Source organism: Acinetobacter sp. NIPH 1852 (assembly GCF_022549455.1).
Classification (GTDB): domain Bacteria; phylum Pseudomonadota; class Gammaproteobacteria; order Pseudomonadales; family Moraxellaceae; genus Acinetobacter.
In genome coordinates this window covers 1-57671 of the sequence record NZ_JAKZGG010000011.1, presented here as the reverse complement: position 1 = coordinate 57671, position 57671 = coordinate 1, and the positions used below count along the sequence as shown (strand labels likewise).

56 protein-coding genes and 1 rRNA gene (1 of these 57 running past the window's edge) are annotated in these 57671 nt (G+C 42.9%); 27 read left to right on the top strand and 30 right to left on the bottom strand.

Translation table 11 applies throughout. The annotated features are described in order from the left end of the window. A protein-coding gene (gene serB, locus MMO38_RS10405; RefSeq protein WP_241323485.1) for a phosphoserine phosphatase SerB crosses the window boundary here: on the bottom strand, positions 1–260 show its start. It extends 961 nt beyond the left edge of the window; only the first 260 of its 1221 coding nucleotides appear in the window; its start codon is at positions 258–260; its stop codon lies off the left edge, out of view. A 63-nt stretch (positions 261–323) separates the two neighbouring features. On the opposite strand from serB, the gene MMO38_RS10400 reads away from it, so the two are divergent. The 8 genes from MMO38_RS10400 (at position 324) to glmS (ending at position 8650) form a co-directional block, all read left to right on the top strand. Next, positions 324–1616, top strand: a complete 1293-nt coding sequence (locus MMO38_RS10400) for a hypothetical protein (protein ID WP_241323484.1) — start codon at positions 324–326, stop codon at positions 1614–1616. A gap of 307 nt (positions 1617–1923) precedes the next feature. After that, complete coding sequence (ribBA, locus tag MMO38_RS10395) at positions 1924–3045, top strand: bifunctional 3,4-dihydroxy-2-butanone-4-phosphate synthase/GTP cyclohydrolase II (RefSeq protein WP_004673570.1); 1122 nt, start codon at positions 1924–1926, stop codon at positions 3043–3045. Between the two features lie 11 nt (positions 3046–3056). Next, positions 3057–3527 carry a 6,7-dimethyl-8-ribityllumazine synthase gene (ribE, locus tag MMO38_RS10390; RefSeq protein WP_004673571.1) on the top strand — a complete coding sequence of 157 codons (471 nt, stop codon included), beginning with the start codon at positions 3057–3059 and terminating at the stop codon, positions 3525–3527. Between the two features lie 3 nt (positions 3528–3530). Continuing rightward, positions 3531–3980 carry a transcription antitermination factor NusB gene (gene nusB, locus MMO38_RS10385; RefSeq protein ID WP_005194123.1) on the top strand — a complete coding sequence of 150 codons (450 nt, stop codon included), beginning with the start codon at positions 3531–3533 and terminating at the stop codon, positions 3978–3980. Positions 3981–3995: 15 nt separating this feature from the next. After that, positions 3996–4913 (top strand): thiamine-phosphate kinase, encoded by a 918-nt coding sequence (gene thiL, locus MMO38_RS10380; protein WP_121929084.1) that lies wholly within the window; start codon positions 3996–3998, stop codon positions 4911–4913. Further along, positions 4891–5412 carry a phosphatidylglycerophosphatase A gene (locus MMO38_RS10375; RefSeq protein ID WP_241323483.1) on the top strand — a complete coding sequence of 174 codons (522 nt, stop codon included), beginning with the start codon at positions 4891–4893 and terminating at the stop codon, positions 5410–5412. Before thiL ends, MMO38_RS10375 begins: the two co-directional genes overlap by 23 nt. A 22-nt stretch (positions 5413–5434) precedes the next feature. Then, positions 5435–6799, top strand: a complete 1365-nt coding sequence (gene glmU / locus MMO38_RS10370; RefSeq protein WP_241323482.1) for a bifunctional UDP-N-acetylglucosamine diphosphorylase/glucosamine-1-phosphate N-acetyltransferase GlmU — start codon at positions 5435–5437, stop codon at positions 6797–6799. A gap of 12 nt (positions 6800–6811) precedes the next feature. Continuing rightward, positions 6812–8650 carry a glutamine--fructose-6-phosphate transaminase (isomerizing) gene (glmS, locus tag MMO38_RS10365; protein WP_241323481.1) on the top strand — a complete coding sequence of 613 codons (1839 nt, stop codon included), beginning with the start codon at positions 6812–6814 and terminating at the stop codon, positions 8648–8650. A gap of 73 nt (positions 8651–8723) precedes the next feature. Here glmS and MMO38_RS10360 read toward each other — a convergent pair whose 3' ends face one another. The 3 genes from MMO38_RS10360 to pncA all read right to left on the bottom strand — a co-directional run bounded on the left by MMO38_RS10360 (position 8724) and on the right by pncA (position 10763). Continuing rightward, positions 8724–9362: a YitT family protein gene (locus tag MMO38_RS10360; RefSeq protein WP_241323480.1), complete on the bottom strand. Its 639-nt coding sequence runs from the start codon at positions 9360–9362 to the stop codon at positions 8724–8726. Between the two features lie 211 nt (positions 9363–9573). Next, complete coding sequence (locus tag MMO38_RS10355) at positions 9574–10038, bottom strand: Lrp/AsnC family transcriptional regulator (protein ID WP_241323479.1); 465 nt, start codon at positions 10036–10038, stop codon at positions 9574–9576. Positions 10039–10130: 92 nt separating this feature from the next. Beyond that, entirely contained in the window at positions 10131–10763 is a 633-nt protein-coding gene (pncA, locus tag MMO38_RS10350) for a bifunctional nicotinamidase/pyrazinamidase (protein ID WP_241323528.1), read from the bottom strand. Between the two features lie 296 nt (positions 10764–11059). Here pncA and dapA point away from each other — a divergent pair, with 296 nt between their 5' ends. From dapA to purC, 3 genes are read left to right on the top strand one after another with little or no spacing between them, the layout of a single operon-like run. Beyond that, positions 11060–11953 carry a 4-hydroxy-tetrahydrodipicolinate synthase gene (dapA, locus tag MMO38_RS10345; protein ID WP_241323478.1) on the top strand — a complete coding sequence of 298 codons (894 nt, stop codon included), beginning with the start codon at positions 11060–11062 and terminating at the stop codon, positions 11951–11953. A 15-nt stretch (positions 11954–11968) separates the two neighbouring features. Continuing rightward, positions 11969–12571, top strand: coding sequence for a hypothetical protein (locus MMO38_RS10340; protein WP_004673592.1), 603 nt, complete (start codon positions 11969–11971; stop codon positions 12569–12571). Positions 12572–12608: 37 nt separating this feature from the next. Then, positions 12609–13328, top strand: a complete 720-nt coding sequence (gene purC, locus MMO38_RS10335) for a phosphoribosylaminoimidazolesuccinocarboxamide synthase (RefSeq protein WP_241323477.1) — start codon at positions 12609–12611, stop codon at positions 13326–13328. Between the two features lie 77 nt (positions 13329–13405). Here the strand turns inward: purC and yddG are convergent, their stop codons facing one another. The 5 genes from yddG to MMO38_RS10310 form a co-directional block, all read right to left on the bottom strand. Then, the gene (yddG, locus tag MMO38_RS10330) at positions 13406–14308 is read right to left on the bottom strand and encodes an aromatic amino acid DMT transporter YddG (RefSeq protein WP_241323476.1); all 903 of its coding nucleotides are present in this window, start codon (positions 14306–14308) and stop codon (positions 13406–13408) included. Then, on the bottom strand, positions 14308–15588 hold the full coding sequence (locus tag MMO38_RS10325; RefSeq protein WP_004673602.1) for a replication-associated recombination protein A: 1281 nt from the start codon (positions 15586–15588) through the stop codon (positions 14308–14310). Before MMO38_RS10325 ends, yddG begins: the two co-directional genes overlap by 1 nt. Before the next feature lie 83 nt (positions 15589–15671). Then, positions 15672–16859, bottom strand: a complete 1188-nt coding sequence (gene ampC / locus MMO38_RS10320) for a class C beta-lactamase (protein WP_241323475.1) — start codon at positions 16857–16859, stop codon at positions 15672–15674. Positions 16860–16884: 25 nt separating this feature from the next. Then, positions 16885–18048 (bottom strand): PQQ-dependent sugar dehydrogenase, encoded by a 1164-nt coding sequence (locus MMO38_RS10315; RefSeq protein ID WP_241323527.1) that lies wholly within the window; start codon positions 18046–18048, stop codon positions 16885–16887. Positions 18049–18153: 105 nt separating this feature from the next. Continuing rightward, the gene (locus MMO38_RS10310; protein ID WP_005194150.1) at positions 18154–18606 is read right to left on the bottom strand and encodes a YcgN family cysteine cluster protein; all 453 of its coding nucleotides are present in this window, start codon (positions 18604–18606) and stop codon (positions 18154–18156) included. A gap of 187 nt (positions 18607–18793) precedes the next feature. Here MMO38_RS10310 and MMO38_RS10305 point away from each other — a divergent pair, with 187 nt between their 5' ends. From MMO38_RS10305 to MMO38_RS10275, 7 genes are all read left to right on the top strand, one after another. Then, a complete protein-coding gene (locus MMO38_RS10305) occupies positions 18794–18952 on the top strand; it encodes a DUF1328 domain-containing protein (protein ID WP_004656956.1) in 159 nt (52 codons plus the stop codon). A gap of 174 nt (positions 18953–19126) precedes the next feature. After that, positions 19127–19864 (top strand): dienelactone hydrolase family protein, encoded by a 738-nt coding sequence (locus MMO38_RS10300; protein WP_241323474.1) that lies wholly within the window; start codon positions 19127–19129, stop codon positions 19862–19864. 366 nt (positions 19865–20230) lie between these two features. Then, positions 20231–21280: an A/G-specific adenine glycosylase gene (gene mutY, locus MMO38_RS10295; protein WP_241323473.1), complete on the top strand. Its 1050-nt coding sequence runs from the start codon at positions 20231–20233 to the stop codon at positions 21278–21280. 70 nt (positions 21281–21350) lie between these two features. Further along, positions 21351–21848 carry a M23 family metallopeptidase gene (locus MMO38_RS10290; protein WP_241323526.1) on the top strand — a complete coding sequence of 166 codons (498 nt, stop codon included), beginning with the start codon at positions 21351–21353 and terminating at the stop codon, positions 21846–21848. Positions 21849–21857: 9 nt separating this feature from the next. After that, the gene (locus tag MMO38_RS10285) at positions 21858–22103 is read left to right on the top strand and encodes a hypothetical protein (protein ID WP_004673616.1); all 246 of its coding nucleotides are present in this window, start codon (positions 21858–21860) and stop codon (positions 22101–22103) included. A gap of 251 nt (positions 22104–22354) precedes the next feature. Further along, the gene (locus MMO38_RS10280; protein WP_241323472.1) at positions 22355–22909 is read left to right on the top strand and encodes a DNA-3-methyladenine glycosylase I; all 555 of its coding nucleotides are present in this window, start codon (positions 22355–22357) and stop codon (positions 22907–22909) included. A gap of 33 nt (positions 22910–22942) precedes the next feature. Then, on the top strand, positions 22943–23968 hold the full coding sequence (locus MMO38_RS10275; RefSeq protein ID WP_241323471.1) for an NAD(P)-dependent alcohol dehydrogenase: 1026 nt from the start codon (positions 22943–22945) through the stop codon (positions 23966–23968). On the opposite strand, the gene MMO38_RS10270 is transcribed toward MMO38_RS10275, so the two are convergent. Continuing rightward, positions 23965–25392, bottom strand: a complete 1428-nt coding sequence (locus tag MMO38_RS10270; protein ID WP_004673621.1) for a PLP-dependent aminotransferase family protein — start codon at positions 25390–25392, stop codon at positions 23965–23967. The genes MMO38_RS10275 and MMO38_RS10270 overlap by 4 nt on opposite strands. A gap of 91 nt (positions 25393–25483) precedes the next feature. Between MMO38_RS10270 and MMO38_RS10260 the strand changes: the two genes are divergently transcribed. Next, on the top strand, positions 25484–25894 hold the full coding sequence (locus MMO38_RS10260; RefSeq protein ID WP_241323470.1) for a hypothetical protein: 411 nt from the start codon (positions 25484–25486) through the stop codon (positions 25892–25894). Here the strand turns inward: MMO38_RS10260 and MMO38_RS10255 are convergent. Further along, positions 25842–26744 carry a LysR substrate-binding domain-containing protein gene (locus MMO38_RS10255; RefSeq protein WP_241323469.1) on the bottom strand — a complete coding sequence of 301 codons (903 nt, stop codon included), beginning with the start codon at positions 26742–26744 and terminating at the stop codon, positions 25842–25844. The two genes, MMO38_RS10260 and MMO38_RS10255, sit on opposite strands and share 53 nt — an antisense overlap. 181 nt (positions 26745–26925) lie before the next feature. Between MMO38_RS10255 and MMO38_RS10250 the strand changes: the two genes are divergently transcribed. Continuing rightward, entirely contained in the window at positions 26926–28113 is a 1188-nt protein-coding gene (locus MMO38_RS10250; RefSeq protein ID WP_241323468.1) for an MFS transporter, read from the top strand. Positions 28114–28154: 41 nt separating this feature from the next. Here MMO38_RS10250 and MMO38_RS10245 read toward each other — a convergent pair whose 3' ends face one another. From MMO38_RS10245 to MMO38_RS10220, 6 genes are all read right to left on the bottom strand, one after another. Beyond that, positions 28155–28805, bottom strand: a complete 651-nt coding sequence (locus MMO38_RS10245; RefSeq protein ID WP_241323467.1) for an START domain-containing protein — start codon at positions 28803–28805, stop codon at positions 28155–28157. A 98-nt stretch (positions 28806–28903) separates the two neighbouring features. Beyond that, on the bottom strand, positions 28904–29725 hold the full coding sequence (gene dapB / locus MMO38_RS10240) for a 4-hydroxy-tetrahydrodipicolinate reductase (protein WP_004673634.1): 822 nt from the start codon (positions 29723–29725) through the stop codon (positions 28904–28906). A 115-nt stretch (positions 29726–29840) separates the two neighbouring features. Further along, complete coding sequence (gene dnaJ, locus MMO38_RS10235; protein WP_004673636.1) at positions 29841–30956, bottom strand: molecular chaperone DnaJ; 1116 nt, start codon at positions 30954–30956, stop codon at positions 29841–29843. Between the two features lie 144 nt (positions 30957–31100). Next, the gene (locus tag MMO38_RS10230; RefSeq protein WP_004673637.1) at positions 31101–31478 is read right to left on the bottom strand and encodes a hypothetical protein; all 378 of its coding nucleotides are present in this window, start codon (positions 31476–31478) and stop codon (positions 31101–31103) included. 132 nt (positions 31479–31610) lie between these two features. Then, entirely contained in the window at positions 31611–34739 is a 3129-nt protein-coding gene (locus tag MMO38_RS10225; protein WP_241323466.1) for an efflux RND transporter permease subunit, read from the bottom strand. 2 nt (positions 34740–34741) lie between these two features. Beyond that, entirely contained in the window at positions 34742–35842 is a 1101-nt protein-coding gene (locus tag MMO38_RS10220; RefSeq protein ID WP_241323465.1) for an efflux RND transporter periplasmic adaptor subunit, read from the bottom strand. 163 nt (positions 35843–36005) lie between these two features. Here MMO38_RS10220 and MMO38_RS10215 point away from each other — a divergent pair, with 163 nt between their 5' ends. From MMO38_RS10215 to MMO38_RS10200, 4 genes are all read left to right on the top strand, one after another. Further along, entirely contained in the window at positions 36006–36629 is a 624-nt protein-coding gene (locus MMO38_RS10215; protein WP_241323464.1) for a TetR/AcrR family transcriptional regulator, read from the top strand. Positions 36630–36793: 164 nt separating this feature from the next. Beyond that, the gene (ppc, locus tag MMO38_RS10210) at positions 36794–39475 is read left to right on the top strand and encodes a phosphoenolpyruvate carboxylase (protein ID WP_241323463.1); all 2682 of its coding nucleotides are present in this window, start codon (positions 36794–36796) and stop codon (positions 39473–39475) included. A gap of 311 nt (positions 39476–39786) precedes the next feature. After that, the gene (locus tag MMO38_RS10205) at positions 39787–41082 is read left to right on the top strand and encodes a solute carrier family 23 protein (RefSeq protein WP_241323462.1); all 1296 of its coding nucleotides are present in this window, start codon (positions 39787–39789) and stop codon (positions 41080–41082) included. 114 nt (positions 41083–41196) lie between these two features. Continuing rightward, entirely contained in the window at positions 41197–42153 is a 957-nt protein-coding gene (locus MMO38_RS10200) for a LysR family transcriptional regulator (RefSeq protein ID WP_241323461.1), read from the top strand. On the opposite strand, the gene MMO38_RS10195 is transcribed toward MMO38_RS10200, so the two are convergent. The 3 genes from MMO38_RS10195 to ilvD all read right to left on the bottom strand — a co-directional run bounded on the left by MMO38_RS10195 (position 42103) and on the right by ilvD (position 46241). Next, positions 42103–42834, bottom strand: coding sequence for a sulfite exporter TauE/SafE family protein (locus tag MMO38_RS10195; RefSeq protein ID WP_241323460.1), 732 nt, complete (start codon positions 42832–42834; stop codon positions 42103–42105). The two genes, MMO38_RS10200 and MMO38_RS10195, sit on opposite strands and share 51 nt — an antisense overlap. 153 nt (positions 42835–42987) lie before the next feature. Next, positions 42988–44277: a hypothetical protein gene (locus MMO38_RS10190; protein WP_130160672.1), complete on the bottom strand. Its 1290-nt coding sequence runs from the start codon at positions 44275–44277 to the stop codon at positions 42988–42990. A gap of 134 nt (positions 44278–44411) precedes the next feature. Continuing rightward, the gene (ilvD, locus tag MMO38_RS10185; RefSeq protein WP_004637289.1) at positions 44412–46241 is read right to left on the bottom strand and encodes a dihydroxy-acid dehydratase; all 1830 of its coding nucleotides are present in this window, start codon (positions 46239–46241) and stop codon (positions 44412–44414) included. 211 nt (positions 46242–46452) lie between these two features. Here ilvD and fmt point away from each other — a divergent pair, with 211 nt between their 5' ends. After that, positions 46453–47415, top strand: coding sequence for a methionyl-tRNA formyltransferase (fmt, locus tag MMO38_RS10180; protein ID WP_241323459.1), 963 nt, complete (start codon positions 46453–46455; stop codon positions 47413–47415). Further along, positions 47412–48719, top strand: a complete 1308-nt coding sequence (rsmB, locus tag MMO38_RS10175; protein WP_241323458.1) for a 16S rRNA (cytosine(967)-C(5))-methyltransferase RsmB — start codon at positions 47412–47414, stop codon at positions 48717–48719. Before fmt ends, rsmB begins: the two co-directional genes overlap by 4 nt. Positions 48720–48777: 58 nt before the next feature. Here rsmB and MMO38_RS10170 read toward each other — a convergent pair whose 3' ends face one another. The 4 genes from MMO38_RS10170 to MMO38_RS10155 all read right to left on the bottom strand — a co-directional run bounded on the left by MMO38_RS10170 (position 48778) and on the right by MMO38_RS10155 (position 52813). Beyond that, the gene (locus tag MMO38_RS10170; protein ID WP_004673659.1) at positions 48778–48894 is read right to left on the bottom strand and encodes a methionine/alanine import family NSS transporter small subunit; all 117 of its coding nucleotides are present in this window, start codon (positions 48892–48894) and stop codon (positions 48778–48780) included. Between the two features lie 9 nt (positions 48895–48903). Further along, positions 48904–50382, bottom strand: coding sequence for a sodium-dependent transporter (locus MMO38_RS10165; protein WP_241323457.1), 1479 nt, complete (start codon positions 50380–50382; stop codon positions 48904–48906). Between the two features lie 367 nt (positions 50383–50749). Continuing rightward, the gene (locus MMO38_RS10160; protein ID WP_241323456.1) at positions 50750–51322 is read right to left on the bottom strand and encodes a DUF1287 domain-containing protein; all 573 of its coding nucleotides are present in this window, start codon (positions 51320–51322) and stop codon (positions 50750–50752) included. Positions 51323–51361: 39 nt separating this feature from the next. Next, complete coding sequence (locus MMO38_RS10155) at positions 51362–52813, bottom strand: aldehyde dehydrogenase family protein (protein WP_241323455.1); 1452 nt, start codon at positions 52811–52813, stop codon at positions 51362–51364. 130 nt (positions 52814–52943) lie between these two features. Between MMO38_RS10155 and MMO38_RS10150 the strand changes: the two genes are divergently transcribed. Beyond that, positions 52944–53666: a TIGR04219 family outer membrane beta-barrel protein gene (locus tag MMO38_RS10150; protein WP_121929140.1), complete on the top strand. Its 723-nt coding sequence runs from the start codon at positions 52944–52946 to the stop codon at positions 53664–53666. Positions 53667–53718: 52 nt separating this feature from the next. On the opposite strand, the gene MMO38_RS10145 is transcribed toward MMO38_RS10150, so the two are convergent. The 6 genes from MMO38_RS10145 to rrf form a co-directional block, all read right to left on the bottom strand. Further along, a complete protein-coding gene (locus MMO38_RS10145) occupies positions 53719–55494 on the bottom strand; it encodes an SLC13 family permease (protein WP_004673670.1) in 1776 nt (591 codons plus the stop codon). 378 nt (positions 55495–55872) lie between these two features. After that, the gene (locus tag MMO38_RS10140) at positions 55873–56184 is read right to left on the bottom strand and encodes an ankyrin repeat domain-containing protein (protein WP_121929118.1); all 312 of its coding nucleotides are present in this window, start codon (positions 56182–56184) and stop codon (positions 55873–55875) included. Between the two features lie 125 nt (positions 56185–56309). Further along, positions 56310–56816, bottom strand: coding sequence for a hypothetical protein (locus MMO38_RS10135; RefSeq protein WP_241323454.1), 507 nt, complete (start codon positions 56814–56816; stop codon positions 56310–56312). 1 nt (position 56817) lies between these two features. After that, the gene (locus tag MMO38_RS10130) at positions 56818–56979 is read right to left on the bottom strand and encodes a hypothetical protein (protein WP_241323453.1); all 162 of its coding nucleotides are present in this window, start codon (positions 56977–56979) and stop codon (positions 56818–56820) included. Between the two features lie 26 nt (positions 56980–57005). Then, complete coding sequence (locus tag MMO38_RS10125) at positions 57006–57470, bottom strand: GNAT family N-acetyltransferase (protein WP_241323525.1); 465 nt, start codon at positions 57468–57470, stop codon at positions 57006–57008. Positions 57471–57583: 113 nt separating this feature from the next. Beyond that, positions 57584–57671: ribosomal RNA gene (gene rrf, locus MMO38_RS10120) — 5S ribosomal RNA — on the bottom strand; the annotation flags it as partial.

Here is a 57671-nt window from a genome sequence, read left to right as displayed (position 1 = left end):
TCATATTCTGCGTTGGAGATTGGTTTAAATCGAACAGTTAAGCCAATATCATGTGCTAAAATCAGGATCTCTTTCATTGCTAATGCAGTTGCAGTCTCATTATCCGAAGCAACAACAATCCCTAAAGTGAGTTGATTGTGGATAACAGCCTGTCCAACATCGAGTATTTGCAAAGAATGTACGGATAGTACTTGCATTAATCGAGTAAACTGATTCGGTTGATCTGGTCCTAAAAAGGATATAAGAATGATTTCTCGCATGAATTGACTCGTGTTTGAGCGACAACTATTGTGTAAGAATCATAGCATAACCCATGAATCTATTTGCCTTGGAAATTTAACTTGAATGCGCCTCGCCAAGGGCTATTTGCTAGCCTACTGATCGTAAGTTTTGCATTGCATACCTTTTTATTGGTGATTGCAACGACTCATCAACTCAATGAAAATCGCGCCAGCCAAGGACAGCTGATGACCAGTCAGCTGGTGGCAGATAGTCTTGCAGAACTGGAACCCGCCAATACCGTTTCGTTGGCATTGGTTGCCAATCGTTATGCCACCAATCCAAGCGTTGCATCGATTCGTATTTTGAATGCAAATCAGCAAGTGCTGGCGACCAGCGGCATGGCCAAAACACGTCAAGGCGAAGTATTCGTCCGTGATGCATTGCAAAATGAAAAGAAAGTTGGAACGGTTGAAATTACCTTAATCCAAGCCAGTATTGGTGAAATCTTACGTACCCAATGGTTGGCGATCTTTGCATCCTTATTTATACATTTCCTCATTTGGTTGGCTTATCGTGTCATTGCTCGACCAACACGCAGTGAATACCTAGCGCGTATCAATCAAGAAAATCATCTTAAACATGAGATCCAGCGTTTAACCCAAGCACTTGCGCTCGAAAAACAAAATACCATCACCTTAGTGGCTCAAGCGCAACAACAAACCAAAGCACAAGCCAAACCGCGTGTTGAAAAAACGCCAATAGATCCATCTCAAATGAATCATCAAGCTTTGGCGCTCAATATTCAGTTTTATGATCCAAAGCAGCTTTTAAATAGTGTCAACCAGTCTGTTTCGGTGCCTTATTTCAAATTGTGCCAATTGTTCTTAGATAAAAGTATCGATCTCTGCGCCAAGCATTATCAAATCGATGCAGCTCAAATTTGCGTGGTACAAGAGTTCAATGCCGAAGGTGCAACCTTATCGACCACCTCGGAACAACCACATGCACTAGAATGTTTGATGATGGTTGGTGCGGTATTCCAGTTATTGGCCGAAGTGCTTTACAAACGCTATCGTGAAGATAAACGCTTTGCGCTACAAACCCGTGGTGCTGTTGCTAGCGCTGTTGATGCAATGCAACTGGATGCAATCGAAGCCGCAAAACGTTTAACCCAACATTTACATGCCAAAGAAGCGGCCTTACACCTCAACCACGATCAGCTCAAAACCGTTCAACATCGCTATGAATTGGTTGCGATGCCGAATCCAAGCAATATCATGACGCGTCATGCTTTTATGATTAATGGTATGAATGAAGAATGTGCGACCTTGGCACAAACGCTACGTACTGAAATCCTGATGGGGAAAAAAGCCAAAGCTGCGACAGAATCTTAATACGCATACTTCATATAAAGAACTGTCATCTCGTTTTATCCGCCATCATTCAAGACTTTGCGCCTCCCCTGACGCAAAGTCTTGTTCGTTTTACAATACCTGAGCAAGAGCAAAGCACTGCTTTGATCGCAGCGCAAGGCGAAGCTCGATGACAGAAATATTTTTTTGCTGCAATGAGCGCTATAGCTCCTAAGGTGAAATATCAACAGCCGCTAAGAAGCACAGGCGAAATTTTTTAAAATGCGTTAAACTATGTCAGATTTATCGAATACTAGTGCCTTAAAAGGCAGCAAAAAGGTGAAAACGAATGCCGCTAAGTTGTGTTGAAGAGCTTGTCGCAGATATTCGTGCAGGCAAAATGGTCATTCTTATGGATGACGAAGATCGTGAAAATGAAGGTGATTTAGTCATCGCTGCGACGCATGTGCGTCCTGAAGACATTAACTTCATGATCACCCATGCACGTGGTTTGGTCTGCCTGACCCTGAGTCGCGAACGCTGTAAACAACTCAACCTCCCGCTGATGGTTGACCAAAACGGCGCACAGCATGCAACCAACTTTACGCTTTCAATTGAAGCGGCGGAAGGCATTAGCACTGGAATTTCTGCGGCGGAACGTGCCCATACCATTCACGCTGCAGTTGCTGCACATGCCAAACCAAGTGATATTGTACAACCAGGTCATATTTTCCCATTAATGGCTCAACCAGGCGGTGTACTTCATCGTGCTGGACATACCGAAGCAGGTTGTGATTTGGCTCGACTTGCAGGTTTAGAACCTGCCTCTGTCATTTGTGAAATTATCAATGATGATGGCACCATGGCACGTCGTGCGGATTTGGAAATCTTTGCTGAAAAACATGGTTTAAAAATTGGAACCATTGCAGATCTGATTCACTACCGTATGACCAATGAACAAACCGTAGAACGTTTGTCACAAGAAAGTATACAAACTGAATATGGTACATTTGAACTGTATAAATACCGTGAACTTGGTAATCCAGATATTCATTTAGCTTTAGTCAAAGGCGAACCAAAGCAAGGTGTGACCACTGTCCGAGTACATGGTTTCAGCCCAATTCGTGACTTGTTAAAGCTAAATAAAGCAGATGGTTCTTCTGCTTGGAATTTAGATCTTGCCCTTAAAACCATTGCAGCAAGCGAACGTGGCGTTTTAGTTTGGATCGGTCAGGACCATTTACAAGATTTGGGTCATGCTTTCGATCAGTTAAATCAACCAAAACCGCTCAAATCCAATGCTGCACTTTCACATCAATATCAAACCATTGGTGTAGGCGCACAGATTTTACGTGATCTAGGCGTTGAAAAAATGAAGTTGTTGAGTTCTCCACTTCGTTTCAATGCCCTATCAGGATTTAATTTAGAGGTCGTGGAATACATCACTGCCGATCAAATCACAGCAAAATAATCGAGGTTGCTATGGCAATTCGCCGAATTGAAGGTTTATTACATCTCGCAAGCGAAGGTCGCTATGCGATCTTAGTGGGTCGTTTCAACAGCTTTGTGGTTGAACATTTACTTGAAGGTGCTATCGACACTTTAAAACGCCATGGCGTTTCAGAAGAAGCCATCACCGTGATTCATGCACCGGGTGCATGGGAACTGCCTATTGTTGCGAAAAAACTCGCTGCATCAAAAAACTTTGATGCGATTATTGCATTAGGTGCGGTGATCCGTGGTAGTACACCACACTTTGACTTCGTTGCAGGTGAATGTGCCAAAGGCTTAGGCGTTGTGGCACTTGAAAGCACAATGCCTGTGATCAATGGTGTCTTGACAACGGATAGCATTGAACAAGCAATTGAACGTTCTGGTACGAAAGCAGGTAATAAAGGTAGCGAAGCTGCACTTACTGCAATCGAAATGGTTAACTTATTAAAGGCAATTTAAAGCATGTCGCAAACACTTCAGGCCGCTTATGCAGCGAAACGCAAAGCACGTCGTTTTGCTGTACAAGGAATTTATGAATGGCAAATGAGTCATAATCCTGTCCATGAAATTGAAGCACGTACCCGTGTCGAAAATGCCATGCATAAAGTTGACCTTAACTATTACCATGAATTGCTCACGCAAGTGGTTGCTCAACATGACGCTTTAGATGAGTTACTTATTCCAGTCCTTGACCGTGAGTTAAACGCACTGGATGGTGTTGAACTTGCAACGTTACGACTCGGTGCTTATGAACTTCGAGATCACCTCGAAGTTCCGTATCGTGTGGTGCTGGATGAAGCAATTGAATTAGCAAAACACTTTGGTGGTGCTGATAGTCATAAATACATCAATGGTGTATTAGACCGTTTATCATCAAAATTACGTGAAGCTGAAAAACAGCAAGCAAAATAATAGGCTTGATGTTCTATGGCTGAGTTTTCGATCATTGATCAATATTTTAAACGCACATCAAAGCTTGATGTCAGTTTAGGCATCGGTGATGACTCAGCCATTGTTACCCCACCTCCCTCACAACAATTGGTGATCTGTGCAGATACACTTGTTGCGGGTCGGCATTTCCCCTTAGACACCTCAGCCCACGCCATTGGCTGGAAAAGCGTGGCCGTCAACTTATCTGATTTGGCTGCAATGGGTGCAAAACCACATAGTATTTTACTTGCTTTAAGCCTCCCGACGATCGACCACGATTGGTTAGCCGAATTTAGCCGTGGGCTATTTGACTGCTGTGACCAATTTGGGGTTGCATTGATTGGTGGTGATACTACTCAGAGTACGCAACTGACGATCAGTGTGACTGCACTCGGCTGGATTGAACACGGTCAAGCGATTACTCGATCTGGTGCTCAAGTCGGCGATTATATTTGTGTCAGTGGTCAAATCGGTGATGCTGCATACGGATTACAACATTTAGGTCATCCTTTACAACAACGCCTCGACTATCCAACGCCACGTTGTCATTTAGGACAACAGCTTAAAGGCTTGGCATCCAGCATGATTGATATTTCAGATGGGCTTGCGCAAGACCTTGGTCATATTCTTAAAGCATCCAAGCGCGGTGCCAAATTATTGCTCGATCAGCTACCGATAGATAAATCACTGAAAGCACAAGATATGCGGCAAGCTTGGCATTATGCGCTGGCTGGTGGCGATGATTACGAACTATGCTTTACAATATCACCGCAAAATTATGAGAAACTGTTGCGACAACACTTAGATGTTCCGCTTACAATAATCGGCGAAATTGCCCAGCAAACTGGATTGCTATTTGAGTATATGGGCGAGATTTACCCATTGGATGTTCATGGATACCAACACTTTGCATAAACCACCCATTCGCTTCAATCAAATGACTTGGTATAACCGCTGCATCGTTTTCTGTGGTGTTGGCTTTGGTTCCGGTCTCAGTCCTAAAGCACCGGGTACTTTTGGTTCAGCTTTCGCCTTGCTGTTTGTCCCACTTTGGCTATATCTTGGTTTATCGGCAAGTATTGTGGTGGTTTTATTGATGTCGCTGATCGGCATTTATATCTGTGGACATACCGCCAAAGTCCTCAATGTACATGATGATGGCCGTATTGTATGGGATGAGTTTGCTGGCCAATCCATCGCCTTACTACCTTTACTGTATTTACAACAACTAAATTGGCTCTGGGTTCTGGTCGGATTCATCTTGTTCCGCATCTTTGACATTTGGAAACCATTCCCAATCAATTGGGTGGACCAAAAAGTGTCTGGTGGTCTAGGCATCATGCTAGATGACATCATTGCTGGAATTTGGGCAGCGCTTTGTATTTTTATTATTCACTTTTATTTTCTAACTTAAGCTATTGATATTAGAGTTAATCATGTCAACAACAGTTATTATTCTTGCAGCAGGGAAAGGAACGCGCATGCGTTCACAACGACCAAAAGTATTACAACCACTCGCGGGTCGTCCACTGCTCGGTCATGTAGTTCAAACAGCAAAAAAGCTACAGGCTCAAAATATTATTACCATTTATGGACATGGTGGAGAACTGGTCAAACAAAGCTTTGCTGAAGAACAAATTGAATGGGTTGAACAAGCCGAACAACTTGGAACAGGCCATGCCGTTCAAGTGACTTTGCCCGTTTTACCTCAAGATGGCGTTTCTTTGATTCTCTATGGCGATGTGCCTTTGGTTCGTCAAAGCACCCTTGAACAACTGCTTGATGCTTCTAGCCAATCTGGCATTGGCATGATCACGCTCAATGTTGAAAATCCAACAGGCTATGGTCGTATCGTTCGCCAAGCAGGAAAGATTCAAGCGATTGTTGAACATAAAGACGCGAATGAAGAACAGCGTCAAATTCAAGAAATTAATACGGGCATTTACTGTGTCAGTAATGCCAAATTACATCAATGGTTACCAAAACTATCCAACAACAATTCACAAGGTGAATATTATCTAACCGATATTGTGGCGATGGCGGTTGCGGATGGTTTAGAAATTGCATCGATTCAACCTGAATTAGCATTTGAAGTTGAGGGTGTCAATGATCGTTTACAGCTTGCAACCTTAGAACGCCAATTTCAGCAACAACAAGCCAAAGAGCTGATGCAACAAGGTGTGCATTTGATTGATCCAAGTCGTTTTGATCTTCGTGGCCGCTTAATATGCGGTCAAGATGTACTGATTGATGTCAATGTCATCATTGAGGGTGATTGTGAACTTGGCGATAACGTCCAGCTCGGTGCAGGATGTATTTTAAAAAATACACGTATTGCTGCGGGCACCCAAGTTCAAGCTTATAGTGTATTTGAAAATGCGGTTGTTGGTGAAAATGCACAGATCGGGCCTTTTGCTCGTCTACGCCCCGGTGCAAAATTAGCCAATGAGGTACATATTGGTAACTTTGTTGAGGTTAAAAACTCGAATATCGGTCAGGGTTCTAAAGCCAACCACTTTACCTACTTAGGTGATGCTGATATTGGTGCGGATTGTAATATCGGCGCTGGCACGATTACCTGTAATTATGATGGTGCAAATAAACATCGGACCATCATTGAAGATCAGGTCTTTATTGGTACCAATAACTCGCTGGTTGCACCAATCAAAATTGGTCAAGGTGCCACCACTGGCGCTGGTTCAACCCTAACCCGAGATGTAGCTGGGCATAGTTTAGCGGTCGAACGATCTAAGCAGTTTGAAAAAGCGAATTATCAACGTCCCCAGAAGTTGAAAAAATAAGAGGATAAAATTATGTGTGGTATTGTTGGTGGCGTTGCTGAACGTTGTGTAACTGATATTCTCATTGAAGGTCTTAAACGTCTCGAATATCGTGGTTACGATTCGGCAGGTTTAGCATTATTAAATAATCAAAAAATCTTACGTGAACGCCGTGTAGGAAAAGTCGCCAATTTAGATGAAGCGGTCTCTGAACAAAAATTAACGGGTAATATCGGGATTGCTCACACGCGTTGGGCGACTCACGGCAAACCGACGGAGAACAACGCTCACCCACATGTATCTGGTAATGTTGCAGTGGTTCACAACGGTATTATTGAAAACTACCAAGAACTCAAGGATGCACTACAAGCACAAGGCTATGTGTTTAGCTCTCAGACCGATACTGAAGTGGTTGCACATCTGGTCAATGACGCACTGAAACAAACGGATAGCCTATTAGAAGCGGTACAAAAGGTTACACCTCAGCTTAAAGGCGCGTATGCGTTGGGCATTATTCACACTGCACATCCAGATGAACTCATCACTGTACGTGAAGGTTCACCGCTTGTCATCGGTGTGGGAATTGGCGAGAATTTTATTAGCTCAGACCAATTGGCATTATTACCTGTCACCAATCGCTTCGTTTATTTAGAAGAAGGTGATATTGCACGTTTAACACGTAGCAGTATTGAGGTTTTTGTTAATGGTGAGGCTGTTGAACGTCCTGTAAAAGAACTGGATGCAACCGTAAGCAATGTATCCAAAGGCGCATATAAGCACTTCATGCTAAAAGAGATTTATGAGCAGCCTGAAGCGATGCAGCAAACCATTTCTCAAGCATTGAATGGCAACACCCTGCGCGAAGATTTCCTCAGCCAGGCCAATGCAGATTTTAGTAAAATTCAACAAGTACAAATCATTGCCTGTGGTACCAGCTACCATGCGGGGATGATCGCAAAATATTGGTTTGAGCAGTTGATTGGGGTATCTTGTCAAATTGAGATTGCCAGCGAATTCCGCTATCGCAACCCTGTCATTGTCGCAAATACCTTATATCTCTGTATCTCTCAATCAGGCGAAACAGCAGATACTTTAGCGGCATTACGTGAAATACAAAAACGTGCGAAAGCGCAAAATATCGACATTAGTACCATGACGATTTGTAACGTTGCGACCTCATCAATGGTTCGTGAAACAGATCATCATTTATTGACGTTGGCAGGCCCTGAAATTGGGGTTGCATCAACCAAAGCCTTCACCACACAGCTTGCGGCATTGATGTTACTGATCCTCAAAGTAGGACAAGTCAAGCAACAGCTTTCTGCGACACAACTCACTGAAATCATAGCGGCATTGTGGCACTGTCCGAAAGTCATTTTAGACACATTACAGTGTGATACCGACATCTTACGTTTATCCACACTGTTTGTTGAGAAAAATCACTGCTTATTCTTAGGCCGTGGTACCCATTTCCCAATCGCGCTTGAAGGTGCGTTGAAACTGAAAGAAATTTCATATATCCATGCCGAAGGTTATGCTGCGGGTGAACTAAAGCATGGACCACTGGCTTTAGTGGACAATGAAATGCCAATCGTGATTTTAGCGCCAAAAGATGAAATGCTCGATAAATTAAAATCGAATATGGAAGAAGTACAAGCGCGTGGTGGCGAATTGTTTGTGTTTGCGGATGAAAATAGCGGCATTCAAGGCAAAGATCGTCAACATGTTGTGCATATTCCTACGATCAATGAGTGGTTAGCGCCAATTGTTTACAGTATTCCTGTGCAATTACTGTCTTACCATGTTGCAGTATTACGTGGGACCGATGTCGATCAACCACGCAATCTCGCCAAGAGCGTTACTGTAGAATAATCAAATAAACAGAAGGAGGCTTAAAGCCCCCTTCTGTTTTTATCAAGCTGCAAAAAAAATCTAAAAAAATATGCTAAGCCACATAACGACTGGTTTTATGATTCAGTAAAATAATCGAATTTAGAATCACCGCACCAAAAATTGATATCAAAATTAACTTCCAATCCACAAAAAATAATGACACCAATAAGATCATCACATCGATCCCCATCTGCGCCTTTCCTGCTGGAATATTAAAACGTTCTTGTAAATAAAGAACCAGTAGATTGATTCCTCCCAAGCTTGAGCGATGGCGAAACAAAATCAAAAAACTCACGCCCATCAACACATTAGCAAAAACAGTCGCATAAATCGGATGCACCGTTGAGAGCTGAACAAAATGAGGAATGGTTTCAGTAAAACCTGCCAATAACGCCACGGCAATAAAGGTCTTGAGCACCAAGGCAAGCCCCATTTTCTTATAAGCAAAATAATAAAATGGAATATTGATCAGAAAAAATAAAATACCAAACTGAATGTCGGTAATGTAATGAATCAACAAAGATAAGCCCGCTGTTCCACCCGTCATAATCCCTGCTTGCTTCAATAGCACCATGGCAAAAGACAAGATAAATGTTCCAATCAACATCGCCAATGCATCTTCAATCTTTGAGTGTTGTTCGATCACAGGCGTGACAGGACTTACCAAAGATACATTTTGATCGGTATTCATAAGGGTACAACTCAACAGGAGAACAACAAAGGGAGAGAGATCTTTCAAGGAAAGACATGGCATATTTGATCATTTTTATTATTTTTTCGCAATTTATTCTTATATTTTCGTCATAAATGCAATTTATATTCAGAATAATGATTTTAGCATGTACTGCCCTATCTTAATGCAAAAGACTTTTTTGTACTGATTTCATGTGATTGCCTGTTTTTTATTTCATTGCAATCCCATTCTCTTTAAGTTTCTCCAAGACAATTGACGTATTTAAATTACTGACACCAAAATCACTCGATGACAAAATCCCAATCAGCTTGACCATCTCATCTAAGTTTTTAACCGCAACCTTGAGGGCAAAATCATAACTCCCCGTCAACTTATGAATATCTTTGACTGCGGGCTCATGCAAAAGAAAGTCAACAAAGCGATCATGGGTTGCATCATTATAATTCTGCAACTTTACTTCAATAATACCCATGATTGGGGTTGGATCAGCGCATAAAGCAACCTGAGCATAATAGCCTGTGATTATTTTTTTCTGCTCAAGATAAATTCGACGACGTGAACATTGTGAAGTCGACAACCCAACTAATTCAGCTAATTCTTGATTGGCCAAACGACCATTTAATTGTAAATGATGAATAATTTTTTTGTCAAAATCATCAAGTTCTTCGATCATGAAACTCTCAGTTATCCTGTTACATCGCCATATACACGATGAAAATGTATCGTGAGGAGCAGTTTAGCGTTTTTAGCGCAAGTCTCACAAGCTCATGGCAAAATCGCCGAGGATTGAATCCGTTGAATGCCCTTCGCCAGCATCGCTTGCCAAGCCTGTTGCAATGAACCATTCAAGTCTATTGCTTTACATGCATCTTCAACCACATAGGTTTTAAAACCAAAATGTACCGCATCCAAAGCCGTCCACGCCACACAAAAATCCGTAGCAATCCCCACAATATAAACCGTGTCAATTTGATGCTCTTTTAAGTAGCCATTTAATCCTGTCGGTGTCTTGCGATCGGCTTCCATAAAGGCTGAATAACTATCAATGTCCTGATGACATCCTTTGCGAATAATAAGCTGCGCCGTTGGTATATTTAGCTCAGGATGGAATGCCGCATCATGCGAACCTTGTACACAATGTTTAGGCCACAACACTTGCGTTCCATAAGCCAACTCAATGGTTTCAAATGGCACTTTATTAGGGTGATTTTCTGCAAACGAAATATGCTGCTCAGGATGCCAGTCTTGAGTCAGCACCACATGTTCAAAGCTTGGCGCAAGTTGATTAATCAATGGAATAATTTGATCCGCATCGGCAACTGCTAAGTTTCCACCAGGCGTAAATCCATTTTGTACATCCACCACGATAAGTGCAGTATGTTTCAATTGTACTTGCATTTGATCATCCAACATTTCAGCTAAAGCCTCTCTTTGTACCATACGCTGCTCTCAAGCATCTGACTACAGTGAGTCATTAACTTTATAAGATGAAAATCATTCAAGCCAAAGATGAATTAAAGTTTCTTACAGTTTAACGAAAGCGTATTGTTCTTATGTCTCCGATCAGTCATAATTTGCATAATTGTCATTCAACGTGGCTTAATTGTTGAACGACCAATCAAAATACTGCATCCATCCAATATTTCGTTTTAATTACTTCAATCTCGGATGGGAAAATAGGATATTTTTTTAAAATGACTCAGCTAGCACAAAATATACAAGGCTCAATTGTCGCAATCGTTACCCCAATGTTTGAACATGGTGGTGTAGATTGGAAGAGCCTTGAGAAGCTTGTTGAGTGGCATATCCAACAAGGCACACATAGTATTGTTGCTGTTGGAACAACAGGCGAAGCGTCTACATTAAGCATGGAAGAACACACGCAAGTCATCAAAGAAGTGGTTCGTGTTGCCAATAAACGTATTCCAATTATCGCAGGCACAGGTGCAAATTCGACTCGTGAAGCGATTGAACTCACCAAAGCTGCAAAAGAACTCGGTGCAGATGCCGCACTGTTAGTGACGCCATATTATAATAAACCGACCCAAGAAGGCTTATATCAACACTATAAAGCAATTGCTGAAGCTGCTGATATTCCACAAATTCTTTATAATGTTCCAGGCCGTACTGGGGTAGATTTGCAAAATGAGACCGTGATTCGTCTTGCAGATGTTCCAAACATTGTCGGAATCAAAGATGCCACAGGCGACCTCCCACGTGGACAAGCACTGATTGAAGGTTTAAATGGTAAAATGGCCGTCTATTCAGGTGATGATGAAACTGCTTGGGAACTGATTTTACTCGGTGCGAAAGGCAATATTTCTGTTACTGCGAATGTGGCACCTAAACAAATGAGCGATGTTTGTGAAGCGGCATTGGCTGGCGATAAAGCAAAAGCACAAAGTTTGAATCAACAAATTGCAAATCTACACAATATTTTGTTTTGCGAATCAAACCCAATTCCTGTGAAATGGGCTTTGCATGAGATGGGATATATGAGCACAGGTATTCGCCTACCATTGACCCCGCTTGCAGAACAATATCGTGAACCTCTCCGCACAGATTTAAAAACTGCGGGAATTATTTAATACGAGCAATTTATGATGCAATTACGTGTTGGTGTTGTCCTAGTCATTTCAGCGTTAAGTTTAGCTGGTTGTGGCCGTTTCGCCCTCAATAATCATTCTTTGGATTATAAGAAGGCAGAAGCACTTGAACCACTTAAATTCCCTGAGGGCGCAACGGTTAGACCATTTACACCTTTGTATCCTGCTCCAACAGTTGATCCACTGGCGATCGAACATGCACCAACGTTTGAAAACAAAACTGGCAACCGTTATGCACTTCCTCGTCCAGATGGTATCCAAATACAAGCGAGTAATACCGAAGAGAGTATGACTGCGCTTGGTCGTCCTCAGTTAGTGATGGATGGAAATAGAAACCCATTACTGAAAGTTGAAGGCCCAACCGCCGCAGCGTGGCAATATACCTTTGCAACGTTAAATAGCCTGAACTACAAAGTGATTTCACAATCAAACAATGGTTATGAAGCCACGATTCAAGTCAATGAACAAAGCTATTTATTGAAGCTTTCTGCGGTTGGCTCAAACAATACCGTTGCCCTCTTCAAACTTGACACAACCTTTGCAGAGCAAGCCATTGCAACAGAAGTGTTAACCCAGATTTACCAAAATTGGCCAGCCTAGTCGTTTATTAGGCATATTTTTTCAAAAAGGTTCCCCCATGTTAAAACAAACCTTGCTCTATACTGGTAAAGCAAAATCTGTATATGAAACAGACAATGCCAACCACCTGATTTTAGTCTTTCGCGATGATGCCTCTGCGTTCAATGGCGAAAAAATCGAGCAATTAGATCGTAAAGGCAAGGTCAACAACCGTTTTAACGCCTTCATCATGGAAAAATTGGCTGAAGCGGGTATCGAAACACATTTTGAGAAGTTACTTTCACCAACAGAAGTTCTGGTGAAAAAACTTGAGATGATCCCTGTTGAGTGCGTGATTCGTAACTACGCTGCTGGTTCATTGTGCCGTCGTTTAGGCGTTGAAGAAGGCAAAGTGTTAACACCACCAACTTTTGAATTGTTCTTTAAAGATGATGCGCTTGGCGATCCAATGGTCAACGAATCTCAAGCGATTGCTTTAGGTTGGGCGACTGCTGACCAACTTGAAAAAATGAAAGAACTCACTTACCAAGTCAATGATGTGCTTAAAGCATTATTTGATGCGGGTAATATGATTCTGGTTGATTTCAAACTTGAGTTTGGTGTATTCCATGACCGTATCGTACTTGGCGATGAATTCTCTCCAGATGGTTGCCGTTTGTGGGATAAAGACACCAAGAAAAAATTAGATAAAGACCGTTTCCGCCAAGGTTTAGGTGGTGTGGTTGAAGCATATGAAGAAGTGGCGACGCGTTTAGGCATTAACTTAGATGATCTTTAAGCCATTCTGAAATGTTAAAAAACCAGCTTCGGCTGGTTTTTTTATGGCGGTTAGAACATATCAGGATGATGTTTTATTTATACATCTTCAGCTTGCGAATGTTGTGCCCTTGTCGACATCCAACATAAGATCGAGCCCAAACACACCATAAAAGCGCCATACCAAAAAGATAAGCTCAATGGGGTATTTAATAAAATAGCAGCAAAAAATGCAGAAAATACTGGAATAAAATAAGAAGCCCCAGCCAACAACGTGACATTGCCATGCAAAATGCCAATATTCCATGCCGCATAACCAAAGCCCATAGCAGCGGCTGCAACCAGCAAAATAATTGAAGCTTGCCATTCAAACTGGAACGCACCGCCTCCCATGAGTAGATATTTAATCCAGAGCACAATCGCAACCAGAATAAAAAATAGGGTGATGCCATTGCTGCCATTGGCAATTCTTGCGGTAAGCGTGCAATAGGCTGCCCACAAAAGCGTTCCAATAAATGCCAGCCCATAACTCAGTGGATTGTTTTGAATATTCTGCCACATGCCTATTACATCAAAGCCTTGCTCACCGCCTAAGACCCAACAAATGCCTAATAGTGAGATGATAAAGCCTGGAATGATCAGAAAATTGGCTTTTTGTTGATTAAACAAAATGGCGGCCACCATGGTAAACGTGGGCCATAGATAATTTACCATTCCAACTTCAATCGCTTCTCGATTATTGTTGCTATAACCAATCGAAAGCGATAGGCAAATTTCGTAGGCCACAAATAAAACACTGCCCCAAATTAAATATGTTCTAGGGAATGTTCTGAGGCTGCTCCAACCAACCGAGAAAAATAGAAAGATTGAAGCGAGCGTATAGATCAGTGCTGCACCACCCACTGCACCAAAATGACTACTGACATCCTTGATCAAGGCAACGATCAAGCTCCATAAGAAGATCGCAAGCAATCCAATGAGTGTGGCTTTTTTGGAGTTCATTACTGTTGCTGTTGTTCTTGCTGCCAACGACGTTGTTGTAAACGTTCGGCCTCAACCTCACGTTTATTTCGCGCTGATTCATACAACTTTGTACCTTTCAACTCTGGCGGTAAGTATTCCTGCAACACAAAATGTTCTGGGAAGTCATGCGGATAATGATAATCCACACCATAGCCCTGTTGTTTCATCAACTTGGTTGGTGCATTACGCAAATGTAATGGCACTGGTAGATTTGCAGTCTTTTCAGCCAACTCTAAAGCCCGATTAATCGCTAAATAAGTACTGTTACTTTTCGGGCTAGTGGCTAAATAAACAGCGGTCTGTCCTAAAATAATACGCGCTTCTGGCATGCCCACCGCTTGTACCGAACGGAAACATTCACCTGCCAGTAATAATGCATTCGGATTGGAGTTGCCAATATCTTCCGAAGCAGCGATTAACATCCGACGTGCGATAAAAACAGGATCTTCGCCGCCTTTGAGCATGCGTGCCATCCAATACAAGGTTGCATCTGGATCACTGCCGCGAATAGACTTAATAAATGCCGAAACCACATCATAATGCTGCTCACCCGATTTGTCATAACGCGCAATATTTTGCTGCGCTACTTTAATCACAATGGCGTCAGTGACGATATTTTCGATATCAGCCTCAAATGTGCTGGCGATCAAATCAATCAGGTTCAATGCTTTACGAGCATCACCTGCAGCAAATTGAGTCAGCGCATCGTATTCTTCGATTTGAATAAAACGTTCTTTTAAGAATTGATCGCTTTGAATGGCTTTGTTCAGCAGAGTTTGAATCGCATCCGCGTCCAGACTATTGAGGGTATAGACCTGACAGCGTGATAAAAGTGCACTGTTGACCTCAAAAGAGGGATTTTCAGTGGTTGCACCAATTAAAGTGATTTTGCCTTTCTCAACGGCATTGAGTAAGGCATCTTGTTGCGATTTATTGAAACGATGAATCTCATCAATAAAGACCACAGGTGTCAGGTTGAGTAGATCACCACTTTCCGCAATCACTTCACGTAACTCTTTCACGCCTGTATTGAGCGCAGATAGGCTAATAAAAGGACGATCTACCGCTTGCGCCAATAATAATGCGATCGTGGTTTTCCCCACGCCGGGTGGTCCCCAGAAGATAATCGAAGGTAGATGCCCCTGATCAATCATTTGACGTAACGGTGCATTTTCACCGAGCAAATGATCTTGTCCAATAATTTCGGACAAGTCACGAGGACGTAAACGTTCAGGTAGAGGAATATGCGTATCGGACATTATCAATGGCTTTATGCTGTTTTACCGTAGTCTATTGTGTCTGACTCAAATCTACAATTTGAATCTGCGATCAACTGATCATTCTATCGAACTTGTTTCAGTTGAATGAGCTGTTCGATGCTTCGATAGCTCGCTTTAATGCGTTCATCATTTGGGAAATTGGTATTGGCGAGCATCACAATCCCAATTTTTTGTTGCGGAATAAACGCAGCGTATGCACCAAAACCATTGGTCGCACCTGTTTTATTAAAGAACGTTGCTGGTGAAGCGATCTTCGGCTGTTTGATTGGGGTAACAGCATGGCTTTCCAATGCCATTTTGTTGGAATTCCCATCCAACAAGGTCTCTAGTTTCACTGGGTATTGATACTGTTCCCAGCCTAAGCCTTGAGTCATTGAGCCAACTTTAAAATAACCAACATGGGTATTTTCAATGGCTTTACGGATGGGCTGCTGCAACTGTTGCACATTGATCTGTGCATCCAGAAATTTTAGCATATCCGAACTACTACTTTTCACGCCATAGGCTTCTGCATCCAGCATACCCGCAGAAACACGCATGGCCTGATCAGCTTTATATCCCCATGCGTACTTCGACATGTGCTGTTCTGGTACATTGATAAAACTTTGTGTCATTCCCAATTGAGGAAAAAGCGTTTTCTCAACCAATTCTGCATACGGTTTTTTCATCGCCAAAGCCGTAACATAGCCCATCAAACCAATACTCGGATTGGAATATTGTCGTGTCGTCCCTACTTGGCTTTTCGGCTGCCATGTTTGGTAATACTTCAACATATCCTGCGGTTGCACGACCGAATCAGGGAACTGGAGTGGGAAGTCACCAGCACTGTAAGTGCCAAGGTTGAGTATGGTGGCACGGTTGACGGCGGTATTTTTTAGTGCAGGAAAATACTTGGCAGGATGGTCAGAGAAAGATAAGCGCCCTTGCGCCTGAGCATAGCCTGCCAAGGTTGCATTAAAGGTTTTACTGACTGAACCCAATTCAAACAAAGTATCGCTGCTAACGGCTTGCTTACTTTGTTTGGAAGCCACACCATAGTTGATGAAATAGTGTTGACCATTCAAAGTCACTGCGACTGCCATGCCAGGAATTTTATATTGTTCTAACAATGGTTTAAATTGTTGATCAAGCACCTGTTTGACCTGTTGCTCCGTCAGTTGTTGTGCCCAAAGCATCGAATTGCACGACAAAAGTCCTGCAATCAACAATAATTTTTTCGAAGGCATAGCGAGAGGGTTCGACTTCATCATTCATCATTTCACTTTAAGTTAAAATTTAATTGGCACTGAGTTTGAGTAACTTGGCTTGCGGACCATCTTCGATCACCCAAATCGAGCCATCTTGAGCTTGTTGCAAGCCTCGAGTACGTTGTTTCATATCCAGTCGCTGAACTTCTTTTACAGGTCGAGTATTTAAATCCACCACCACAATGGCTTTAGAGGACAAACCACCGATTAAGGCCTTTTGCTGCCATAAAGGAAACGCTTTGCCTGTATAAATGATCATACTTGAAGGTGAAATAACAGGTGTCCAATCAATTTCAGGTGCTTTAAATTCTGGGCGAGTTTGATGATCTGGAATCTTCAAACCTGAATAGTGGTCTCCATTCGAGACAATTGGATAACCGTAATTTTCACCCTTAACAATGAGGTTCAATTCATCGCCGCCTTCAGGCCCCATTTCGACCACCCAGAGCTGTTGTTTCGTATCAAATGCCATGCCGAGTGGGTTACGGTGCCCAAGGGACCATATTTCCGCAGTCACGCCTCCTTGTTGGCTAAATGGATTATCTGCCACTGCTGTTCCATCATCATTTAACCGTAAAACTTTCCCCAGATTACTTTTCATATCCTGCGCTGGATCAAATTTTTGTCGTTCTCCTGAACTGACCCACAACTTGCCATCAGAACCAAATAGCATGCGATGACCATAATGTCCCTGTCCTGAGACTTTAGGCACTTGTTGCCATATTGTTTTTACATCCGTAAGTTTCGGTTGTTCTGGATTTGATAAATCGAGTTTCGCTCGTGAAATCACAGCGCCATAGCCACCTTGCCCTTTGGTCGCGTAACTCAAATAGATCCAATGGTTTTGTTGAAATTTTGGATGTAAAACAACATCGCCTAAACCACCCTGACCGCCATAACTCACCGTCGGAACGCCTTGCACATCCAGACTTTGCTTAGTTTTCGGGTCAAATATTTTTAATTTCCCTTTGCGTTCAGTAAGCAATATGCGTTGGTCAGGCAAGGTGGTCATCGCCCATGGTTCGTTGAATTGAGCAATGGTTTCTACATGATATGCTTGTTGAGTTGCTGTTTTTGAGCTCTGCTGTGCAGCATTCGGCTCTGGCGTTTTAGAGTTGGTATTATTTGCACCGCAGGCTTGTAAAAATATAAAACCACCACATAAAAGTGGGGTTGCGATTCGCTTCATCATCATTTTATATCTCCCTCTTATTTGTTCTAATAGTACGGGGATTGACGAAGAAAACTGCTGTAAAAGTGTTGTTTTTATTTATAAAGAATCCATTTGCAATTCAGATCAACGCACCCAACGAACAATATAATCTTCGATCTGTTCTTCATCGACATCACTTTCTGAAATACATCGTCCTGCTGCTGATTTCTTGGCCCGAATAACGCTTTGTCGTGAACCCGTATTGAGATAATGCCATGAAGGTAGGTTTTTCCCTTCGCTTAAACGACGATAAGCACAACTTGGTGGCAACCATGTGATGGTCTGTAATTGTTCAAGCGTGAGCTGAATACAGTCTGGAACATGCTGCTGACGCTGTGCATAATCAGAACAACTGGCTGTTGTACAGTCCAATAACTTGCACGCCACTTTGGTATAAGCAACCTCAGCCGTTTCCTCATCTTCAAGCTTAATCAAACAACATAAACCACAACCATCGCACAATGCTTCCCACTCAGCATGCGTGAGCTGATCAAGTGTGTATTGTTTCCAAAAATTTGGACGAAGTTCGATGGACATACCAAGGCTTTCAGTTTAAGCGAGCTTTTTATTATAGCATTCATCCATCATTAACTTGGTTTTCAAACAGATTATCCGATTAACATTTCTTAATCTATTCAACATTTCAACCACAGAAACACCACATTTAGCTCAAAAAACACACGCTATAGTGGAAACATAACGATAAATTAGGAGGAAACACATTATGTTCCGTTGGGCCATTATTTTTGCAGTAATCGCACTGATCGCCAGTTTATTAGGTTTCGGTGGTGTTGCGGGCTTATCAAAAGATTTTGCAGTTATTTTACTAGTCGTTGCTGTTATTTTGGCAATCGTTGGTTTCTTATCTAGAGGTAAAGTCTAGATATTTATTAACAATGAATAAAAAAGAAGAATCTCGGTATTCTTCTTTTTTTATGCTTCATCATTTTCCTCTTAGCGACCCAAGACCTCAAAATTTGTACCTTGGCGAGGTCTTCAATTTTCCGATTTTATGCTTTAATCGATACATTCTAAAAATACAGATTAGGATTTAAAAATGAGCTTCCCGATTACCACACGTGAAATTGAATACACCGCTGCCGATGGTCAACGTTTGATTGGTTATTTTGCAGCCCCAGAGATTGATACGCCTATTGCAGGTGTCATTGTTGCACCTGAATGGTGGGGCCGTAATGAGTATACTGAGCAACGTGCCCGTGGACTTGCTGAGCATGGTTACGCTGCTTTAGCGATCGATATGTATGGTGATAAAAAAGTCACAACTGCTGTTCCTCAAGCCTCTGAATGGATGAATCAGACTTTTGAACATGCCGATACCATTGTCGATCGTGCGCAAGCGGGTTTAGCGACATTAGCAGCTCAACCAGAAGTTAATACTGAACAACTAGCCGCTATTGGTTTCTGTTATGGCGGTAAGGTTGTGCTTGATTTAGCGCGTTCTGGCGCAGATGTAAAGGCAGTCGCAACCTTCCATGCAGTGCTAAGTCCTAAAGCGCCAGCACAGAAAGATCAAGTTAAAGCTGAGATCTTAGTGCTGCATGGTGAACTCGATAGCATGGTAACTTTAGATGACGTGGCAAGTTTCCGTCAGGAAATGCATGATGCTCACGTGGATCATGAGGTGATCATCTTTGAAGATGCTAAACATGGTTTCAGTAATCCACTCGCTGATGAACGTGCCAAAGCCAACAATGTTGACTTGGGCTATAACGCTGAAGCAGAGCGTCAAGGTCTTGAAGCGATGTATGAGTTGCTGGATAAACATTTAAAATAATCGGTAAATAATTGGCTAGATGATTTTTCAAAACTTAAATCCGAGTTAACATCATCTTGATATCTAAACCCTCGATAACAGTTGCTCGTGCAAAGGCGGCATGGATGCCGCCTGTTGGGCTGCCTTGCGCTAGTTTCAAAGCGTTGCTTTAAAATTGCTCAGGATGTAATGTCAGTTCAATAAAGGATTTTTGCTTACTTTTTATCCTTAAAAAGTAAGGCGAGCCGCAGGCTGATGAAAAAATTACATGCCGCCCACCCACAAGTAAATGCTTCGGCTTATATCAGCAAATGTTTAAGAGAATTTAAATTAGAACGTCGTTCTATTTCCGCTATACTATCCTTCTGCTTTTTAATGTTCTGATTCATGCCTGATTTCTCATTTTCCGATGCACTGCTGACTTGGTACGATCAACACGGTCGCCATGATTTACCTTGGCAAGTTGCGGATGACCCCTACAAAGTTTGGGTATCAGAAATCATGTTACAACAGACCCAAGTCAAAACCGTTCTACAATATTTCGATCGCTTTATTGAGCGCTTCCCGACCGTTGAAACCCTTGGTCAAGCCAGTTGGGATGACGTTGCGCCCTATTGGGCTGGTTTGGGCTACTATGCTCGTGCGCGTAACCTACACAAAGCCGCAGCGATCGTCAGTCAACAAGGTAAATTCCCTGAAACCTTAGAACAATGGATCGAACTCCCTGGTATTGGGCCATCTACCGCAGGTGCGCTGATGTCACTTGGTCTACGCCAATATGGCGTGATTATGGATGGCAATGTGAAACGTGTTTTAGCACGGTTCTTTGCGATTGAAGATGATTTATCCAAGCCAGTGCATGAGCGTGCTTTATGGAACATTGCCGAGCAGCTATGTCCCCACGAGCGTAATCATGACTATACCCAAGCGATTATGGATTTGGGTGCAACCGTTTGCACACCGAAGAAACCATTGTGTTTATATTGTCCGATGCAACAACATTGCCAAGCCTATCAACAAGGCTTAGAACAACAGCTTCCTTTTAAAAAAGCCAAAAAGCCTGTCCCTGTCAAAACGGCTGATGTGCTGCTGATTCAATCAGGTGATGAATGGTTATGGCAACAACGTGAATCCCACGGTTTATGGGGTGGCTTATATTGCTTACCAATCATTGAGCAAGCAACCGAATTACAACAGATTGAGCGACACTTCAAACTTCAAGCTCAAGTATCATCTGTACAGATAAGCCATAGTTTCACTCACTTTACTTGGCTATTGCATGAAAAACTGTTCCACGTGGAACATGATCAAAAGGAACAACTCAGTATCGAACTCGGTGGCATCTGGTTGAACCCTGCCGCTGCGATTGCCAAAGGTGTTCCTACAGCCATGAAAAAATTGATTACTGCGAAACCAAAGGCAGAAGACATTAAGTAAATTATGATCTGTCCAATGACAAGGAGTTGATGTGCATCATCCAATCCGCTATACGGTTCTTGGTGTATTCATGGTGTTTGTTTCAGCGTGTAGCACTGCCCCAAAAAAACCAACACCATTGCCCAGTGTCCAACTGAATAAACTTCAAACAATGCGTTTAGACAGTCGCTTGCCCATCCCTGTTAAAGGAGTAAGCCGTAGTGAATTACGGGATACTTGGGGTGCTGCGCGTAGCCAAGGTCGTAGCCATGAGGGCATTGATATCATGGCAGAGCGTGGTACGAAAGTGTATAGTGCAACCGATGGGCTGGTCGCTGATTTACGCAACAATAATTTAGGTGGCAAAGTGATTTGGATCCGTGGACCAGCAGGCTCATGGCATTATTACGCACATTTAAATGGGCATAAACGTGGTCTCAATGTCGGCGATTATGTCCGTAAAGGTGACTTTATTGGCTATGTCGGCAACACGGGCAATGCGCGCCACACTGCCCCACATTTGCACTATGGCATTTATTTAAATGGCAAAGGACGTGGTGCAGTCAATCCATACCCTTATTTACGTTAGGAACACGCAATGTCAGAAGTATTAATCGAACGGCTGGTTGAATTTGCAGAGTCTGGAAATCAGCAAAAAATCATCATCAATGGAACCAGTTATCAAGGCTGGATCATGGAAATCACTGAAGATGCATTATTGATTAGTACGGGCTTTGCAGATAAAACAGGTAAAGACTTTTGGCTTAAATTTGCGGATTTAGACAGCGCTGAATTGTATTATTGGGATACACATGCTGATGAATGGCTGGTATTTAAAATTTAATTAAATCGATTAAAACCGAGCAGCGAACAACGATTATAGAGATGGCATGGATGCTACATCTCACCCTGAAAAACTTGCGAAGCTTTGACTACTTTTCAGATCATGTCTGAACAAAATTAAAATATATTTCAACTAAAGTGCATGATCATGTGGGCTGATGATAGAATCCAATAATGATTCAACAAGACATCACAAAGATTCTTAAAAAAACCCATCAAAAACGAATTTCATAAAAAATAAGGAGTGGTTTCATGTCCCCTCAACGCTGTGGTTGGTGCTCTAACGATCCACTCTATATCGCTTACCATGATGAAGAATGGGGCAAAGCTGAGCATGATGAAGCCCGCTTATTTGAGATGCTCTGTCTCGAAGGACAACAAGCAGGCTTATCATGGATTACCGTACTGAAAAAACGTGAAAACTATCGCTCACATTTTTTCCAATTTCCGATTACAGAAATCGCCGCACTGACAGATGATCAACTTGAAAACAAACTCAGCGATGCAGGTTTAATTCGTCATTTGGGCAAACTCAAAGCGATCCGAGACAATGCCATTGCTTGGCTCAAACTCAAAGATGAAGTTGATGATGTGGCATCTTGGTTATGGAGCTTTGTTGATCAGCAAATCTTAGAGAATGATGTGGCGGATTATCGTGAAGCCCCTGCGCAAACTGAGATCAGTCAAACACTTTCCAAAACATTGAAAAAACGTGGTTTTAAGTTTGTAGGCCCAACCACCTGCTATGCCTTTATGCAAGCTGTAGGTATGGTCAATGACCACGAAAATGACTGCCATTTTAAATAGTTTCTTTCAAATTTTCCTTCAATAGGAGTTGCTATGAGCAATAACCTCATTCGTGCTTATGCTGCAATGCAAGCAGGAGAACAACTGGTTCCTTACCAATTTGATGCAGGTGAATTACAAGCGCATCAAGTCGAAGTCAAAGTGGAATACTGTGGTCTGTGCCATTCCGACCTGTCTGTGATTAATAATGATTGGCGCTCAACAAGCTATCCTGCTGTTGCAGGACATGAAATTATTGGCAGCATTGTTGCGCTTGGCTCAGAAGCCAAAGGACTCAAAATTGGTCAACGTGTCGGCATTGGCTGGACCGCGGAAAGTTGCCAAGCCTGTGATCCATGTATTGGCGGCAATCAAGTGCTATGTACAGGTGAAAACGTGGCGACCATCGTGGGACATGCTGGTGGATTTGCTGAGAAAGTCCGTGCAGGTTGGCAATGGGTGATCCCTCTTCCTGACGATTTAGATCCTGAAAGTGCAGGACCATTACTTTGTGGTGGTATTACGGTTTTTGATCCTCTACTCAAACATAAGATTCAGGCGACACATCATGTTGGGGTGATTGGTATCGGTGGCTTAGGTCATATCGCGATTAAATTACTCAAAGCGTGGGGCTGTGAAATTACTGCATTTAGCTCCAATCCTGATAAAACCGAAGAACTCAAAGCCATGGGCGCAGACCATGTGGTCAATAGCCGTGATGCGCAAGCGATCAAAGCCCAACGTGGTAAATTTGATTTATTGCTTAGTACGGTAAATGTGACGCTGAATTGGCAAGCCTATCTCAATACACTTGCACCGAATGGCTGCCTGCATTTCTTGGGGGTAACTTTAGAACCGATTCCTGTTTCCGTTGGAACGCTCATGAACGGGGCCAAATCAGTCACCTCTTCTCCAACAGGTTCTCCTTTGGCACTGCGTCAACTACTACAGTTCGCAGCACGTAAACAGATTGCACCGCAAATTGAGTTATTCCCAATGTCTCAACTCAATGACGCCATTGAGCGACTTCATTCAGGCCAAGCACGTTACCGCGTCGTGCTGAAAGCCGACTTTGACTAACTCAAAGCTGGCTTCAAACTCTGTCTAACCCAATCCGCCAACTGTTGAATCGCTTGGCGGATTTCTTCTGTAAAGGCATGCCCTGCATTTAAGCGTAGATAATGTTGATAGCGCTGATCTTCACCAAATACCTCTCCAGGTACAATATTAATGCCCTTGCTTTGCGCCAAATAATACAGCTCCAAACCTGTAATCGTAGTTGGCAATTGCATCCACAAAGCATAACCGCCTAGAGATTGGCTTAATGCAATTGGAATGCCTTGAAAGGTCTCTAGAATACAGGCACGATACTGTTCCACCTGCTGCATCAACCTAGGTCTCAACTGATCTAAATGCTCGCGATAAGCACGACTATAAATAAAATCTGCCAACCCAAGCTGTAAAGGTGTATTCACCCCAATATTATTCGCCAAAAATTGAGGGCGTAGATGCTCAAGTTGTTGCCCCAAGCAAAACCAGCCGACACGGTAGGCACTGGATAGGGATTTCGACACCGAACCACACAAAATCACGTAGCCTTTTCGATCCCAGTGCCGAATCGGTAATGGACGTTCTTTTTGATAACTACATTCGGCATAAATATCATCTTCCAGAATAAAACATTGATACTGCTCAGCCAGCTCAGCAATCCGCTGTTTCTGTTGATTACTTAAACAATAGCCCAGTGGATTTTGAAAATTGGCAGTCAACAAACATAGCTTGGCACTGCCCTGCCGCATAAAGAATTCTAAGCGCTCTAAGTCAATACCTCGATGATCCGCAGGAATTTCGATAATTTTGCGTTTCAACCCTGCAAGCAACTGCAACTGACCATTAAAAGTCGGCGTTGGAATCATGATGCTATCGCCTTCTTTGCTCATCTGTTGAATCAGTAAAGAAATCGCAGGCAAACAACCATTGCTAATAAAAATATCGTCGGCTGCGATGTACACCCCATCCTCACGCCAGTGGTCAGAGAGTGCCTGACGTAATTGCTCATGCCCCTGTTTATTGCAATACAAAAAGTCTTCAGGCTGACAATGCTTCAATGCTCGTTGCAAAGAACGGCGCAAACCATCGACAGGAATCAAATGCGGAGAAAGTTGAATCGCACCTAATGGGGTTAAATGACTTTGAATTGAGGCAGTCTGAATTTGATTCTGCAAATCCAAATTGGAAACTTGCCGAGCCATTGATTCAAATTGAGGGCTATCTGGAATGGGACTTTGATATTGTCTTGAACTGACAAAATAGCCAGATTTTGCTTTCACATAAATCAACCCTCTTGCTTCCAACAGTTCATAGCATTGTTGTGCCGTACTTAAACTCACTTTTTGTTGACGTGCAAATTCCCTTAAAGAACTCAACTTATGTTGCGGCTGTAATTCATGCTGATAAATTTTGTGTGCAAGCTGTTCTGCAAGGCGTTGATATTGAAAAGTCATTTTCTGTACTGCTTTTTTAAAAATTTCTGTATCTGTATTGGTTTATACAACACCATTAAGCTATAAAAATCAACTACAGGAGGATAAGGCAATGAAAAATAAACTCTTATTTATAGTATGTAGCATCCTATTTACGGGCTGCCAATTTACCGATCAGAATGCTTATCAACAGCAACAGGTCTGTAAAAGACTTGCTGAGGGGTATTTAACCACGCAAAACCAGCAGAGCTATGAGTTTTGGAAACTCGAACAAGCCGCGACCCATGAGCAACAAAGTACGCTCAAATTGACCTATAAAAAACCTAATGAAAATGGGCTGATTTTGTCGGGTGTATATTTGCCTACCATTGAACTTGAATGTACTTTAAAGAATCAGCAGATCATGGTTTCAGTCATCCAAGCCAAAGGTGTATTAGTTACAGTCTTGAATGTACAACTTCAGAATGAGGCTATTGGCAAACCGAAAAGCCCTGACTTAATTGCTCAGTCAAAAACTCAATAAATAAACGGACTCGCTTCGGCAAATGTTCTTGTTGATAATAAACTGCATGGATGCTTTGGTATGAATGCTCAATTTGATCCTCAAATAGCGCTTCTAAACGACCTACTTTTAGGTCTTTCCATATCTCATATTCTGATAGCCGTGCGATTCCCTGCCCACGCAAGCATAATTGTCGCACGGTCTCCCCGCTAGATGCCTTCATTTGAGCTTGCGCCAAGAAATACGCATTATCCACTTTAATCGGCCATGTATTGATATAGGCAGGACGAGTAAAGCCGATGAGATCATGATCGGATAGTTGTTTTGGCTGATCTGGTCTGCCTTTACGTTTTAGATACTCAGGGCTAGCAACAATATAGACTCGACTTTTACACACCAGTTTGGCATGTAGACTTGAATCATGGAGTTCACCGAAACGGAATGCCACATCGGCTTTATGTTCAAGTAGATCAATGACCAAATCATTGCTGTTTAGTTCTATTTCAATATTGGGATAACGCTGTCTAAAACCCTGCACTAAGGGTGCAATCACATGCAAGATAAAAGGCATCGCCGAATCAATCCGTATCAAACCAGAGGTCGCCTGATCTGATTTTTGTAAGGCTTCTTCCGCGGCATTTAAGTCATTGAGAATTTTACGGGCATGATTAAGAAACTGTTGTCCTTCTTGGGTAAGTTTTAATTTACGTGTGGTTCGCTCGACTAAAGTCACTTCTAGTTTTGTTTCTAAACGGCTTAACGAACGACTCAGCCCAGATGAGGTCTGCCCTAATTTTTCTGCGGCGGCAATAAAAGAACCCGTGTCCACAATACTAATAAAAGCAACCAATTCCTCTATTGTTGATTTCATTGCAACGCTCAATTATTGATAATTAATCAACTATATTTTGCAAATTCCTGTATTTTTTAGCAACAATAATCATCGCAGAATTGCACCTATAAACTAAATACGCTCAATTGAGCAAAATAAGATGAGGTGAACACGATGCCAACTTCTACATTTAATTTTGCATTTGAATGGGATCAATAATATGAGCAGTCGCATTAATCTTCCTTTGCTGGCACTGGCAATTGGTGCATTTGCGATTGGGACGACCGAGTTCTCGCCTATGGGACTATTGCCCAATATTGCCAACGATCTGGGGGTGTCCATCCCCAGTGCAGGCATGCTGATTACAGGTTATGCATTGGGCGTAATGCTTGGTGCGCCGATCATGACCTTGTGGTTCGGTGGCTTTGCTCGTCGTAATGCACTCATTCTATTGATGGCAATCTTTACCATCGGCAACCTGATCGCAGCGTTTGCTCCGAATTATATGAGCCTCATGGGCGCACGCCTGATCACCAGTCTGAATCATGGCGCATTCTTCGGCATTGGCTCCGTGGTTGCCGCCAGTGTCGTTCCAACACATAAACAGGCCAGTGCGGTTGCAACCATGTTCATGGGACTGACCATTGCCAATATCGGAGGTGTACCACTTGCGACGTGGGTGGGGCAAAATATCGGTTGGCGAATGTCTTTCCTTGCGATTTCTGTACTCGGCGTTATCACCATGTTATCGCTTTGGAAAGCCCTGCCTGTTGGCTCTGTTGGACAAAAACCCAATATAAAAATGGAACTCAGCGTGCTAAGTCGACTCCCAGTGGTATTGGCATTGCTCACAACCGTGTTTGGGGCTTCAGCGATGTTTACTCTATATACCTATATCGCGCCAAGTCTAGTTGAGTTCACTCAAGCATCACCACTCTTTATTACCATGATGCTGGTCCTCATCGGGATTGGTTTCTCAGTGGGTAATCATTTCGGTGGTAAATTTGCTGATTTATCGATTGATAAGACCTTAATTGGCTTCTTGCTGTTATTGATCGTACTGATGCTCATTTTCCCGATCCTCGCACAAACTCAGCTGGGTGCTGCGATTGGTTTGGTGGTTTGGGGTGCAGCAGCCTTTGCGATTGTTCCACCCTTACAAATGCGGGTGATGTCCGTTGCCCATGAAGCATCAGGACTCGCATCTTCAGTCAATATTGGCGCATTTAATCTGGGCAATGCCATTGGTGCGGCCGCAGGTGGGATGGTACTCAGTCTCGGTTTAAACTACGCAGCGGTTTCCATGATCGGTGCGGTATTAGCAGGCATTGGTTTAATCTTGGTGTTCATTCAAATCAAACTCTCACGCAAACACAACGCCCAATATCAACAATGCCCTCAAGCTTAAATTAAAAAAATGCCTGATTTAAATCATAAATCAGGCATTTTTTATTTCAACAAATCAGGTAATTTCGGTTGTTTATATAATGGGTGATGCACTTCTTTTTTCATTTTCATCAGCATTTGATAAGGCTGTTGCTGTACAAACATATTGACAAAACTCAACGGAATCGCCCCTGCTGGATCTGCATAACCACTGGTGGAAACTTTGACCTTATTTTCCGCAACTCTCTGAAAGGTCCAATCCCCCTCATAGCGACTCAAGCGGATAATGTCAGGCTGTTCAGGATAATCATACTTAATCGCTTGATTCTTAATACTAATGCTACCATCCGCATTTTTACTCATTTTACCTTTAATCACCACATCACGGTCTTTGAGCGGAAAGGGAAAATCCAGCACCATGTACAGAATAAATTCACCTTTTTTCTCGTCACGAGACAACAGTTGTGCTTTACCGACATAAGGTACCCATTTCGGTGTGCGCTCCACATCCAGTACCACTGCCACCGCACGCTCTAGCGGTACATCAAACGTGGTTTCAGCTTTATACTGAAACACAGGATTATTTTCTGTTTGATAGGTCCAAACCTTAATATCATTGCGATGTAGGCTAAGTTTTGCAGTTTCTGCTGTCGCACTTACAACTACGCTGGTGACACTCAGTAGCGCAGCGAGAACAATCTGTTTTTTATTCATGGCATGCTCAATTGTTTTAATGATAGCGAGAGCTTGCTTCACTTTGATTTGAGTGCAAAGCTCAACAAGCTCTTTTTATAGTGCAAAAAAGTAAAATTTTATACTTGAATATCGTTAAAACCTAAAACATCTTTCATGTCATATTTACGTGCTTCACGTCCCACCACCCATGCAGCAGCACGCACAGCACCAGAAGCAAAGTTCATACGATTGGTGGCTTTGTGCGTCACTTCAACACGCTCACCTTCACCAATAAACATGACCGTATGTTCACCCACGATATCACCACCACGAATGGTTTCAAAACCAATGGTTTGACGATCACGTGGACCGGTATAGCCTTCACGACCATAGACAGCAACTTCTTTTAAGTTACGCCCTAAAGTATCTGCAATCGCCTCACCCATCATAAATGCAGTACCTGAAGGTGCATCGACTTTATGGCGATGATGCGCTTCAATAATCTCAATATCGACCGTATCACCAAACACTTGAGCCGCCAATTCCAATAGTTTAATTGAAACATTGACCCCAACGGAGTAGTTGGCTGCGTACACAACAGGTGTTTGTGTCGCTGATTCGTCTAAAAATGCCTTCTGTTCATCTGACATGCCCGTAGTGCCAATCACCATCGCAACGCCAGCTTCACGACATAATTTAAGATGCTGTTCGGTTGCCACAGGTGCGGTAAAGTCAATCACCACATCACAGTCTTTTAAAACTTCACTCAAACTTCCCACCACCTTGACACCGATGCTACCCACACCTGCAAGCTCGCCTGCATCCGCACCGACCAAGCTGCTTTCAGGACGCTCAACTGCGGCTGCAAGTTGGTAGCCTGCTTGTTGCACAGCTTGAATCAGAATACGCCCCATGCGTCCGCCTGCACCCAAGATTCCTATGCGTGGAGAAGTTGACATAATTTTTCCCAGTCTTTTATTTAAACAATGTGGCTACTATAGCAAAACTCTATCGTTCCGCTAAAAAATTCCCACAAAAAAACCTGCCGAAGCAGGTTTTTTCTGTTGATGTCGATTAATCAAATAGACGATCAAAGAATGATTTTTTCTTTGGAGAAGAAGTACTGTCTTCACCATCAAAAGAAATCTGTAATTCTTTTAACAACTCACGCTGACGGCTAGTTAAGTTCACAGGCGTTTCAATCACAATACGGCACAGTAAATCACCTTGCATACTGCTGCGCACTGGACGAACACCTTTGCCGCGTAAACGGAACATTTTACCCGTTTGCGTACCTTCAGGAATTTTTAGGCTGACACGGCCATCAAGGGTTGGAATCTCAAGCTCTTTACCCAAAGCAGCATCCGCGATACTGACAGGAACATCCATATACAGATCAGCGCCATCACGTTGGAAGATTTCGTGTTCACGTACCACAACTTCAACGTACAAATCACCTGACTGGCCATCACGAATGGCTTCACCTTTACCCGTTAAGCGTACGCGATCACCATTGTCTACCCCTGCAGGAATGGTCACTTCTAGGGTCTGCTGACGATCAGCAACACCTGAACCATGACATGCATGACACGGATTTTTAATGATTTTACCTTGACCACGACAGGTGCTACAGGTTTGCTGAACAGAGAAGAAACCCTGCTGCATACGCACTTGACCTGCACCGTGACAGGTACGGCAGGTTTCTACATCATTCGGGTTTTTAGATCCTTTACCATCACAGACATCACAAGGGGCTGGCGCAGTAAAGGTAATGGTCTTTTTAATCCCCTTAACGGCTTCCTCAAGCGTGAGTTCCATGACATAGCGAAGGTCTGAACCACGGCGTTGACGCTGTTGTTGACGACCACCGCCACCAAAAGCACCACCAAAGATATCGCCAAACTGGCTAAAAATATCCTCTGCGCTAAATCCGCCGAAACCACCGCCACCGCCGCCGAAACCACCTTCGAAAGCGCTATGTCCAGCACGATCATACATGCTGCGCTTTTCACTATCGGAAAGCACTTCATAAGCTTCAGAGGCTTCTTTAAATTTGTCTTCAGCTTCAGGGTTGTCTGGATTACGGTCTGGGTGATACTTCATCGCCAACTTACGATAGGCTTTTTTGATCTCATCATCACCTGCGGTTTTCGAAACGCCTAAAACCTCATAATAATCACGTTTAGCCATGGTTGGCGGTGCTCCTCACGGAATTAATTCAATTTCTACAAACAAATAGGCTCTGCTGGCATTTTATTTATAAAAGCCAACAGAGCCTTAATAGGGGCTGTACGATATTTTTACAAGGTCTAATACCATAAAAAAAAGACAAAATTAGAAAACAGCTTTATTTTTAAAGTACTTAGCAACACCTTTTAGCCATGCATTTAACAAAAACAACCATGCAATCAGACTAAATACCACACCTGTGACCGTTGTCGCTGTGACCCAGAGCGTGCTATCCCACGCAACAAAGAACAGTGGGATAAACCATAGCGCTGCAAATAAGGCCATGAGAATAAATAACAGCACATTACGCATAATCCAAAGTGCGTGCGCATGTATCCATACCTCAGCATTATCCACAACTGCAACTTTTCGCGCTAATACATATGCAAAAGCGGCAAACACGATTGTAAATAATGCAAGAAACATGAACACGTAAGAAATCGCCACGTATCGGCGATGCTGCTCAATATTACCTTGCCCCATGCGCTATATCACCTCATTCATCACATTTTGCCAAATCAGCCATGCAATGGAATTCCATTATTTTTTTGGTCTTAAATATAGATGCTACTATATTGAAATTTTCAATATTTCGCACCTCTATTCACAAAATAATTATGTTAGATCTGCTGTTTTCTTGACCTTAAACCACGCTGCGTACAGTGCAGGTAAGAAAAATAAGGTCAGTAGAGTCGCAACAATCAATCCGCCCATAATCGCAACCGCCATTGGACCAAAGAAAATACTGCGGGATAAAGGAATCATCGCCAACACCGCAGCCAGTGCAGTGAGGACGATGGGACGAAAACGACGCATGGTCGCGCCAATAATGGCATCCCATGCAGCGTGCCCTGCTTGTATGTCTTGCTCAATTTGATCAATCAAAATCAACGAATTTCGCATGATCATTCCAGAAAGTGCAATCGTTCCTAGCATCGCAACGAAACCAAACGGTTTGTTGAACAATAATAGAAAAGCCACTACCCCGATCAAACCCAACGGTGCGGTTAATAAGACAATCGTTGCTCTAGACATGCTGCGTAACTGAATCATCAATAGCGTCATCACCACCGCCAAAAATAACGGCATACCCGCGTTGACGGAACTTTGACCTCGTGCTGACTCTTCTATCGTTCCACCGACCTCGAGCAGATAGCCACTTGGCAACTCTGCACGTATCGCTTGCATCGGATCAGCCAATTGTTGAACCACAGTTGCAGGTTGTAACTGGGTTCGAATATCAGCCCGTACCGTAATGGTTGGCAGGCGGTTACGATGCCAAATTAAACCTTCTTCAAAACGTGATTCAATTTGCGCGATTTGTGCCAATGGCACAGTCGTACCATTGCTGGTTGGAACCGATAAACTGGCCAAAGAAGCCACTTCTGCACGCTCGGTTTGATCACCACGCAAACGGATCTCAATCAATTCTCGTTTTTCACGATATTGATTCATGACTGTACCCGTTATCGAAGCATTCAAGAAATTGGCTAAATCAACACTAGAAACGCCCAATTGCCGCGCACGATCTTGGTCAATTTCAATTGCAATGATTTTGCTTGGCTCGCCCCAATCCAAATGTACATTGGTGGTATTTGGATCTTCACTCACAACTTTAGAAACCTGCTGTGCCCATTGACGTACTGTGCCCAAATCTTCACCCGAGATACGGTATTGCAATGGATAGCCTACTGGCGGACCATTTTCCAATAAAGAAACACGCGTCCGTACCTGAGGCAATAAAGCTTTAATTTGTGTCTCTAAAGAACGGCGAATCTCATCCCGGTCATCCAAAGAGGAAGCCAATACCACAAACTGAGCAAAGCTGGCTTGCGGTAATTGTTGGTCTAAAGGGAGATAAAAGCGTGGTGACCCTGTGCCGACATAGGCCACATAATTATCGATCCCATCTTGTTTAGATAAAAATTGCTCCACCTTTTGCACAGCTTGTTCTGTTGCCGTCAGTGATGCGCCCTCTTCCAGTTTTAAATCCACCAAAATTTCCGCACGGTTTGACGGTGGGAAGAATTGTTGGGGAACCAGTTTAAACATCATCACCGACAGCACAAAAATCCCGACGGTAATGGCGATCACCGTCTTACGATAGGTAATACAGATTTCGACCACATGGCGGAAAGACTGATAAAACTTGGTCTGGTATGGATCATGCTGCTCTGCATGTGCCTGTACCACAGGTGCAGGTTGTTTACGCAATCTCGCCCATAAGCGTAGATACCATGCCGCTTTTTGCTGTTGCTTGCTAAAATCGGGCAGTAATTTTTCACCCAAGTAGGGCACAAATAAAACCGCTGCAATCCATGACACCACCAATGCAATGGTCACCACTTGGAAAATGGAGCGCGTGTATTCGCCCGTACCTGATTGCGCTGTCGCAATCGGTAAGAAACCTGCTGCGGTAATCAGTGTTCCTGTCAGCATTGGAAAAGCTGTGCTTTGCCATGCAAAGCCTGCGGCTTTGAGCCGACTGTAGCCCTGCTCCATTTTAATCGCCATCATTTCAACCGCGATAATGGCATCATCCACCAACAGCCCCAATGCAAGAATTAATGCACCAAGCGAAATCTTATGTAACCCAACATCAAATAAAGACATTCCTGCAAAAGTCATCGCAAGAACTAAAGGAATCGATAGTGCAACTACTAAACCCGTGCGGAAACCTAAGGAAAAGAAACTGACCAATAAAACGATAATCACCGCTTCAGCCAACACTTTTAAAAACTCTTGAATACTGCGTTGCACCGCCACGGGTTGGTCTGACACTTTTTGCAGTTTCATACCCAAAGGCAGGCTTTTTTGTAGCTGGTTAAATTCGGTTTCTAGGTTTTTACCCAGTGCGATAATATCGCCGCCTTTACGCATCGAGACCGCAATCCCAATGCCATTTTCGCCCATAAAGCGCATTCTTGGCTGAGCAGGTTCGCTGAAACCGCGGTAGACATCTGCCACATCGCCCAATTGAATGGTTTTATCACCCACTAAGAGCGGCATTTTTTTCAAATCTTCGACGCTGTGTAAATGTCCACTGACGCGAAGTTGGATACGATCTGTGCCCGTTTCAAAGAAACCTGCACTGGCCATGTCATTTTGTTTTTGAATCGCTTCCTGAATCGCAGTGACAGGAACACCGAGTTGTACGGCTTTGGTATTGGACAGTTCAATCCAAATGCGTTGATCTTGCAAGCCGACCAAATTGACTTTGCTCACATCCTTGACCCGTTGCAATTGCAGTTGCAAACGGTCGGCATACTCTTTCATGACGGCATAATCAAAATCTTTGCCTGTCAGCACATAGATATTGCCGAAGGTATCACCGAACTCATCATTGAAAAAAGGACCTTGCACGCCACTAGGCAGTTCTGAGCGAATGTCATTGACCTTCTTGCGCACGTTATACCAGACATCAGGAATTTGGCTCGATGGCAAGCTGTCCTTCGCCACGAAAGTCACCAAAGACTCTCCAGGGCGTGAATAGGCCATAATGCGGTCATACTGACCCGTGGTCATCAGTTCTTTTTCAATACGGTCTGTGACTAAGGTTGAGACTTCTTTGGCGGTTGCTCCAGGCCAAAAGGTTTGTACCACCATCACTTTAAAGGTAAACGGCGGGTCTTCACTTTGCGCCAGCTTGGAATAAGACATCACGCCGACAATGCCCAATAGCAGCATAAAGTACAGCACAATCCCTTTATTTTTTAAGGCCCATTCCGAAAGGTTAAATTTCATGATTAACCTCCCGCTTTGATGCTAACTTCGCGATTTTCACGATCAATCGGGTGAATTTTTTGCTGATCCCGCAACAAATGTACGCCGCCAACCACCACCCAGTCGGTTGCTTTTAAACCTGACAAAATCGGCACACTGTCACGTCCATAAGTACCTAAAGTCACAGGAACTTTACGTAATGTTTGATTGGCATTGACCACCCATAAATAGGCTTGCTGATCTGTCGCGGTGACACTCGACAACGGCACACTCAAAACATTGCTGTCCTGACTGACAAAAAATACGCGGGCGCTTTGTCCAAGCTGAATACTAGACTGACCTTCTAACAGTGAAACTTTGACGGTAAATGTCCGTGATTGAGCTGCTGCAGGTGAAACTTCACGAACTTTTGCAGCAAAACGAGCTTCTGGCTGAGACCATAAAGTTACCCAAACCGCCTGACCGACTTTGATGCCACTCACCGCCTGTTCTGGTACACCAAAAACCACCTCACGCTCGCCATCAATCGCCAACTGATAGGCCGCCTGTCCTGCGGCGACCACTTGTCCCGTTTCAATTTGACGCTCGGTAATGACTCCGTTTTTATTAGAAATGAGCTGGTTATATCCCGTTTGATTGGCGGAAACTTGGTAATTCGAGCGTGCTTGTTGCAAATTTGCTTGTGCAGATTCGTGTTGATTTTTTACCGCATCGAATTGTGAGCGACTGACGGCATTGACAGGCAACAGTTGCTGATAACGTTGATATTCTTCAGCGGCAATTTTAGCTGCTGCCTGTGCACTTTCCAATTGTGCCTTGGCTGCGTTCATTTGCAATTGCGCATCTTTTACATCGAGTTTTGCTAAGACTTGCCCAACCTTGACTCGATCACCCACATCGACATAACGCTCCGTTACCTGTCCCCCAACGCGGAATGCCAATGCTGTTTGTTGTTTTGCCTGTACATCACCTGCATAGCTTTTTTGATCGGTGTGATTACGACTCGGTTGGGTCACCATGACATAAGGAATTTCCTCCGTCTTGGGAACTTCTTTTTGGCATGCTGATAAAGTGACACTGCTGAGGACAAGCAACCCCACAATTACATGATTTAGCAGATTCATCTCTGTTTCGCTCTTATTCAAATTGATTTTTTAAGGCACAATAAAGTCTATTGACAGCAACCATCATAAATTGTTTAATTTTTAATTAATATACCCATGAGTACACTAATTAAAAATTAAATCTAGTGTTTTGATTTTGAATTAAATTAAAAGAGAACATAACGTGCAAATCAGCAGCGGCCGCCCCAAAGATTTAGAGAAAAGAGCCAAAATATTACAGGCTGCGAAATCTATTTTTTTAAAATTGGGCTATCACGCAGCCAATATGAATCAAATCGCCAAAGAAGCTGGAGTGACCAAACTCACGGTATATAACCACTTCCAAGATAAAGCCAACTTGTTTATTTGTGCGATTGAGGAAACCTGCGAAGAATCGATTTGCGCCAAAGAATTTGTACTCACAGCTGAAACCAATTTTGAGCAAGCGCTGTATTTAATGTGTCACCGTGCTTTAAGTATTATTTATTTACCTGAAGCACTGAAACTTGATCGGGTTCTGTTTGAACTTGCTGCTGAGCAGAGTCCATTAACACAACAATTTTTTGATGCCTCACATACTCGGATGTGCAATGTCTGGTGTGATTTCTTTCAGCAAGCCATCGCGCTTCAATTCATTCAAGCAGATGAACCTCTTGCGCAAACAGAATTAATCTTGTCACTGATGTTAGGTACACGTCACCATCGAGTTTTATTGGGCTTAGACGCAGTACCCTCAATCACTGAAATCGATCAGACCATTCAGCAAGCAATCGCACTTTTTTTGCTTAAATATCAAGCTAAAATTTAGAGAATTTTCACATTTCTTTGCATTCTGCACTTGGATTGTCTCTCAATCACGCTATAGTCGAATAGTCAGTGGTGCTGTTGTATGCCACTGGTACTTTCGACATGCGCCATATACGGCACAAGATTTTTTAGACAATAACAAGCGATGGTTGAGGGAGAAATAGCATGGTTCAGCAAATTACTGCTCCATTACGTGAAGATGTCCGCTTATTAGGCAATTTGCTTGGCGAAACCTTAAAGCAACATGCTGGGCAAGAATTGTTTAATCAAGTTGAGCAAATTCGTACCCTCGCCAAAGACGCACGTGATGGTCAAATCAAAGCAGAAAAACAGCTTGAACAATTGTTTCTCAACTTAAAAGACGAAGAAATTTTGCCGCTAACGCGCGCATTTTCTCATTTTCTCAACTTTGCCAATATCGCTGAACAATATCACGTAGTACGCAGCCGTCGTCAGGCTGAGTTTGATGAGCACGCCCCAAATCCAAATCCACTCTCGCATTTATTTGAAAAATTCAACGCCAAAAAGATCAGTCCACAACAACTGTTCCAACAAATTTGTGATTTAAAAATTGAATTGGTCCTTACCGCTCATCCGACCGAAATCAGCCGTCGTACCTTGATTCAAAAATATGATGATATTACTGATTGTTTGTCCCAGCTGGATCAACAGAAGCTAACACCAAGAGAACGCCAACACAGCGTTGCCACCCTCAAACAACTGGTCAGTTCCGCTTGGCAAACTGATGAGATTCGCCAGCACCGCCCAACTCCTGTGGATGAAGCAAAATGGGGCTTTGCCACCATTGAGCAGAGCTTATGGAATGCTGTACCAAAATTTGTGCGTGAACTGAATGAATTGACACAACAGCATTGCGAACAGTCTTTACCGATGACCATTGCACCGATCCGCTTTGCCTCATGGATGGGGGGTGACCGTGATGGCAATCCGAACGTTACCCATCAAGTGACTCAAGAAGTGCTGTGGTTATCGCGTTGGCAGGCGGCTGATTTGTATCTGCGTGATATTGAAAATCTACGTTGGGAACTGTCGATTCAAAGCTGCTCAGCAGAGTTGAGCCAAGCTTTGGGTTATGAACATCCTGAACCATATCGTGAATATTTACGCAGTACCCGCGAACGCTTAAAAGCAACCCGGTATTGGTTGGCGCAACGCCTACAAGGTCAAGAGGCAGATGATAGTAATATCATCAAAACCACAGAGGAGCTACTCGCGCCTTTACTGCTGTGTTATCGCTCGCTGATAGACAGCAACCTAGCTGAAATCGCCAATGGGCAATTGCTTGATTTCATCTATCGGGTCAACTGTTTTGGGATTGAACTGCTCAAACTGGATATTCGTCAAGAATCAGGACGACATCGCCAAGCGATTTCAGCCATTACTGAATATTTAGGCTTAGGCAATTTTGAATCTTGGACCGAACAAGCACGGCAGAATTTTTTAATTCAGGAATTACAAAGCAAACGACCATTATTGCCTAAATTTTTGAATGAACCCGAAGGCAGCCTGATTCAGCACCCTGATGTGCTCGAAGTCTTTGCCACCATGCGCACCTTAGCAGAACAGCCGAGTGAGAGTTTGGGTGCCTATATTATTTCAATGGCAGAATACCCAAGCGATGTACTGGCGGTTTTACTTTTGCAAAAAGAAGCAGGCATTCAACAAGCCTTACGGGTGGTGCCATTATTTGAAACGCTCAAGGACTTGGACGGCGCAGCCAAAACCATGAATACCTTATTCAATATGGATTGGTACAAACAGCACATCCAAGGCAAACATGAAGTGATGATTGGCTATTCGGATTCTGCCAAAGATGCAGGGTTTATGTCAGCCAATTGGGCGCAGTATCGTGCGCAAGAAGAACTGACTGCTATTGCGAAAAAACATGGTGTGCGACTGACCTTATTCCATGGTCGTGGTGGCTCGATCAGTCGTGGTGGTGCTCCAACTCAACAAGCTTTATTTTCTCAGCCACCGGGGTCAATCTCTGGGGCGATTCGCGTCACTGAACAAGGTGAAATGATTCGATTTAAATTCGGATTGGAAGGTATCGCACTACAAAACTTAGAAATTTATACCGCTGCGACACTTGAGGCAACCTTGTTGCCACCACCTGAACCAAAGCAGAAATGGCGTGCTTTGATGAATCAAATGACAGATTTATCAGTACAGGTCTATCGTCAAACCGTGCGTGAAAATCCAAATTTTGTCCGTTATCTACGTACCGTCACCCCAGAACTAGAGTTGCAAATGTTGCCACTGGGTTCTCGTCCAGCGAAACGTAAAGTCACTGGTGGGATTGAATCGTTACGTGCGATTCCGTGGGTATTTGCATGGACACAGATTCGCTTGATGTTACCTGCATGGCTTGGAACGGGTACGGCGATTAATCAAGTACACGAGCAACATAAAAACACACTGGATGAGATGCTGGAGCAATGGCCTTATTTCCAAACCTTAATTGATATGTTGGAAATGGTCTTGTCGAAATCCGATGCGGATATTGCACTGTACTATGAATCACACCTCACCCAAGATCAGGACTTAAAAGTATTGGGTGTTGAACTACGTCAACGATTACAAAATGCAGTCGATACCTTACTCAGCCTGAGAGGTGAATCAAAACTGCTCAGTAATAATGAAGTGCTGGATCAATCGATGCAGGTGCGTAAACCCTATTTACTACCGCTGCATCTATTACAAGCCGAATTGATGAAACGTCGTCGTGCATATTTGACTGAACATCAAACCGAACATAGCCCTGTCGATCATGCCTTAATGGTCAGTATCGCGGGAATCGCTGCGGGCTTGCGCAACACGGGCTAATAGGTCATTTTCCTCAGCGCCATCAACAGAGACCACTGCTGTTGATGGCTCAATTGGCAAAATATGCCATTTTTTATAAAATTTCTTGAAAAAAATTCAAATATTATTTTGAAAATAAGATGCTTAACTTTTCAAACAATTTAGCCAAAATAAATAATAAATCCGATAAGTTATTTTGAAGTGTATTTTACCAAAAGGTAAAAATATGAATAGATAAAGTGTTCGCCCCAAGATTCTTAAAACAATATAGGTGAAAGCACGATTTAAGACAGAGTATCATACGCGCTGATATCTCCTTATGAGTCTAATTTATGTCAAGTTGGTTCCCAAAATGGCAGCCGTATCAGGGCAAGATTGATCATCGCCCTGTTGCGACCAATGAATATTTACCGCCCTTACAAAGTGCGGTGTTAGGGGTTCAGCACGCATTTGCCATGTTTGGTGCGACGGTACTAGCGCCGTTGCTGATGGGCTTTAGTCCTAACCTTGCCATTTTAATGTCAGGGATTTGTACCATCCTGTTCTTCCTGATGACAGGTGGTCGTGTTCCCAGTTATTTGGGTTCGAGTTTCGCCTTTATTGGCGTCGTTGCGGCCGCAACTGGACATATCACAGGCTCGGGAGCGAATCCCAATTTATCGGTCGCTTTGGGCGGTATTATCGCCTGTGGGGTACTGTATACCTTGATTGGTTTAGCCGTCATGTTGACAGGGACGCGCTGGATCGAAAAATTGATGCCGCCTGTGGTGACAGGGGCTGTGGTGATGATTATTGGTTTAAATCTTGCGCCGATTACCATTAAAAGTGTGGCAAGTCAGCCTTTTGAGATGTGGATGGCATTGATCACCGTACTGTGTATGGGTCTGATCGCCGTTTTCACCAAAGGTTTATTACAGCGGTTATTACTTTTGGTTGGTTTATTGATGGCCTATGCCATTTATGCCATTGCAACCAATGGTTTAGGTCTCGGCAAAGCCATTGATTTCTCGCAAATTGCTGCTGCACCTTGGTTTGGTATCCCAAGCTTCTCAAATCCGACTTTTGACCTCAACGCCATGCTGATTATTGCTCCAGTTGCCCTCATTTTAGTGGCAGAAAATCTCGGGCATATCAAAGCCGTTGGTGCGATGACGGGTGAAAACCTGACGCCTTATTTGGGCAAAGCATTTGTGGCTGATGGTGTTGCCACGACCTTATCAGGCAGTGTTGGTGCACCAGGCATGACCACATACGGCGAAAATATCGGCGTAATGGCAGTGACACGGGTGTATTCAACCATCGTGTTTGTGATCGCGGGGGTATTTGCGATTTTCTTGGGACTTTCACCTAAGTTTGGTGCGGTGATCAGTACCATCCCAACTGCAGTGCTCACCGGTGCTTCGATTGTGGTATTTGGTTTGATTACCATCGCAGGAGCGAAGATCTGGATCGAAAATAAGGTCGATTTTTCCAATAATAAAAACCTGATCGTTGCCTCCGTGACCATCATTCTCGGGGCAGGTAACTTTGAACTGCTGTTTGGAAATTTCAACTTGGGTGGTATTGGTACCGCGACCTTTGCTGCGATTTTATTGAATTTGCTGTTTAGTTTAAAAGATAAAAACTAATCCCGAATCAAGGCAGCGCACCCGCTGCCTTTTTTATGCTGATCTTGATCCACCATCTCCTTTTTTTCCGTATTTTTAGTATGATGACTGTTTACACTTCAATGTGTTCAGCTCATGCGTTTTGATTTTTTTGATTTACAACTGCTTCTTCATATTGTGGCAACAGGTAGCCTAACCCAAGGTGCAGATCGTGCTGCCATTTCTTTACAAGCAGCCAGTGAACGGATAAAAAAACTAGAGCAATACTTTGAAACACCGTTATTTATTCGACACAATGCAGGTGTCGAACTGACCACGGCAGGTCATGCTTTGGTTGAGCATGCCAAAAAACTCAACGCACAAAAAAATAAACTTGAACAAGACATGCAACGCTTTCGTCAGAAAAGCTCAGAGTCTTTGATCCTGTGGTGTAACTCCTCTGCACAGAGTGAATACCTTCCAGCCTTACTGCCCCAATATTTGATGCATTATCCACATATTAATATTGACTTACACGAAGCGGAAAGCTCAGAAATTGTAGATGCACTCACCAAAGGAATCGCTCGATTAGGCTTGGTTTCAAGCTTTTTTGACACTCGTCATTTACATACTCAGGATTTTGCTAGCGATCCCTTAGTACTGATCTGCCCAGATTCGCATGTGCTGACCCAGCAGGCACAACTCAACTTAGTCGATGCCTTGGCGTATGACTTTATTGGTCTCATGCCACACCATTCACTACAACAGTCGATTGAGACTCAAGCCAAACTGTTAGGCTTCAACATCCACTACCGCTTGCGTTTACCAAATTTTGCCGCGATTGCGGAAGTGGTCGCAAAAGGGGTCGGTGTTGCGATTATGCCTGCACGTGCGGCTCAACGTTTACAAGGTATTTATCATTTTCAAGCGATTCAACTCTTGGGTGCATGGGCAAATCGCAAACTCCTCCTCGCCAGCCAAGACTTCGATCAACTCCCGCAAAGCTATCAAGACTTTTCACAATTCCTTTTAGTACATAAACCACAGGATTCGCACAGCATCTTAATGCGCGATCATATAGCTGCCCAATGCCAGCAAACCGATAAAAAATAACTGACGGAATTTTTGCTCGTTCAATTGGTAACGCACTTTTTTTCCGAACCACATGCCGATCAAAGCTGCGACCAATGCCACCGAAGACCATCGATAGTCTAAAGCCCCACCTGTAGTCGGGTGATAATGCAAAAAAATCGCCAAACAAATCGTGGAAACGGTAAAGGTCAGCCCTAAAGCCTGTACCAGCTCATCACGTTTTAAATGTAAAGACTGCAAATACGGCACGATGGGAATAATAATAACCCCTGTCGCGACGGTGACTGCACCGCCGATATAACCAATGAACGGAGAGAGCCAACGCTCATGCCCTGCCAGATCAGGTAGCTTTTTGGCACATAAACCATAGAGTCCATAAATTGCCAACATACTGCCCAATAAAATCTCACTGCTCTGTCCTTGACTCTGGTTCAGGGTGGGCAAAAAGCTCCAAATAGAGCCGAGGATGATGCCCAATAACAAAGACCAGAAACGACAGATAAATGACCAGACCTGACCTTCAGCAAAAAGCTGCCAAACATTGGTCACCATAGAGGGTACTATCAAAAGTGAGGCCGCCTGAAATGGACTCATTGCGATGGTCAACAATCCCATCGACACCGCAGGCAAACCTAAACCGATCATGCCTTTTATCATGCCAGCGAATGCAAATACTGCCATTACAATAATCAAAAAGGTCATGATCTATCTCCGTATTCATATAAGGCTATGCTACGGAAATCATTGCGACGGCGTATTCTTGTTTTTAGGAGCATGGCTCAATTAAAGATTGAGGCCAAATACTTAAGTGTAGCTCCTCCACGCTTAATTTTTCTCTGTTAGACGCTAAGCCTTCTAGCCTTCTAAACTGTCATTCTTATATTTTTCTTCCAACACATTACTGATAATACTTTCAATCATCCAAACACGGTATAAGCTATTAAACACGTAACTTTGCCCATCAATACGTAACTCTAAAACGGGAAAATCAGGTTGATGCTTCTGCTGACATAATTCATCATTTTGTTGTAATAAAGCCTCAATATCTTGTTCGGTAATGCGCTCAATTTCTAAACGCTTCTGCATCCGCTGGAAATGTGCTTTAAAAGAAAGGTCTTTACCACGTGTCCACACGCCTTCCAAAATCTGATGAATGCAATCGACCTGTTGTTCTTCTGCCACACTATAGAACAGCTTTGCCATTTCATAGCTGGCTTCTTTGGTTGGACGGCAAAACGGGGTGAATGCCACTTCCGTCCGTTTTGAAACACGGGTTGCCAGGCCCCAATCAAACCAATCTCGACCTTGATAGCTTAACGGGTAGACTTTGAGCTGAATATTATAATAATCAGCAAGTTCTGCTTTAATATAATCCAACAACAACCAACTCATCGGGTCTTCAAGCGCAATATAGAGATCTAACTCTGGATGTAAGGCTTGCACTTCTGCCAATGCTTCACCATCGTTGATCAAATGCTCACGCCACTCGATGTGATTAATCAGAAAAATAGGCGTTCCCGTCAATAATTTTTGTTGTTTTAAACGGCGCGTTAAACGCAATAAATCATCAACGGCTTGATACTTGCGTTCACTAAACTCGAAATAACTGGCTGAAACAGGAACATCCTGAAACATTCGTTCAGGAAAATCTTGTGGGGTTTGGTGTTGTTTCGCCATCGCATATAAGGTGCGTAATTTTCCATATTGCTGTTGCCATAACATATGGAAAACATCTTCCAGCAAATGTAAAAAATTTTGTTCTCGTAAAGGCGTATTTCTTAGAATGGTTTCAGCTTGTTGTAATGCTTCTGGACTTGGAATTTCTGGAGTTTCATCAAAGCCAAAACGGTGTTGTTTGGCTAAAATCTTGGCATCATTGAGACAGTATCGTTGCCAATCTTGTGCTGACATACCATTGGGCGGTTCAGCATCTTGTTTTGAAATAATGACTTTTAACGGTTTAAGCTCATCGCTCAAAATCTCATTAAGCTGAGCCAACTGTTGTACCGCAAGATAGCTATACACATCATCTAAACGTAGATAAATACTTAAACCCTGTTCCGTGGGTAATACCGCCTGACGAGAAGGTTTCTGATAAAACCAGCTCGATCGGATGGGATCAAACCAACGACGTAACAAAGACATGTCGATTGCCTCTTGATAGAAATCTCCCCCTAACCCCTCTTTAAAAAACAGGGGAACTACACGAGTTTAATACTTGAATATAATTCGTGGAAGTCCCCCTTTAAAAAAAGGGGGACTTAGGGGGATTTGAAATTTTACAAAACGCGTACTGCGCCTTTTGCTGCGCTGGTTGAATGCATCGCGTAAATCTTGAGTGCCTTAGACACTTTACGTTTACGTTCTTCTACTGGATGCCAACCTTTGGCTTCTTGAACCGTACGGCGATGTGCCATCGTTGCATCATCTACATCTAAATGGATGGTACGATTTGGGATATCAATTTCAATGGTATCACCATCTTCAACCAAACCAATTGCTCCGCCTTCCGCAGCCTCTGGAGAAACGTGACCAATCGATAAACCCGAAGAACCACCCGAGAAACGACCATCGGTAATCAAAGCACAGTCTTTACCTAAGCCTTTAGATTTCAAATAGCTGGTTGGATACAGCATTTCTTGCATACCCGGTCCACCACGTGGACCTTCGTAGCGAATCACCACGATATCGCCAGCCACAATTTTATGCTCTAAAATCGCTTCTACTGCAGAATCTTGGCTCTCAAAAACGCGCGCAGTGCCAGTAAATTTAAGGATCGAATCATCCACACCTGCTGTTTTCACGATACAGCCATCCAACGCGATGTTGCCGTAAAGTACAGCCAAACCACCATCTTTAGAGAAGGCATGCTCAGCATTACGAATCACGCCATTTTCACGATCACCGTCCAAAGTTGAATAATAACGGTTTTGTGAGAACGCCACTTGGGTTGGTATACCACCCGGAGATGAGCGATAGAACTCATATACATCGGCATCTTCAGTACGGATAATATCCCACTTGTCCAATGCATCTTTCAGCGTTGGTTCATGTACGGTTGGACATGATGTCTTTAACAAATTGGCACGATCAAGCTCACCTAAGATCGCCATGATGCCACCTGCACGGTGGACATCTTCCATGTGTACGTCTGATTTTGCAGGCGCAACTTTAGATAACACAGGCACTAGACGAGAAAGACGGTCGATATCATCCATGGTGAAATCGACTTCTGCTTCATGAGCAGCAGCCAACAAGTGTAATACCGTATTGGTTGAACCACCCATGGCAATATCTAGGGTCATGGCATTTTCAAATGCATCTTTGGTTGCAATCGAACGCGGTAAAATGCTGTCATCATTTTGTTCATAGTAGCGTTTTGCCAATTCGACTACCAAGCGCCCTGCTCTCAAGAACAATTTTTCACGATTTGCATGGGTAGCGACGATTGAACCATTGCCCGGTAAAGATAAACCCAAAGCTTCAGTTAAACAGTTCATCGAGTTCGCTGTAAACATGCCTGAACACGAACCGCAAGTTGGACAAGCTGAACGCTCAAACGCGGCAACTTCTTCATCGGTATAACTTTCATCTGCCGCAACCACCATCGCATCAACGAGGTCAATCGCTTTTTCATTGCCGCGGAATTTGACTTTACCCGCTTCCATCGGACCGCCAGACACGAAGATCACAGGAATATTCAAGCGCATTGCCGCCATGAGCATACCCGGTGTGATCTTGTCACAGTTCGAGATACACACCATTGCATCCGCACAATGGGCATTGACCATATATTCCACAGAATCGGCAATCAAATCACGTGATGGTAGCGAATACAGCATGCCATCATGACCCATCGCAATACCGTCATCGACTGCAATGGTATTAAATTCTTTTGCAACACCACCTGAAGCTTCAATTTCTCGCGCAACCAGTTGCCCTAAATCTTTAAGATGCACATGACCTGGAACAAATTGGGTAAATGAGTTGACCACCGCAATAATAGGTTTGCCAAAATCTTCATCTTTCATGCCCGTCGCACGCCATAAACCACGCGCGCCAGCCATATTTCTTCCATGTGTTGATGTTTTCGAACGATAATCAGGCATTTTGTATTCCCAACAAGTTTGTGCTCGAGACGAATAGGACATTCTCTCTGGCGAAATGATACTGAGCTAAGCCCATCATACTACAAGTTATCGTTTAACAGATGACCACTGAAGCTATCTTTTTTTGCTCAAAGGTAATTGATAGCATCTGATTAGGGGCTAGTGGCTTTTTCGCTTATAATTTGCAGTAAGTTTTTTTCGGAATGCATTTGTGAAAATCATATTTGCTGGTACGCCTGAATTCGCTGCAACGGCATTGGCGGCATTATTAAAATCATCACACCAGATTGTTGCAGTTTATACTCAACCTGACCGTAAAGCAGGTCGTGGGCAGAAGTTAACACCTTCCCCAGTCAAGCAACTTGCACTTGAACACGGTTTACCTGTTTATCAACCTTTGCATTTTAAAGCATCGACCGAAGAAGGCTTAGCGGCTCGACAAGAGCTTGCTGCACTTGGCGCAGATGTGATGGTGGTTGCGGCTTATGGTTTGATCTTACCTCAGGCGATTTTGGATACGCCGAAATACGGTTGTCTCAATATTCACGGTTCATTACTACCGCGCTGGCGTGGTGCTGCCCCGATTCAACGCGCCATTGCCACAGGTGATGCAGAAACTGGCATTACCATCATGCAGATGGCAGCAGGCTTAGACACTGGCGATATGATGTATAAAACCTATTGTCCGATCACAGCAGAAGACACCTCTGCCAGCCTGCACGATAAACTGGCGACTCAAGGTGCAGACGCGATTTGTACCGTGCTCGAATCAGAGCAAAGCCTACAAGACTTTATTGCCAAACGTGAAGTACAAGACGAAGCGCTGACCGTGTATGCACATAAGCTGGTCAAAGCAGAAGCGCGTATTGATTGGACGCAAAATGCCGTTCAAATTGATCGGAATATTCGCGCTTTCAATCCTTGGCCTGTGGCATTTATTCAACTCGATGAAAATAATGCGCTACGTGTTTGGGGTTCAACCCTTTCTCCACACAGCAAAGCAGACGCGCAAGTCGGTGAAATTGTTGCGATGGACAAACACGGTGTCCATGTGGCCTGTGGTGAAAACAGCGCAGTATGCTTAACCAGCCTGCAATGGCCCGGCGGTAAAGCACTCAATCCAGTGCAAATTGCACAAACCCAAAAATTGCACCTTGGACAAATTCTCCCATGAACCAATCGAATCAATCATCTGCAAAACATTTGAATCTGCGTGCACAAGTGGTCAAAACACTTTTGGCTGTTCAAAATGGGCAATCTTTGGCTTCCGTGTTGAATCAACATATCAATATCGTTTCTGAACGTGACCGTGGTTTATATCACGAACTTACTTTAGGTTGTTTACGCCAGTGGTATTCTTTAAAAGCAATTACCTTACCCTTGCTGACAAAACCATTAGACAATGAAGCACTGGAAAGTTGTTTATATCTTGGTTTGTATCAAATTTTATGTACTCGTATTCCTGTACATGCTGCGATTTCAGAAACTGTAAATGCTGCTAAGCAACTCGGTTTCGAGCCAATGAGTGGTTTGGTCAATGCTATTCTGCGTCGTGTTTCACGTGAAACAGATGAATTTCAAACAGCGTTGAATAATACGCATGGTTTACCAAGTTGGTTATTCAAACGACTTAAAAAAGATTGGCCTGATCAATTTGATGAAATCTGTCAAAATTTAAAACAAGTCGCACCTCTGACCCTGCGCGTCAATGAACGCCAAGTCAGTCGTGACGAATATTTAGAAATTTTGGATGAAGAACAAATTGATGCTCGTCCTTGCATGCTTTCAAATGTTGGTATTGTTTTGGAACAAACGGGCAACATTACCCATCTACCAGGTTTCGAAGAAGGCGGTTTTTCTGTTCAAGATGAACATGCACAATTATGCGCGACCCTTTTACCGAATTTAGATGATAAAGTCGTTGTCGATGCCTGCGCTGCACCCGGTGGTAAAACAGCACATATTCTTGAGCGCTATAATCCTAAAAAACTGATTGCGCTTGACCATGATGCAAAACGTTTATTACGTTTGTCTGAAAATATAGAACGTCTTGCCTTAGATCAAACCGAGGTTGAGATTGTTACAGCAGATGCAACCACTTGGCAGGCGCCGGAAGCCGTCGACTGTATCGTGCTCGATGCACCGTGTTCCGCAACAGGTGTAATTCGTCGCCATCCAGATATCCGCTTGTTGAGACAATCGACCGACATCGCGCAAACTGTTGCATTGCAACAGCAAATTTTGCAACAGATGTGGCAACAACTCAAAGTGGGTGGCACGCTGTTATACATTACCTGCTCGATTCTAAAAGTTGAAAATGAACAGCAAATGGCAACTTTCTTTGCTGAACATAGCAATGCTGAAGAAATCAAAATCGAAGCAGACTGGGGTATTGAACAGGCCTATGGTCGTCAGTTATTACCTTACCTACATTCAGGTGATGGCTTCTATTATTGTTGTATCCAGAAGATCGCCTAACATAAACAAGAAAGCCATACATCAATGTATGGCTTTCTTTCTTCTGATCAACGTATTGTTATACGCTATCATCTTTTTGTTCGGGATGACGCATCAAATGTATAATTGAAAGCACCAATCCGCCCCACAACAACCCAATTGCAATGATCATCATGATTAAAGCTGAAGTATTCATCGTCATCTCCTAGCGATTCTTTAAGCTGCTCATAAACAATGCGCCGATCGCACAGAATAAAATACAGCCCCAACCAAACCAAAGCTGTAAGCTCATTGCATAATCGCCATAGCCTTTTTGCAACAATGCACTTAATGCAAGCCCAAGGGTAGAAATCAAAACAACTGGGGTAATGATGGTTAAGGTGAATTCCCAAACCCCACCCAATTGGATGGTAGATACACGATTGACATGCTGCTCTAGATCTTTCATCAGTGAACGCTTGAACCATGACACCATAATGATCGAAACCAAAGCACCTGAGACAATGCCTAGATTATTAATAAAGTGATCAATAATATCGACCAGTTTAATCGCGTTGGCACTTGAGAATAAGAAAATAGAAACTGCGCCAGTACCACCACCAATAATGGCCACGGCTTTAGCACGACTCCATTTTAACTTGTCCTGCATCGCTGAGATCGGTACTTGTAAAATACTGACCATCGATGAAACACCAGCCACAAAGAGCGAGCTAAAGAATAAGATCCCGAACAACTCTGCGCCTGCACCTAAGCTTGAAATAATCTTAGGGAACGCAATAAATGCCAAGCCAATACCGCCGCTCACCACGTCTTGTACGCTGGTACCCGCTGCATGTGCCATGAAGCCAAGAGCCGCGAAAACACCAATACCTGCCAAGATCTCAAACGAAGAGTTAGCAAAACCAATCACCAAACCTGAACCCGTCAAATTGGTTTTTGGTTTTAGGTAAGAGGCATAAGTCACCATGATCCCGAATCCAATCGAAAGCGAGAAGAAGATATGACCATAAGCCGCTAACCAGACTTTATAGTTCTTCATGGCTTCCCAGTTTGGGGTAAAGAAGGCATTTAGACCATCTACAGCGCCCGGTAAACGCAAAGCTTGAATCACCAAAATACCAAACAGTACCAATAAGATCGGCATGAAAATACGGTTCGCAAGCTCAACGCCTTTACGAACACCACCATACAAAATAAACAGTACTAAGGCCCAAACACCGATTAATGGCCAAAACAAATGACCAATAAACGTCAGATCAAATGTGGCGGCTTGAGAAGTCGCCAAGAATTTGTTAAAGAAGAAATTTTCTGGGTCTGTACCCCAGCTTTGACCGAAGGAGAAATAAATATAACTTCCTGCCCAAGTCAGTACACTGGCGTAATAAAGCGCAATCACAATACAAACACATGCTTGCCACCATCCCAAAGACTCAGCGCGTTTGGTGAGTTGTTGGTATGCTTTAGGCGGCGCACCATTGCTGCGATGCCCAACTGCGTAATCTAAAAATAAGAGGGGTAATCCTGCCGTCAATAAAGCTACTAAATAAGGAATTAAAAACGCACCGCCACCGTTTTCATAAGCGACGTATGGGAAGCGCCAAATATTACCTAATCCAATCGCCGAACCAATTGCGGCGATGATAAAACCTGATCGTGCCGACCAGTGCTCACGAGTTTCTGTCATAAAATAACCTATTCCTAAGGCAACTTTCGATGCTGCTGTTCTCTGGTTGTTATACTGCTAGCAAGAAAAGTACCAATGCAAATCCTATTATTGGTTGAATCAGAAAAAACCTTTTGAGTTTTCATTTCTTATATTCAAACCAGCAAAAATTAGAAAACTCTTCCTTAAAAAATTTTGACTATTTTTTGCCTGTTGATGATTGAACAATACCCTTTTTTATTTATTTTTACTGTAATTTATGCAAAAAAAAATAACCGTTCATCGCCAATTCAGACACGATTGATTATTTTTCAACTCAATTTTCCGACCTCGTTTAAATTTATCATTTGATTTAAAAACATGATCAGCATAATTACTTTTTATGCATTTAATTTTTGATTCGATAATGTCCCGTGATTTTATATTTAAATAAAATATCAGACTCCTCTGTGCCCTGACCAATATTATGCAAAATCAGCGGGGTTTTCTGAAAAAAACTGTTCTTATCCGAGACGATGCCAATATGCACCAGCCCCTGCCCTAAATCCCACGTCACAATATCCCCAGCACGATAGTTTTGATCACGCACCTGATAACCTTTTCGCTGGAAATAAGTGGCAATATTTGGAACTCGGCGATGATCAATATTTTTATCGGGCGCTTTAAGCCCCCATTTATTTGGATACAGCTTAAAGTGCTGGCGCATATCCTCATGCATCCGTTGCTGTAAATCGATGCCTTGACGACGTAATGCTCGAACCACCACATCCGTACAGACACCTTTCACCATCGGTACATCCCCCATCGGATAGTCTAAGCGCGTATATGCAGGATCATAAAATCGGGTGACGCCAATTTGTTTTCGCGCATCGCTCACCAACTGCTGCGAAGAAAATGCCCATGCTGACAGCGTCCACAACATGCACAAGCATAATAGGACTAGCTTATAAAATTTAGACATACGCTTCCAACAGTAGATCAATACGCCACCCACCGCTAATTAGGCTTGAGTTTCCTTAATCACCAATAACCGTTCTTCCTGCATATCACGAATCGCAGAATGAATCCCCTCTCGACCTAAACCAGAATCCTTCACACCACCATACGGCATATTGTCGACACGGAAAGTGGGCACATCATTGATGATCACACCACCCACATGCAAATGATCCCATGCATACAGCATTTTATTGAGACTCTGCGTATAGACACCTGCTTGTAAACCAAAACGGCTTTGATTAATGGTGGCAATGCCTTGTTCAAAATCTTTATATTTCTCTAGTATTGCGACAGGACCAAAGGCTTCATCCTTATAAATTTCAAGTTTAGCATCGACATTTTCCAACAAAGTTGGTTCGAGTAACACGCCTTGTAGATTGCCACCGATCAGTACTTTCGCTCCTTTCTTCTCAGCCTTATCAATCCACTTTTTCAAACGAACAGCTTCCGCAGCTTTAATCATAGGACCAACCAATGTCGTACTTAATGCTGGATCATCAGCTTTGATCTTTTTCAGCTTTGCCAACAGTTTCTTTTTCACGTCAGCATAAAGATCGGCATGAATTAAAATACGTTGCACACTAATACAGACCTGCCCAGCATGGCTATATGCAGCACCAATCAAACGATCAATCAGTGCATCGTCAACCACCGCATCTGCTTCAATCATCACCGCTGCATTTCCACCCAGCTCTAAAGTCACTTTTTTACGGCCTGCACGTGCTTTCATATCCCAACCCACTTGGTCAGAACCCGTAAAGCTGAGTAATTTAAAGCGATCATCAGTGACCAAAATATCAGCGGCTTGACGATCACAAGGCAACACCGACCACGAACCTTTCGGCAAATCCGTTTCCGCCAAAACCTCAGCAATTTTTAATGCACTAATCGGAGTTAGACTCGCAGGTTTTAAAACAAAAGGACAACCCGCGGCTATCGCAGGGGCGATCTTATGCGCCACCAAATTTAATGGAAAATTGAAGGGACTAATCAATGAAACAGCCCCAATCGGCACCTGTTTCATCATGCCGCGATAACGCGCTGCGGCTGGCGTGACCGCTAAAGGTAATACTCGACCATCATCAAGTTGCGTCACTGCATCCGCAGCCAATTGAAAAGTATTAATTAAACGTTCAACTTCGGCACTGGCCGCGCCACGGGGCTTGCCGCCTTCTGCGATTAAAATTTCGGTCAGCTCGTCACGTAACTCATTAAAGCGTTTTACACAGTGCAATAAGATTTGCTGTTTTTGGAAGGGTTTTAATGCTGCCATTTCGGCTTCTGCTTTGACCGATGCGGCAATCGCCTTTTCTAAAACCTTAGCATCAGCCAACGCCACTCGCGCAAATGTCGTGCCTTGATATTTATTCTGTACGTCTAACCATTGACCTGTTGTGATTGCCTTGCCTGCCACATACAGTGGGTAATCCACAACACTTTGTGTATCTGACATTATTTATTCTCTTTGCAAAAATTTAAAATTAGACTACTGCATATTTGAATTGTTCACTATATGATGCGCCCAATCGGTGATGAATTTACAACAATTCATTACTGTTTCTCGTATTTATTGGAACAATACAATGAAAATATTAAAAATATCAATGCTCGCTTTAGGGACGAGCCTGTGTGGTTTGGCACAAGCAGACGTAATTGGTGTCAAAGGCGATCTCAGCTATTGGAACTACAACGGTAAAGCCAATATGGCTGCGCAAACATCTGCACCAGATCAAGACTTAGACCGCAAAGGTTCAGCACAACTGTCATTGGCTTTTGAACACCCAATTCCGTTACTGCCAAATGCCAAAATTCGCCATGTGAATTTAAAGACACAAACAGAAAATGAGGTTTTCGGGCAACCTATATATGACCTAGACATCGCTCATACCGATTTTATTTTATATTATGAAATCTTAGACAATATCGTCGATGCGGATGTGGGGTTTGGTGCAACCACTTTAAATGGTGATGTCACAACACTTCTAGCAGACCCAACGAGTAGCCTTTATAAAATGGGGAAAGTCGATATCAATAAAACGGTTCCTGTAATTTATGGGTCAGCAGGTGTCAAACTGCCATTCACAGGTTTAAGTGCCAAAGCTGAGTTGTTATATAGCAACTTCAACGACACCAAAATCACCGATGCCCAAGCAGAGTTACAATACAACTTTATTGATAACTTACTGGTGGATGTCGGTTTAAAAGCAGGCTATCGCATCTTAAATATCAAGCTAGATGACTACGAAAAAAATGATCTCAAATTTGATTTCAAAGGACCTTATTTGGGTATCGACATCCACTTCTAAACAGGCGATTTAAGCCGTAAAAAAAGCCCTGAAATCTTCAGGGCTTTGTTCTTTATAACTGAATGGGAAAGAACAGAATCAATAACGTGACCGTGACACAGCCAATAAAAATATTCATGGGTAAGCCGATTTTAATAAAATCACTAAAGCGATAATTTCCTGGTCCTAATACCATTAAATTGGTCTGATAACCCAGCGGCGTCGCAAAACTTGCGGAAGCCGCCATCATGATCGCAAAGACAAACGGAATCGGATTTAAATTCGCTTGAGCCGTAATCTCCAATACAATCGGCAAGGTCAGCAACGCTGCTGCATTGTTGGTAATCACTTCAGTCAATAATGAAACAAAGAAATAAGTCAAAATCAGCAATAAGATCGCTTCACCCGCACTAAAATGCACGATGAATTGCGCCAGCATTTCAGCTACACCTGTCTTTTCCAAAGCAGCACCCAGAGCAAAAGAAGCCGCAATGGTTAGGATGACCGTTAAATCTAAGCTCTTTTCAGCCTGCTTCACGGTCAGACAACGAAAAATCAACATTGCACCCGCAGCCAACAATGCGGCATTAAGCATGCTAATCACATTAAAGCCAGCAGCAATCACCGCAGCGAGTAAAATGCCCCATGACAATAATGCTTTATCATGTTGCAGTGGTTCATGATCCAGCTCATTGACCAATAAAAAATCTTTATTATATTTTTGTCGAGACACAAAAGCAGGACGTGCTTCCAATAACAAGGTATCGCCCGCCTGTAATTTAATATTCCCCAAACCACCTTTTAAACGTTCCCCATTGCGTGCCACAGCCAATACGACTGCACCATAACGATTACGAAATTTGGCATCACGAATGGCACTACCAATCGCTTCACAATGCGGTGACACAACTGCCTCAACTAAACGACGGCCTGCATGTGTTTCTTCTAAAGAGGACTTTTCGTCAATGCTGTCAGGTGCAACCAATCCATTGATGTTTAAAAGTTCGGTAATCGCTTCGGTATCACCTGCAAAAACCAGACGATCATCTCCAAATAAAATTTCATCAGAAGACACGGCTGATAAAACGGTTTGCTGACGCTCAATTTCAACCAAATAAACACGCTTTAAGCTTCTTAGCCCTGCCGCTGCAACCGACTGACCGACCAGTGGACCATTCGGACTCACCACCACTTCTAAGGTAAATTCGCGTAGATTGGAAAAGACATTCTGCTCTTGATGATTGGGCAATAATTTTGGTGCAAGCCAATACATCGCAAACATACCAATGATCGCAACAGGTAGACCAATAATCGTAATATCAAATAAGCCAAAACCAGCTTCGCCCGTTAATGCTTGATACTGCCCATTGACCACCAAATTGGTACTGGTACCAATTAAAGTAATCGTTCCACCCAGAATAGCGGTATAACTGAGGGGAATCATTAATTTAGATGGTGCAATCCCGATTTTCTTCGACCAGCTATTCAATGCTGGAATCATGGTTGCAACCACAGGGGTATTATTTAAAAAGGCACTAAGTGGTGCGATCGGTAAGAAAATTCTAAGTAGCGCCATGCGTTCAGTTTTGGGTGTGCCCAGTAACTTATTCACAAACAGGTCAATACCACCAGAATTAGAAATACCAGCAGCAACCACAAACATTGCTGCAACGGTAATCAGACCAGAGTTACTAAAGCCAGCCAAAGCCTCTTGGGCAGTCAATATGCCCAACACACTTAATACAGTCAAAATCGCTAACATCACGATATGTGGAGCAATTCTTGAAAAAATCAGCGTGAGCAGCCCTGTTAACGTTAAGGCTAATGACAACCATCCTTCCCAACCCATGAGACAGTCTTTCCACAAGTATATAATTTTCCGAATTTTATATAGTAAAACTTGATATACAAATGCGATTTAAAGCTAACCTTAGCTAAAATAATGATAAGAACCTGCCTCTATATCCATTTATATGGTAAAAATCACACGATCTAAGCGTTGAGGTCAATGTAAGCCTGAACGTACAGTGATCGGGGTCATTGACGAATATACAGTGCCCCGTATTCACTTTAATATATAAATCATACAGAGACAGGAAGTCTCCTTCAGAATAACAAGACCCACAGGAAGTGGTTGTTTATAGGAAGTAAGCAACAATAAACTAAATACGAAAAAAGCCCCATCAGGACGATGGGGCTTTTTTTATCTATCATTTTTATAGGCAATTTAAAGACTTTTTAAATACTCAATCACATCGGCATGCTCCGCCATTTCTGCAAGCTGTAGCGCAGTATATTCGCCTTTATAAGCAACGTTTGCACCTTTACTCACTAACAGCTTCACCACTGCTAAATGATCGTTCTCAGCTGCTGCCTGTAACGCACTATAGCCTTCATCATCGATCTGGTTTGGATCAATGCCAGCTTCTAATAATTGTGTAACTTGTTCAGCATCACCAAGTGAAGCCCAATATACAAGCTCAGGAAGATTGAGTTCTTCATCGTCTTCTGGAAGCGGAGAGAAAGAGTTGAGTTTCATAGGTCTAACCATCTTGAATATAAATCTGACGAATTAAATAAGGCAAAAAGACCTTATCTATCAAGTGTAGAAATCTCTACATCTAAAATATTTCGATAAACAGCTCAGTGTACTTAATACCAATATTATGCTTGTAGCTCATTCAAAGCATCTATAATTACATGAACAATTTCATATGGTGTGATAGCTACACCACAAAAGCTATTGTAATTATTTAGATCGATTTTCGAGGAAAAGCTATATGTCAAATACAGCATGCCATTCATAGGCAATAGAAAACATATAACATTATCTGTGGTTGGCCCCCAAGAAAAAATCCTGTGGCACTGATAAAGATCATCATTTTCCAAATTGTAATGAGGAGAATCTATATCTCTAGTACTGAGTAAAAAATTATGTGCCTCTTCCAATGACATCCATTCAAAATAATTTATATATTTATAATAATCAATTTTTCTACGAATATCGCTTGCACTAAGCGCTATACTATTTATAAATTGAGGTAAATAAACAATATTATCCTCAGAACAAATATTCTTGCCTCCAATAAAAATATTCACAAGCCTCATTGGGGAGTCAATCTTTTCGCCAATCTCGAAACAAAATGTGGTTTTATCTCCAAAAACTTTCATTCTATTCATCAGTACAAAGCGATAACGTATTATTTTTTGTTTCAGGAGCAACGCTGGTTGAAATTTTACCACTCAGTGTCGCAAATGCAGCGTCCCCTCTCGAACCTGTAGGATAACGAGTCACCATTAATATCTTTGCAGCCTGAAATAGTTGTTCTTCCATTTTATCTCCAACGCACTTCGAGATTGTTATTGTTGATATCTCATAATCGTTGTTTCGACTACATGATAATTGGCTTGATGTAATATTTCAAAACCGTACTTTTGATAGAGTACAACATTGTAATTTTCACACTGTAAATAGAGTGTCTTTACACCTAATTTTCTAGCTTTTTCTTTTATTTCGGAAATCATTTGACCTGCGATGCCTTGCCCTCGCCATAACGGATCAACAAAAATCCCACCGATCCAATGCTCATATTCTGGATAACTTTTATTCTCACGAAGTTTAAGTTCCAAAACCCCAATCAGTTCTTCCTCATGATGGACTACGATTGCTAAGGGGATAACATCACGATTGGCTGCTTTTTCCAGCACCTTTTGGTACATCATTTCTTCAGTCATCTGTGGTGCAATAGAAGCCCATTCGTCATAGTACCACTTTGCTATTTTTTCAACTGCCTCAGGGTGATCTATAAGTAATGAAATCTTCATCATTTTAATTTTTAAATTGATTCAACTCAGTTTAATCTATTTCCTTCCAAATTATTTCTCCCACGCAATAAAAAACACCCCAACCATTTCTGATTGGGGTGTTTAGATTTAAAAGCTGGCGATGACTTACTCTCACATGGCAAGTGCCACACTACCATCAGCGCGAAGAGGTTTCACTTCTGAGTTCGGGAAGGGATCAGG

Excerpts from the sequence above, each read along its gene's own strand:
- ribBA (WP_004673570.1), top strand. The coding sequence starts at position 1,924 with ATGCCGCTAAGTTGTGTTGAAGAGCTTGTCGCAGATATTCGTGCAGGC.
- ribE (WP_004673571.1), top strand. The coding sequence starts at position 3,057 with ATGGCAATTCGCCGAATTGAAGGTTTATTACATCTCGCAAGCGAAGGT.
- nusB (WP_005194123.1), top strand. The coding sequence starts at position 3,531 with ATGTCGCAAACACTTCAGGCCGCTTATGCAGCGAAACGCAAAGCACGT.
- thiL (WP_121929084.1), top strand. The coding sequence starts at position 3,996 with ATGGCTGAGTTTTCGATCATTGATCAATATTTTAAACGCACATCAAAG.
- MMO38_RS10375 (WP_241323483.1), top strand. The coding sequence starts at position 4,891 with ATGGATACCAACACTTTGCATAAACCACCCATTCGCTTCAATCAAATG.
- glmU (WP_241323482.1), top strand. The coding sequence starts at position 5,435 with ATGTCAACAACAGTTATTATTCTTGCAGCAGGGAAAGGAACGCGCATG.
- glmS (WP_241323481.1), top strand. The coding sequence starts at position 6,812 with ATGTGTGGTATTGTTGGTGGCGTTGCTGAACGTTGTGTAACTGATATT.
- MMO38_RS10360 (WP_241323480.1), bottom strand. The coding sequence starts at position 9,362 with ATGAATACCGATCAAAATGTATCTTTGGTAAGTCCTGTCACGCCTGTG.
- MMO38_RS10355 (WP_241323479.1), bottom strand. The coding sequence starts at position 10,038 with ATGATCGAAGAACTTGATGATTTTGACAAAAAAATTATTCATCATTTA.
- pncA (WP_241323528.1), bottom strand. The coding sequence starts at position 10,763 with ATGCAAGTACAATTGAAACATACTGCACTTATCGTGGTGGATGTACAA.
- dapA (WP_241323478.1), top strand. The coding sequence starts at position 11,060 with ATGACTCAGCTAGCACAAAATATACAAGGCTCAATTGTCGCAATCGTT.
- MMO38_RS10340 (WP_004673592.1), top strand. The coding sequence starts at position 11,969 with ATGCAATTACGTGTTGGTGTTGTCCTAGTCATTTCAGCGTTAAGTTTA.
- purC (WP_241323477.1), top strand. The coding sequence starts at position 12,609 with ATGTTAAAACAAACCTTGCTCTATACTGGTAAAGCAAAATCTGTATAT.
- yddG (WP_241323476.1), bottom strand. The coding sequence starts at position 14,308 with ATGAACTCCAAAAAAGCCACACTCATTGGATTGCTTGCGATCTTCTTA.
- MMO38_RS10325 (WP_004673602.1), bottom strand. The coding sequence starts at position 15,588 with ATGTCCGATACGCATATTCCTCTACCTGAACGTTTACGTCCTCGTGAC.
- ampC (WP_241323475.1), bottom strand. The coding sequence starts at position 16,859 with ATGATGAAGTCGAACCCTCTCGCTATGCCTTCGAAAAAATTATTGTTG.
- MMO38_RS10315 (WP_241323527.1), bottom strand. The coding sequence starts at position 18,048 with ATGATGAAGCGAATCGCAACCCCACTTTTATGTGGTGGTTTTATATTT.
- MMO38_RS10310 (WP_005194150.1), bottom strand. The coding sequence starts at position 18,606 with ATGTCCATCGAACTTCGTCCAAATTTTTGGAAACAATACACACTTGAT.
- MMO38_RS10305 (WP_004656956.1), top strand. The coding sequence starts at position 18,794 with ATGTTCCGTTGGGCCATTATTTTTGCAGTAATCGCACTGATCGCCAGT.
- MMO38_RS10300 (WP_241323474.1), top strand. The coding sequence starts at position 19,127 with ATGAGCTTCCCGATTACCACACGTGAAATTGAATACACCGCTGCCGAT.
- mutY (WP_241323473.1), top strand. The coding sequence starts at position 20,231 with ATGCCTGATTTCTCATTTTCCGATGCACTGCTGACTTGGTACGATCAA.
- MMO38_RS10290 (WP_241323526.1), top strand. The coding sequence starts at position 21,351 with ATGGTGTTTGTTTCAGCGTGTAGCACTGCCCCAAAAAAACCAACACCA.
- MMO38_RS10285 (WP_004673616.1), top strand. The coding sequence starts at position 21,858 with ATGTCAGAAGTATTAATCGAACGGCTGGTTGAATTTGCAGAGTCTGGA.
- MMO38_RS10280 (WP_241323472.1), top strand. The coding sequence starts at position 22,355 with ATGTCCCCTCAACGCTGTGGTTGGTGCTCTAACGATCCACTCTATATC.
- MMO38_RS10275 (WP_241323471.1), top strand. The coding sequence starts at position 22,943 with ATGAGCAATAACCTCATTCGTGCTTATGCTGCAATGCAAGCAGGAGAA.
- MMO38_RS10270 (WP_004673621.1), bottom strand. The coding sequence starts at position 25,392 with ATGACTTTTCAATATCAACGCCTTGCAGAACAGCTTGCACACAAAATT.
- MMO38_RS10260 (WP_241323470.1), top strand. The coding sequence starts at position 25,484 with ATGAAAAATAAACTCTTATTTATAGTATGTAGCATCCTATTTACGGGC.
- MMO38_RS10255 (WP_241323469.1), bottom strand. The coding sequence starts at position 26,744 with ATGAAATCAACAATAGAGGAATTGGTTGCTTTTATTAGTATTGTGGAC.
- MMO38_RS10250 (WP_241323468.1), top strand. The coding sequence starts at position 26,926 with ATGAGCAGTCGCATTAATCTTCCTTTGCTGGCACTGGCAATTGGTGCA.
- MMO38_RS10245 (WP_241323467.1), bottom strand. The coding sequence starts at position 28,805 with ATGAATAAAAAACAGATTGTTCTCGCTGCGCTACTGAGTGTCACCAGC.
- dapB (WP_004673634.1), bottom strand. The coding sequence starts at position 29,725 with ATGTCAACTTCTCCACGCATAGGAATCTTGGGTGCAGGCGGACGCATG.
- dnaJ (WP_004673636.1), bottom strand. The coding sequence starts at position 30,956 with ATGGCTAAACGTGATTATTATGAGGTTTTAGGCGTTTCGAAAACCGCA.
- MMO38_RS10230 (WP_004673637.1), bottom strand. The coding sequence starts at position 31,478 with ATGGGGCAAGGTAATATTGAGCAGCATCGCCGATACGTGGCGATTTCT.
- MMO38_RS10225 (WP_241323466.1), bottom strand. The coding sequence starts at position 34,739 with ATGAAATTTAACCTTTCGGAATGGGCCTTAAAAAATAAAGGGATTGTG.
- MMO38_RS10220 (WP_241323465.1), bottom strand. The coding sequence starts at position 35,842 with ATGAATCTGCTAAATCATGTAATTGTGGGGTTGCTTGTCCTCAGCAGT.
- ppc (WP_241323463.1), top strand. The coding sequence starts at position 36,794 with ATGGTTCAGCAAATTACTGCTCCATTACGTGAAGATGTCCGCTTATTA.
- MMO38_RS10205 (WP_241323462.1), top strand. The coding sequence starts at position 39,787 with ATGTCAAGTTGGTTCCCAAAATGGCAGCCGTATCAGGGCAAGATTGAT.
- MMO38_RS10200 (WP_241323461.1), top strand. The coding sequence starts at position 41,197 with ATGCGTTTTGATTTTTTTGATTTACAACTGCTTCTTCATATTGTGGCA.
- MMO38_RS10195 (WP_241323460.1), bottom strand. The coding sequence starts at position 42,834 with ATGACCTTTTTGATTATTGTAATGGCAGTATTTGCATTCGCTGGCATG.
- MMO38_RS10190 (WP_130160672.1), bottom strand. The coding sequence starts at position 44,277 with ATGTCTTTGTTACGTCGTTGGTTTGATCCCATCCGATCGAGCTGGTTT.
- ilvD (WP_004637289.1), bottom strand. The coding sequence starts at position 46,241 with ATGCCTGATTATCGTTCGAAAACATCAACACATGGAAGAAATATGGCT.
- rsmB (WP_241323458.1), top strand. The coding sequence starts at position 47,412 with ATGAACCAATCGAATCAATCATCTGCAAAACATTTGAATCTGCGTGCA.
- MMO38_RS10170 (WP_004673659.1), bottom strand. The coding sequence starts at position 48,894 with ATGAATACTTCAGCTTTAATCATGATGATCATTGCAATTGGGTTGTTG.
- MMO38_RS10165 (WP_241323457.1), bottom strand. The coding sequence starts at position 50,382 with ATGACAGAAACTCGTGAGCACTGGTCGGCACGATCAGGTTTTATCATC.
- MMO38_RS10160 (WP_241323456.1), bottom strand. The coding sequence starts at position 51,322 with ATGTCTAAATTTTATAAGCTAGTCCTATTATGCTTGTGCATGTTGTGG.
- MMO38_RS10155 (WP_241323455.1), bottom strand. The coding sequence starts at position 52,813 with ATGTCAGATACACAAAGTGTTGTGGATTACCCACTGTATGTGGCAGGC.
- MMO38_RS10150 (WP_121929140.1), top strand. The coding sequence starts at position 52,944 with ATGAAAATATTAAAAATATCAATGCTCGCTTTAGGGACGAGCCTGTGT.
- MMO38_RS10145 (WP_004673670.1), bottom strand. The coding sequence starts at position 55,494 with ATGGGTTGGGAAGGATGGTTGTCATTAGCCTTAACGTTAACAGGGCTG.
- MMO38_RS10140 (WP_121929118.1), bottom strand. The coding sequence starts at position 56,184 with ATGAAACTCAACTCTTTCTCTCCGCTTCCAGAAGACGATGAAGAACTC.
- MMO38_RS10135 (WP_241323454.1), bottom strand. The coding sequence starts at position 56,816 with ATGAAAGTTTTTGGAGATAAAACCACATTTTGTTTCGAGATTGGCGAA.
- MMO38_RS10130 (WP_241323453.1), bottom strand. The coding sequence starts at position 56,979 with ATGGAAGAACAACTATTTCAGGCTGCAAAGATATTAATGGTGACTCGT.
- MMO38_RS10125 (WP_241323525.1), bottom strand. The coding sequence starts at position 57,470 with ATGAAGATTTCATTACTTATAGATCACCCTGAGGCAGTTGAAAAAATA.